Consider the following 50,045-nt stretch of genomic DNA (forward strand, 5'->3'; position numbering starts at 1 on the left):
CATCCACCTCCTCGACGGCGAGGAGCGGAGCCTGGGCCGGATGAGCGAGAACAGGCTTCGCGAGTTCGCCGACCGCGCGCGCCACCTGGGTCTGGGGATCCACCTCGAAATCAGCACCACCCTGCGCGCGGACGTGGACGAGGTAGTCCGCATCGCGGGGGTCCTCGGCGTCCGGCACATCCGCGTCTACTCGCGCTTCGAGGGCACGCTCTCGCAGGTGATGACACTGATCGAGCAGGACCTGCGCCGGCTCGCCGTGCTCGCAGACGAGCACGATCTGCACTTCTCCTTCGAGCAGCACGAGGAACTGCGCTCCACCGAGATCGCCGAGTTGCTGCGCCGGGTCTCCCATCCGCGCCTGCACGCCATGTTCGATTTCGGGAACATGATCAATGCCTGCGAGCGTCCCATGGATGCCCTCTCCGCGCTCGCGCCGCACATCCTGCAGGTTCACCTGAAAGGGGTCCATGTTCTTCCCGAGGGAGACGGATACGGTCACCGCGGTGTCCTGCAGGGAAGCCCTGAGGACGACTTGCCCGGTGCGCGGATGCTCTTCGAGCTCCTGATACTCGGCGAGGACGAGCCTCAGGTCATCGCCCTGGCCCTCGAACAGGAAAATCTTTACTACGCTCCCGCCTTCCGCCACGCCGGCGAAGGCGCGGACCCGTTCATCCCGTACCGCGATCTGAGCACTACCGGCATCCCGCACGGATGGACCCGGGATGAACTGCTCGCTGCAGAACCCGGCTGGGCCGACCACCAGGTGGCCCACGTGAAGGAGCTGCTCGCCTCGCTGCGCGACATCGCCGTCGCGCAGCTCGACACAACGAAGTCCCTGGCAGGTGCACGATGACCACATTGACTCAGACCCCCGGGAAGTCCACGAACCGCGTCGACTGGAGCAAGTGGATCCGCTTCGCTCTGCTCGTCATGGCGGGCGGCACCATCTACAAGCTCGCCAACCTCAAGGACGCGTTCTACGTCCCCATGCAGGAGGCAATGGGCCTCAGCCACACTGAGATCGGCACCCTGCTGAGCGTCAACTCGATGGTCGCGACGGCGCTCTTCATCGTCGGCGGCTACCTCGCCGATCGCTTCTCCACGCGGATCCTCATCCCGCTCGGACTCGTGGGCACCGGAGCGCTGGGCCTGTTCCTCAGCACGTTCCCCGGCTTCAGCACGCTCCTGCTCCTGTTCGCGCTGCTCGCCGTGTGCTCGGACTGCCTGGTCTGGCCCGCGTTGCTGAAGAGCATCCGTCAGCTTGGCGGCTCGAAGGAACAGGGGCGGCTCTTCGGCCTCCTCGAGGGCGGTCGCGGCGTCGTCGACACTGCCGTGGCGTTCTCCGCGCTGGGAATTTTCGTCCTGCTCGGTTCGGGTACCGGCGGATTCCGTGCGGCCATTGCCTTCTACGCCATCATTGACGTCGTCGTCGGCGTGCTGTTGTTCCTGCTGCTTCGCAGTCAGCCAAGCAATCAGACAAGCGAGCAGGCGAGCGAGCAGCCCGTGGCGAAGAAGCAGAAGGCCGGCCTCGGCGAAATCTGGCGTGCCGCGCAGCAGCCGCAGCTGTGGTGGGTGAGCTTCACCGTGTTCATGGTGTACGTCGTGTACTGCGGCCTCACCTATTTCATCCCGTATTTGACCTACGTGTACGGGCTGCCTGTCGCGCTGGTCGGCGCCTACGGCATCATCAACCAGTACGGCCTGAAAATCATCGGTGGCCCGATCGGCGGAGTCCTCGCGGACAAGGTGGTCAAGGGTGCGAGCCGGTACATCCGGTTGGCGTTCCTGTGCCTGATCCCGGTGGTGGCGGTGCTGCTGCTCCTCCCGGCCGATCCCGGCAGCCAGATCCCGGCGATGATCGTGACCCTGCTGTTCTCGCTTATCGTCTTCACCATGCGGGGTGTGTTCTGGGCGCCGATGGACGAGGTCGGGATTCCGGAGGAGACCAGCGGCACGGCTTTCGGAATCGCATGCCTGGTCGGTTATGCACCAGGGATGTTCGCTTTCATCGTCTACGGGACAATCCTCGACGCAAATCCGGGAGCCGCCGGTTACCACATCGTGTTCCTCGTGCTCGCGGCGCTCGCCCTCGTGGGAGCGGCCGTGTCCAGCGGGCTCGTGCGAGCCGCCCGGGCCCGACGGGCTGCGGCCGAGGTTTGATCGTGTACCGGACGACGGCGGGGACTTCCCGCCGTCGTCCGCTTCCGTTTTGGTGAGGTGCTGGACAGCGCGGGCGAGCCGCCGTCGGAGGCATGGATGGCGCCGAAGATCTACCGTGAGAAGCGTCTCAATTTATTACGGAGGCAGCCGGGGGCCACCCGCCGGCAGGGTAAAGTTATCTGTTCGTAACATTTATCTGACTGAAATGTGTTTGAAGATGCCTGCAGACTCCGCTAATGAAGACAAGCCGAAACAGCTCCTCGGGCTAAGTGGCACCCAGACTATTGGCTCGGCGTTGGCCGCGGTGACCTCTGCCTTGGTGGGGTCCTTTCTAGGCGTTGCCGGGACGCTTATTGGCGCCGCACTCGGCTCCATCGTTGCCACGGTGGGCGCCGCCCTGTATGCCCGGACACTCAGCTCGGCCGCCACCGTGGCAATGACGAAAATCCCAAAGCGACGCAGGGGTGGACTGCCCGCTGACGACGCCGGCGTGCTGGCCGCCAGCGCCCCGGCCGAAAGCGACGAACCTCAAGCCAACCGGCTGAAGAGGCAGGTCACCCCAAAGACCTGGATTAAGATCGGGGCGGTCAGTGCTGCCGCATTCGTGATCGCGATGGTCGGTGTCACTGCAGTCGAATTCGGAACCAATAAGCCCATCTCCAGCCTGGTCTCGTCGGCGTCGAGCATCGACGGTGCGGCTGGCCCCACGACGACGCTGGGCACGGCCCTGGGTGGCACTCCGACTGTCCCGGACAAAACGGACGCATCGACCAAGGACGTGACGGAAGGACCCGGGCAAGTCGCGCAAGTGCCCGGGCAGGTCGAGCAAGGTGCCACCAAGACAGATGGCCTGACCACGGAGGGTAGCCCCAGTGGCACGGACAGCGGCTCGGCCGGAACCGCAGTGCCGGGAGCCGGCGCACCAAGCGACACCACGCCGGCGGACGTCGCCCCCGCAACCGAACAGACCCAGCAGCCTGCCCCCGCAACCGAACAGACCCCGCAGCCCGAGGTGTCCTCGGATTCGGGATCGGCCGAGCAGCCCGCACCGTAATGGCGATGATAGGGATCAAGGACCGATAGGAACCTGTTAAGGATGGCGGGGTCGGGGCGGCGGTGTTGTGGCGGCTGGCACATCCGACGAGGACCACCGTATTCTCAGCGGTCAGCCGGCATTTCGTTGCCGCGTTGAAGCAAAGGCATTCACGAGCTCCGGCTCAGTTGCCGGGGTCAACGCGACTGCTCGCCCGCAGGTAGTTTTGCCTGATGGCCGGGTGGAAGTCCGGGGCGGGTGCGGCGTCCACCGCGACCGGCCAATCCGGCCGGTTGCCGCTGGAGGCCCAGACTGCCTGGACGGCAGCACCCCGGGCCACGTACTCCCCCGGGCTCGGGACCACGACCGGCAGGTCGAAGACCTGGGCCGCGATGGCCTGCACCGCGGGGTTCTGCACGGCGCCGCCGATCAGCAGGAGCCGTGTTGCGGGGCTCCCTTGCGCCCGGAGGGCATCCAGGCCGCCGGACAGTCCGCAGAGCATGCCTTCGATGGCGGCCCGGGCCAGATTGCTCCTGGTGCTGGAGGCAATGCTGAGCCCGTGGAAGCTGGCCTTGGCGTGGGGCAGGTTGGGCGTGCGCTCACCTTCGAAGTAGGGCACGAGCACCACGCCGCCGGCGCCGGGTTCGGCGCCCAGGGCAAGTCGCGCAAGTTCGTCGAAGTCCACGCCCAGGATGCCTGCCACGGAGCCGAGCACGCGCGCGGCATTAAGCGTGACGGCGATGGGCAGGTATTCTCCGCTGGCGTCCGCGAAGCCCGCCACCGTTCCGCTGGGATCGGCGACGGCACGGGACGCCACCGAGAACACCGTGCCACTGGTGCCGACGGACACCACCACGTCCCCGGGTTCGGCCCCCAGACCCAGGGCGGCGGCCGCATTGTCTCCGGCGCCGGCACCGAGGAGAATGCGGTGCCCGGGTCCGGCCGGGCTTGATCCGGACTGGCCGGGCAACTGAGTCGCGGAGCCGAAGCAGCCGGGGTGAACCGCCCCGGCGGAGCCGCCGGGGCCCAGCACCCGCGGCAGAACCACGGTGCCTGGATCCCGGTGCCCGGCACCCCCGCCGGCTTCCCTGGCGTCCCGGCCGAAGGCCAGTTTGAACAGCTCCACATCGTATTCGCCGGCCGAAGGGCTCCAGTATCCGGTGCCGCTGGCATCGGAGCGGTCGGTGGTGAGCTGGTCCAGGTCCGGGCCCAGCGGGCTGGTTGCTGCCGGGCCGTAACCGCGGAGCCGCCAGGTCAGCCAGTCGTGGGGCAGCGCAACAGCCGCCACCCGGTCCGCCAGGTCCGGTTCGTGGTCCCGGACCCAGCGGATCTTGGTGATGGTGAAGGAGGCCACCGGGACCAGCCCGGTCCTGCGGGCAAAGTCCTCCGCCCCCACTTCGTCGGTGAGAGCGGCCGCTGCCGACGCCGATCGGGTGTCGTTCCACAGCAGCGCCGGGCGCACCACGTTGCCGGCGTGGTCCAGCAGCACCATGCCGTGCTGCTGTCCCCCCACCGAGAGCGCGCTGACGTCCGCCAGCCCGCCGGCGTCGTCGAACGCCGCTGACAAGGCCCGCCACCACTGATCCGGGTGGACTTCCGTTCCGTCCGGGTGGGCGGCCCGGCCCTCGCGGACCAGCGTGCCGGTGCCGGCTTCGAGGATCACCACTTTGCAGCTTTGGGTGGAGGAGTCCACACCGGCAACAAGGTTCATGGAAGCAGCCGTCACGGTCTTAGCGGGCGCCGAGCAGGTGCTCGATGAAGAGCTGCTGCAGCTTCACGAAACCGAAGCCCTTGCCGCCGAAGTAGGCGTCGGCGTCGAAGTCCTCGTAAGAGGCGCGGTCCGCGCGGAGCTGGTCGTAGCCTTCGCCCGGGTTGAGGGTGGGTTCGTTGATTTCCGCCACGCGGGAGGACTGCAGCGCGGCCTGGACCTCGGGGTCGGCGCGGAAAGCCTTGGCGCGTTCCTTGAGCAGCAGGTAGGTCTGCATGTTAGCGGCCGCGGAGTCCCATACGCCGTCGATGTCCTCGGTGCGGCTGGGCTTGTAGTCGAAGTGGCGCGGGCCGTCGTAGGCCGGCCCGCCGTCGGGGCCGCCGTTTTCGAGCAGGTCCACGAGCGAGAACGCGTTCTGCAGGTCGCCGTGGCCGAACACCAGGTCCTGGTCGAACTTGATGCTGCGCTGGCCGTTGAGGTCGATGTGGAAGAGCTTGCCCTGGTAGAGCGCCTGGGCGATGCCGTGGGTGAAGTTCAGTCCGGCCATCTGCTCGTGCCCGGTCTCGGGGTTGATGCCCACCAGTTCGGGGCGCTCCAGGGTTTCGATGAACGCCAGGGCGTGGCCCAGGGTGGGGAGCAGAATGTCGCCGCGGGGTTCGTTGGGCTTGGGCTCGATGGCGAACCGGATGTTGTAACCCTTGTCCGTGACGTAGTCGCCCAGCAGGTTCACGGCTTCGCGGTAGCGTTCCAGGGCGCCGCGGATGTCCTTGGCTGCGTCGTATTCACTGCCTTCCCGGCCGCCCCACATGACGAAGGTTTCCGCACCCAGCTCGGCGGCGAGGTCAATGTTGTCCAGGACCTTGCGCAGGGCGAAGCGCCGGACGCCGCGGTCGTTGCTGGTGAAGCCGCCGTCCTTGAAGACGGGGTGGCTGAACAGGTTGGTGGTGACCATCGGGACAATCATTCCGGTGGACTTCAGCGCGCCCGTCAGCCGGTCGATTTCACGCTGGCGGTCAGCGGCGGAGCAGCCGAAGGGAAAGAGGTCGTTGTCGTGGAAGGTGATGCCGTAGGCGCCGAGGTCGCTGAGCCTGTTGACGGCCTCGACCGTGTCCAGCGGCGGGCGGGTGGCCGATCCGAACTGGTCCTGGGCCTCCCAGCCCACCGTCCAGAGGCCGAAGGAAAATTTGTCGTCACGGGTGGGCTGAATCGTCATTGAATGCTCCGAAGGTAGTTGTGGCTGCTGTTGCGCGGCTGGCGGGGAAACCAGAGGAAATTGTTCTAGAGCCAAACATATTACGAATTTTGGCAGAGTCAACCCCAGCAAGCAAGGAATTGCTAACCGGTTCTGGCGCTGCGGGCGGGTGAATGTTAAGTTGTTCATAACAGCAATTTGGCCGGCAGATCAAGCAATGAGGCCCTTGAGTGAAGGATCCCACCGTGATTGATCAGATGGTGACCGAACGCAATTGGCCGGAAAACCTCAGCTACGAAACCCATCCGCGCACTGCGTCGGAACCGCAAGACCTCCGGCTGGATTCGGATGAGAAATTCCGCAACGCCTTCCTGGACCGCGCGGTGGCCGGCCGCTGATAGTGTCACGATGATGCCTCCACGTACTCTTGCTTCCGCGGCGGCGAGGGAGCCGGATCCGTCCCGCCGCAACAATTTGTCGCTGCTGACCTCCCTCGTCCACCACCACGGCGTCCTCAGCCGTGCCCAACTGACCCGGCACACGGGACTGAACCGTTCCACCGTCGGGACGCTGATCGGACAACTCGTTGCGTTGGGCCTGGTCTATGAAACGGCGCCCGCCGGCGAAGGGCACGTCGGCAGGCCGAGTCCGAACGTCCATCCGAGCCCGTCGGTCGCGGCGTTGGCAGTCAACCCAGAGATCGACGCCGTCACTATCGGCCTGGTCAGTCTCGGGGGGAAGGTGCAAAAGAAGATCCGCTTCGACACGGAACGGATTCCGAGCGCCCGGGAAGCGGTGAATATCGCATCGGCCGTGATCGCCGGGATGCGCTCCGAGCTGGATGCGTCCTACCGGATCACGGGCATTGGCATGGCCGTGCCGGGCCTGGTCAACCGCGACGACGGCGTGGTCCGGCACGCGCCGCACCTGGGCTGGCGGAACGAGCCGGTCGCCCGGATGCTGAGCGAAGCCACCGGCTATCCGTGCCAGGCCGCGAACGACGCCTCCCTCGGCGCCGAAGCGGAGCTGATTTTCGGCGCCGGCGCCGGGCAGGGGAACCTGATCTACCTCAACGGCGGCGCCAGCGGCATCGGCGGCGGAATCATCTCCGACGGGCAATTGCTCAGGGGCGCCTCCGGCTACGCAGGGGAGATCGGCCATACCTTTGTCCGCTCCGGAGGAAAGCGCTGCCACTGCGGCGCCACCGGCTGCCTGGAAACCGAAGTCTCCCAGTCCCGCCTCCTCGAACTGGCCGGGCTAAGCCGCGGCGACACCGCCGACCTCGAAAAGGCGCTGGCAACCAGCAGCAGTGCTGAGGTGAACGACGAAGTGGCACGCCAGCTCATGTTCCTGGACATAGCCCTGCGCAATGCCGTGAACATTTTCAACCCCGAGGCAATCGTCCTGGACGGCTTCCTGGGAACGCTGTACGCCCTCGCACCGGAGTCGGTGGACGGAGTGCTGCTATCCCAGGCAATGGACGGCCCCGCCGGCCAGGTCGAGATCTACCGTGCAGCGCTCGGTTCTGACCTGATGATGATCGGGGCCGCGGAGCTGGCGTTTACCCCGTTCCTGGCCGACCCCGCGGGCCTCGGCACAACCACCCGCACCGCGCCCGCGGCGGGCTAGGAACCCGACACTGGTTCAAAAGCCGGAGCAGCCGGTACGGCGTTGCGCGCGGATCGACCCCTCAGGCCAACTATCTGCCATACAAATAGGTGGCATCAGTAAACGCCTCTTCACCGAATACCTCTCTTGCCTCAGTCTGGTTACTAGACCTGCAGCGACCCCACTCAAGGCAATCAGTACTTAGAAGGAATTCAACGTGGAAACTCCCCTCTCCCATCTTGCCCACCTCGAAATCACCACTCCCGACGTCGAAGCCTCGGCACGGTTCTACGAGGAAAAGTTCGGCATGCGCATCGTCGACCGGGTGGACGGCAACGTCTACCTGCGCTGCTGGGGTGACTACTACCGCTACAGCCTGGTCCTCACCGAAGGGCCGGAAGCGTCCCTGGGCCGCATGGCCTGGCGCGCCAACTCCCAGACCGCCCTGGCAGCCGCAGCCCAGCGCGTCGAAGCAACCGGTGTCCAGGGCAGCTGGACCGCCGGCGGCCACGGCTACGGCAAGGCCTACGAATTCACCGGCCCCTATGGCCACCCCATGCGCCTCTTCTTCGACGTTGAGAAGTTCGTGGCCGAACCCGGTTTTGAATCCACCTACCCGGACCGGCCGGAGCGCCGCAGCAGCCACGCCGCAGCGCCCCGCTTCCTGGACCACGTCACCGTGGCCTCCTCCGATGTCCGAGGCTTCGCCAAGTGGTACAACGAGGCCCTGGGCTTCCGCGTCATGGCCTTCGTGGACTTGGACGAGGCACCCATCACCGTCTTCTCCGTGCTCACGACCAACGAAAAGTCCCACGACCTGGGCGTGGTCCTGGACACCTCCAGCCGCGCGGGACGCGTCAACCACATCGCCTTCTGGGTGGACGCCACCGAAGACCTGCTCCGCACCGCGGACGTCATGATGGAAAACGGCACCGCCATGGAATACGGCCCCTCCATCCACGGCGTGGGCGAGCAAAACTTCCTCTACTTCCGCGACCCCTCTGGCCTGCGCGTCGAGCTCAACTCCGGCGGATACCGCAACTACGTCCCGGACTGGGAAGCCAACACCTGGAAGCCCTCCGAAGGCTCCAACAACTTCTACAAAAACGGCGCCATGCCGCACTCCATGACCGAATCCTTCCCTCCCGCGGAAGGCTTTACCGCCACCGAAGAAGGCGCCTCCCCCGAAATGAAAGAAGCCCTCCTGAACCCCTACGCCAAGCAGGGACGGGGCTAGGACACCATGGCCGAAACACAATATGCACTCATCCGGTTCCAGGAGACCGGTGACAGCAAGGCCCGCGCGGGCCTGCTGGTCGGCGACCGCGTCGTGGCCCTGAATGAGGAGATCAATACACTGATCGAGCACTGGGACACCACCGAGAGCCAACTGGACGCCATCGCCGCATCGGCCGGCGAGGACACCGGCCTGGCGATGGCCGACATCGAGGTCCTCGCCCCGGTAGAGCCTGTCCAGGTCCTTCAGACCGGCGCCAACTACCGCAAGCACGTCATCGACCTCGCCGCAGCCCACCGCGAACCCGGCCAGGACGAGGACGAAGTCCGGGACCGGACCGCCGCGATGATGGACAAGCGCGCGGGCCAGGGAACGCCGTACTTCTTCATCGGGCTGCCGACGGCGATCGCGTCCGCCACGGACGACCTCACCCTGCCTGCCTACTCCAAGTCCCACGACTGGGAACTTGAACTGGCCGCGGTGATCGGCAGGACGGCGTTCCGGGTCACCCCCGAGGAAGCCCTGGACTACGTCTTCGGCTACACCATGGTCAACGACATCACCACCCGTGAGTACGTGTTCCGCAAGGACATGCCGGCGATCGGCTCGGACTGGTACCGCGCCAAGAACGCCCCCGGCTTCCTGCCCACCGGACCGCTGCTGGTACCCGCCAAGTTCTTCGGCGACCCGCAGGACGTCCAGGTCACGCTGAAGCTCAACGGCAAGGCCATGCAGGACGAGTCCACCTCAGACATGATCTTCGGTGTCGCCAAGCTGATCAGCGAGGCCTCCCAGATCATGCCGCTGCGCCCGGGAGACCTGGTGCTCACCGGAAGCCCCGCCGGCAACGGCCAGCACTGGGGAAGGCTGCTCCAGGACGGCGACGTCATGGAGGGCACCATTACGGGCCTGGGCACCCAGCTCATCCATTGCAAGGACGAAGTTGTCACTGAAGGCAGCCAGCAGTGACCAGCCAGGACACAGCACCAACCACCACCGGCACCGGGGAATCAGCCACCGATTCCCCGGTCATCCGGCGTGACGATCCGCTCGGCAGCATCCGCGCCATGGCCGAATCCCACAACAACTGGGGCCGCTGGGGCCAGGACGACGTCCTTGGGACCCTGAACTTCATCGACGCGGACAAGCGCATTGAAGCAGCAGCCCTGGTAAAGACGGGCGAGGCCTTCTCGCTGTCCCAGCCGTTCGACACCAACGGCCCGCAGAAGGGCTGGCGGCGACGCACCAACCCTGTCCACACCATGACCGACACCGGCGTGGACGCCGAACGCGGCAACCAGGGCTTCCCGCACGGCTTCGGCGGCGCGGACGACGTCATTGCCATGCCGCTGCAGTGCTCCACCCAGTGGGACGGCCTCGGCCACATCTTCGACCAGGGCAAGGCCTGGAACGGCCGCGCCGCAGGGGACGTGGTCACCTCCGAAGGCGACCTGGTCACCGGCATCGAAACCGCCGCGGCCAAGATCGTCACCCGCGGCGTCCTGCTGGACGTCGGCCGCGCGCTCGGACCCGAACTGGGAAGGAACGACGGCGAGCTGCCGGACGGTTTTGCCATCACCCCCGAACACCTCCAGCGGACCATCGACCTGCAGGGCCCCAGCTCAAAGGTTGGCCGGGGCGACATCCTTGTGATCCGCACCGGACAGCACACCCGGGTGCGCCGCGACGGCTGGGGCGACTACGCCGGCGGCTCAGCCCCGGGGCTGTCCTTCAGCACCGCACCCTGGCTTCACCGCAGTGAAATCGCGGGGATCGCCACGGACACTTGGGGTTTCGAGGTCCGGCCCAACGAGTTCGACGGCGCCTTCCAGCCCCTCCACCAGATCGCCATCCCCAACCTTGGGCTGTTCCTCGGCGAAATGTGGGACCCGGACGGCCTCGCGGAGGCTTGCGCGGCAGACGGCAGGTACGACTTCCTGCTCACCGCGGCGCCCCTGCCCATTACCGGCGCCGTCGGATCGCCCGTCAACCCGATCGCCCTCCGGTAGCTTTCAGTACAACAGCACCACAACCATCATCAGTCAGGCCGTCAATACAAAGGAGTCAGCGATGGCAGCAGTACAGAACGTCGGAATCGTCGGGGCGGGAGCCGCGGGACTGACCGCCGCCATCCTGCTGGCCGACGCGGGAATCCAGGTTGAAATCCTGGAGAAGGCCGATGCCCCGCAAACCCTTGGCTCTGGAATCACATTGCAGGGGAACGCCCTGCGGGTCCTCCGCCAGCTGGGCGTCTGGGAGCAAATCGAGGCGAAGGGCTACGCGTTCAGCACCCTCGGCCTGCGCGCCCCAGACCCCGCCGGCACCGTCATCGCCGTATTGGATGACATGCGGACCGGCGGCGACGACCTCCCAGCCACCCTGGGCATGTACCGCCCCGACCTCACCGCCATCCTCCGCGAGCGTGCCGGGCAGGCAGGCGCACGGATCAGCTACGGCAAGACGGTCACCGAAATAACGGACGACGGCGGTTCCGTCACCGTGAGCACCTCCGACGGCGGCACCGACCGCTACGACCTCCTGATCGGCGCCGACGGCCTGCACTCAGCTGTCCGCAAGGCCATCGGCATCGATGTTGAACCCCGGTCCACGGGCATGGGCATCTGGCGCGCGTTCGTGGAACGGCCGCAGGACGTGGTCCGCACCGACCTGACGTACGGAGGCCCTTGCTTTATTGCCGGCTACTGCCCCACCGGCCCTGACACCATCTATGCCTACCTCGTGGAAAGGGCCCAGGAGCGCAAACACGAGGACGGCCCGCGCATTATGGCCGAACTCGCCGCAGCCTACGGCGGCCCATGGAACGAGATCCGCGCCAACCTGGACCAGAGCGCCCGTATCAACTACACCTGGTTCACTACCCACCTGGTGGACGGGCCGTGGAACCGCGGCCGCACCGTCATCATCGGCGACGCCGCCCACAGCTGCCCGCCAACCATCGCGCAAGGTGCTGCCATGGCAATGGAAGACGCAGCCGTGCTGGCCGATCTCCTGATCGGCGCCGACGAGATCACCGAGACACTCTGGAAAGAGTTCACCGACCGCCGACTGGACCGGGCAAAAGCAGTGGTCGACGCCTCCGTCCAGCTGGGCCAGTGGATGCTCGACGGCGTCCGGGACGCCAACGTTCCGGGCCTCATGCATTCAGTCTCCAGCTTGGTTAGGGAGCCCGCATGAGCACCGGCCCTGCTGAAAAACCCACCGTGGACGTCCACGCCCACATCCTGCTTCCGGCCCTGCAGCAATTGGTGGCCGAAGCTGATCCCGAGGGCTTCGGCGCTCAACAGGCTCTGGAAGTCCGGCGCAACGGACCAGAGTCGATGGCCGCTTCGGGAAAAATGATCAAGGAGCGCTGGCCGCAGCTGACGGACCTGGACCGCCGTCTTGCGGACATGGACGCCCAAGGCGTGGACGTGCAGCTCGTCTCGCCGTCGCCGTCGCACTTCTACTATTTCGCCGCGGAAGAGCTGGCCCTGCAGGTTGCCAGGGCCGCCAACCAGGCGGTGCGGGAGTTCGTGGCCCGCGCCCCGGAACGGCTGAACGGCCTGGGCCTGGTCCCGCTGCAGCACCCTTCCTTGATGGTCGAAGCCCTGGAACACGCCATGCTGGAGTGCGGGTTGCTAGGCGTGGAAATCGGCTCGTTCGCCGCCACCCCCGCCGACCCGGAGCGCAGCACCGTTGAGCTGTCCGACCCCAGGCTGGAACCGTTCTGGAGCCGGGCCGAGGAGCTTGGTGCCCTGGTCTTCCTGCACCCGTTCGGCTGCTCGCTGGACGAGCGGCTGGACCGCTTCTACCTCGCCAACACCGTCTCCCAGCCCGCGGAAAACGCGGTGGCCCTGTCCCACCTGATCTTCAGCGGTGTCCTGGACCGGCACCCGAGCCTGTTGGTTCTGGCCGCGCACGGCGGCGGCTACCTTCCCACCAGCCTTGGCCGCTCCGATCACGCCTGGAGGGTCCGGCCGGAGGCACGCGGCTGTGCTGAGCCGCCGTCGTCGTATGTGAAGAAGCTGTTCTTCGACTCCCTGGTCCACAGCCCGGCTGAACTGCGGGCGCTCGTGGCCGCCGCTGGCCCGGGGCAGGTGCTGCTCGGCTCGGACTACCCGTTCGACATGGGCTCCGACCGCCCCGCGGCCGAGGTCATCGAGGCACAGCTTTCCGCCGAGGACGAGGCCAGGGTGCTGTCCGGCAACGCCGCTGCCCTCGGCATCACGCCCGCTTCCATCCTCGCCGCCCGCCGCACAGCCTAAGGAGGTTTTTATGGTCAAGATTGCTCGCTGGAACCACGACGGCGGGACGCAGTCCGGCTTCGTTGACGGCGGTAACTGCTATGCCCTGCCCACAGGCCAGACGGTTCAGACACTCCTGGAAGCAGGGCTCGAGGAGACCCTGGGTTTGGCCCGGCGGATCATCGGGTCTGGCCCGGCCGTTCCGCTGGCGGACGTGCAGCTGCTCGCCCCACTGGCGCCCGCCACCATTCGGGATTTTGTCGCGTTCGAGGAACACGTCGAAGGCGTGCGGAAGAGCATCGACGGCGTGGCCGGCGTGGTGCCCGAATGGTACGAGGCGCCCACCTTCTACTTCACCAACCCGCATACGGTGACCGGCACTGGCGAGGTGATTGGTATTCCGGCGGGTTGCGAGGATCTGGACTTTGAAACCGAAGTCGCCGCCGTCGTCGGGCGCGTCCCCGGAAGCGACGGCCGGAACCTGACTGCAGCGGAGGCGCACCGGCACATTTTCGGCTACACCGTCCTCAACGACTGGTCGGCGCGGGACCTGCAGCGCCGGGAGATGAGAGTCAGCCTGGGGCCGTGCAAGGGCAAAGACTTCGCCAATACGCTGGGGCCTTGGATTGTCACCGCGGATGAGTTCGAGGACCTGCACGACGCCGAGGGGTTCCTGCCGATCTCCATGGCCGTGGAAGTCAACGGGAATGCCATCGGCCAGGACCTGCTGTCCAATATGGGTTGGCCGTTCGCCGAGCTAGTGGCCTACGCCTCGCAGGACTCCGTGGTCCGGCCCGGCGATGTGTTGGGCTCCGGCACGTGCGGCAGCGGTTGCCTCGCGGAGCTCTGGGGACGGAACGGCGCGAAGACTCCCCCGCCGCTGAAGACGGGAGACGTGGTCCGCATGACGGTGGAAGGCATCGGGACTATAGAGAACACGGTAGGTGAACGCCGTAACGCCGGGACCCTGGTGCGTGCCCGGCAGCGTCCGCGCGACCGGGTCGCCTCTGCGGTTCCTTCCGGGACGTAGGGTGGTCTCCCTTCAGCTCGATGGCCGGACCGTGGTGGTCACCGGCGCTGGCCAGGGCCAGGGCGCTGCCGAAGCGCACATGCTGGTGGAGGCCGGGGCCCGCGTCATTGCCACAGACCTCGCAGTGGACATGCCGGCCGAGCTGGCCGCCGTGTCATCGTCTTCGGCCGGTGCGCTGGTGTACCGGCAGCTGGACGTCAGCGATGCCTCCGGCTGGTCCGAACTCGCTTCCTGGATCGAGTCCCATGGGTGGCAGGTGGACGGGTTGGTCAACAATGCAGGCATCACCCAACGGAGCCGGTTGCTGGATGCCTCTGTGGCTGACCTGCAGCGCGTCTATGAAGTCAATGTCGCCGGATGCCTGCTGGGGATCCAGGCGCTCGCACCGCTGATGGGCAGTGCCGCATCCATCGTCAATGTCGGTTCCGTCGCAGGCCTGACCGCGCACTATCCGGTGGCCTACACCGCCAGCAAGTGGGCACTGCGGGGCCTCTCGCAGGTGGCCGCCATGGAACTCGGCCCGCGGGGGATCCGCGTTAATACTGTCCATCCGGGCTTCATCGAAACGCCCATGACGGCGAGCGCTAAGCCGGAATTCAGGCAGGCCACCCTGGCCGAGACCCCGCTGGGCCGCACTGGAAGCGTGGAGGAAGTGGCCGGCGTCGTGCTGTTCCTCCTCAGCCCGCTCTCGTCCTTCGTGACCGGTGCCGAGATCCCGGTGGACGGCGGCCAGTCGGGCCACGGCGGAGCAAAGTCCGTCTCCGACGCCATGCGCTGACGCGGTGCACGATTCCAACTAGCCCGGCAGCACGGCCGACCAGCCGCCGTCGACCATCAGGTTGGCGCCCGTCACGTATGACGCTTCGTCGGAGGCCAGGAACAGCGCGCATTTGGCCACTTCTTCCGGCGTGCCGATCCGGCCCAACGGGATGCTGCCGGCGATGGACCGCATGGGGTGGTCGGCGGCCAGGAGGTTGCCCTCGGTCGCTGCGGTGCGGATCATTCCGGGGCTGACAGTATTGACGCGGAGTCCATGCGGAGCCCCTTCGGCCGCGAGCTGCCTGGTCATGGCCACCACGGCCCCCTTCGTGGCGGTGTGGGCCAGCCGGCCGTTGGTCATGGAACCGGTAACTCCTGCCGTGGATCCCACCAGCACAATGGCGGCGTCCCGCACCCGGATCAGTTGTGGCCAGAAGTATTTGACCGGCAGGAACACCACATCCATCTCGTGTTCGACATTCCACTTCCAGTCGGCAAACGTGAGCTGCTCCACCGGGGCGAAGCGGGTGACCGCCGCGTTGGCATACAGGATGTGCACCTGGCCGTGGTTTGCGGCTACATCCTGCGCCCATGCCGCCACAGCGGCCTCGTCTGTGAGGTCAACCCGGCGGCTGCTCATCCGGCCCCCGGCTGCGGTGACCTGGCGGACGGTGCCCGCGGCGCCGTCGTCGTCCATGTCACAGCCCACCACCACGGCGCCCGCCTCGGCGAAGGCGAGCGCCGCCGCCCTGCCTTGGCCGCTGGCCGTTCCGGTGATGACGGCGGTCTTGCCGTCGAGGCGCTGGCTGGAGACAGGCATGGGGGATCCCTTTCGAAAGTGCGTTTCTTCGACTTTCGCAGGGATGGTCCGGATGGGGAACGGCGCTTTGGTTCTAGGTGGTATCCGCCGCGTGGATAGTTACCGGGTGCGCGGTGATGGGGAAAAGTTCGTGCAACCGCGAACAGGCCCGCTGGACCACGGAACGCAGCCAAACGCTGGCAGGGTCCTCCGCCTGGGACGGGTGCCAGTACATCGCTTCCACGAGGGACGCTTCAGCGCCTTCGGAGAACCCCAGCACAACGATATCCGCGCCGCGCTGGGCCCGTGCTGCCAGCATCCCGGGGACGAGCGCCACGAGGTCTGTCCCTTCCACCAGGAGTGGCAGGGACAGGAACCCGGCCACCACAGCCGCCACGCGGCGCTGGATACCTCGCGATTCGAACAGCTTGTCCGCCGGGGTGCTGATTCCCTCACCGAAATAGCCGACGGCGTGGGGAACGGTGGCCAGGTCCTCCACGGTGAGCCGGGGCCGCTGGATCAGGGGATTTCCGGTGTCAGCCACAGCAACAAAGCTGTCCCGGAACAACTGCTTGCTGGCTCCCTGCATCTGGTATCCCGTGGGCCCGACGAGCAGGTCGATTTTTGAGTAGTCGGCCATCTGGCCCTGGATCCCGGACTTGGCTGTGGGAACGAAATCCACCGACACTCCGGGTGCCTCCTCGCGCAGGATCCCCCGCAGCGGCCCCACGATCAGGGCCGCCGCGTAGTCCGAGGCGGCGATAATGAACTCCCGCTCGCTCGTGCCGGCGTCGAAGCCGGACCGCACGCGCGTGGCCCGCTGGATGTGAAGCATGGCTTCATCAACCAGCGGGACCAGGGACTGCGCGAAGGGCGTGAGGTCATAGGCGCGGCCGTTCCGCACCAGGAGTTCGTCGTCGAAATGGCGCCGGAGCCTGGCCATTGCGGCGCTGGTGGCCGGCTGGCTGAGCTGGAGCCTCTCGGCTGCCCGGGAGATGTTCCGCAGTTCCAGCAGGACCTGCAGCTGGGGCAGCAGGTTGAGGTCCAGGTTCTTCATACCCACAGGTTATCCGTGCCTCGACGTCAGCCCGGCCACAGCTGGCGGGCGTCTGAGCCCCAACGAGCAGCTGACCTAGGCACTCTGCGAACCAAACTCCTCAGCAACCTTCCGGGCACCGCGGACGGCGATGGCCACGCTCATCAGCGTGGGATTCATGGCCGTTGCCGTCGGAATGAGCGCATTTCCGCCCACCACCAGATTGTCGTAGCCCCACACGCGTGACCAGGGATCCGCCACCGAGGTGCCGTCGTCGGTTTCACCCATGCGCATGGTGCCCTGGTAGTGCAGGCTCGAGCCGTTCGGCATGAGCCTGGGCTCGGCCACGAAGGCGCCAAGGGCCTTGCCGGCACGCCGCAGCCGCTCGGTTGCCTCGGCGATTTCCGCGTTTTCCCGTTCTGTGAGCGCATACTCGATTCTCATGTTGGGGAATCCCCGGTAGTCCGGCTCATTGTCGTCGAACGTGACGGCATCCTCGTAGCGCGGGTGCTTGCGCATGCCGTAGCCCATGTTGACGTAGCCCCAGCGGTTCTCGGAGTACGGGGTTCCCGGCTCCATTGGGAACGGCGTGGTCTCTGTGTACATCACCTGGACGGAGAAGGGGTGTTCCGGCTCTGAGAACGGGATGCGGTTGACCGCCGCGACGGGGTCTGCCGGGTTCAGTGCGCGCCGGGCCAGCTCGGCCTTAAGGTCCTCTTCGGTGGCGTACCGCCCCATCCTTTCGGCATCCAGCGCCACCGTGGAGATGACCACGGGATGCTCGGTCAGGTAGTGGCCGAGGGCCTGCGGCCGCACACCGGATGCCCAGAGGAGCTGCGGGGAGCGGAAGGCATCGGCGGCCACCACCACGATGTCTGCTGCCACGAATGACTTCTCCCCGGTGCGGAGGTCCTCGACGGTGACACCGGTGACCCGGTGTCCGTCCAGTTCCACGCGGCGGACCAGGGTGAGGTCACGGAGTTCGAACTGCTTCGAGAGCGGGCTGTCCTTGTCGATCAGCGGGCCGAGGACGACGTCGGCCCCCGCCCAGCGCACGGAGCCGTCGGGCTGCGGGTCCCCGGCAACCGGAAGGGTGCCCACGCCGTACCCTTCCGGCAGCTCCGCGCCGAACTCTTCATCGAGGAGGGCCCGAATGGCCTCACCAACGGCGGAGTCGGCAAACGCTGCGCTGTGGACGTGCAGCAGCTGCTTCGCGTCCTCAATCAGCCCGTCCCATTCGTCGTCCGCTATGAAGGGGACTTTTTCACTGAAGGCGGGCGACGGCGTCGCGCAGGTCCAGTGCGCACCCTGGCCGCCCACGTTGGTGGCCGCAGCCGCCGCGGGAAAACTCGGGGCATGGGCGGAGCCCGCGCCGCCGAAGTCCAGAAGGTGGGTTCCCTGGCGGGCGGTGAACATGCCCTCGGTGACTGTGGCTGCCGGGATGCCGAGCGACTCCCGGTGGGCCCCGGCCTGCGGCCCCTGCGACATTTCGCGCGCACGAGCCTTTTCGCCAGGGTCGGCAATGTTGCGGACGCTTTCGCCGGGAACCTCCGTCACCTGCGGTCCGGCTTCGAACATCACCACCCGCGCGTTCGGGACCTGCTCGAGGAGCACCCGCGCATAGGTGGAGCCGATGGGCCCGCTGCCGACGATGGCGATGGTTGGGTTGGACATGATGTCTCCTTTGAAATCAGGCCGAAAGGGATTCGGAAGTTGTTTGGGGGGCGGGAACGGGTTCGTCGGAGAGGCGCCCGTGCGGAAGCAGGACCGCCGCGACTATTCCCACTGCGTACGTGGCCGCCAAGGCAATAAAGATGGGGGCGAAGACTGAGCCGTAGATCTGAGCCACGCTGGCCTGGACTGCCGGAGCGGCCCCTTTGACCAGTTGCGGGGTCAGGGTGGAAGCGTCCAGGCCCGCCGGCAAAAGGGCCGCCACGCCGAAGCCGATCACCCCGCCGATAATCGCCGTCGCCACTGTTGAGCCCACCTGCCGCACCAGGTTGATCGTCGCGGTGATGGTGCCGGTCTGGCTGGCGGGAGCAGCTCCCTGGACCACAGTGACGATCAGGCTCATGAACGCGCCGGTGCCCATCCCAACAACGGCCATGACGATCATGGGAACCCGCAGCGGAAGCCCGGCGGGCAGCACCGCCATCACAAAGAGTCCGGCGGCCCCCAACGATGTTCCCAGGATGGGGAAGATCCGGTACCGCCCCGTCCTGCTGGCCAGCCATCCGGTCAGCAGGTTGCTGGTCAGCATGCCGAACACGGTTGCGATGGGCACGAGCCCGGACACGGTGGCGGTGGTCTGGTACGCCATTTGGACGTATGTGGGCAAATAGGCGGTGATGGAGAAGAGGCCGACGCCGATAATCGCCGAGAGTGCGGTGCCTGCCGCGATGGTCCGGTTGGCGAAGAAATGCAGGGGGACGATGGGTTCGGGTGCGCGGCGCTCAACAAAGTAAAAGGCAACAAAGCCCAGCATGCTGACCGCGAGCGCGGCAGCGGTGGCGGGGCCCGCGCTGCGTTCTGCGGCCCAGGTGGCGGCGAGGACTAGGGCCACCAGTGCAGCGGTAAATACAGCCGCCCCGGCAACATCGAAGTGGCGGGGCATGGGGCCAGGCTCCAGGTGGGGAACGGCAACCAGGGCAAGGGCCAGGGCTGCAGCGCCCACCGGGATGTTGATCCAGAAAACCCACTGCCATCCCCAGTAATCGGTGATGGCTCCGCCGAGAACGGGTCCAACCAGGACCGCGATGGGGAAAGCTGCGCCAATGATGGCCATGTAGCGCGGACGTTCCCGCTGCGAGGTGACCCTGGCGATGATGGTCTGCGACATCAGCTGCAGGCCCGCGGAGCTCATCCCCTGCAGGACGCGCGCGGCGATAAGCCAGGCCATGTCCTGCGAGAAGCCGCAGGCCAGGGAGGCCGCCAGGAACATCACCAGCGAACCGAGGAAGATCCGGCGGGCTCCCAGGACATCACCCAGTTTGCCGAGCACCGGCAGCAGCACTGTGCTCGCGAGGGTGTACCCCACAACAACCCAGCTCATGAGCTTCAGCGCGCCCAGCTCACCCGCAACCGTAGCCAGGGATGTGGACACCACGGTGTGGTCCAGGGCCCCGAGGAACGAAACCGTGAGCAGGGAGATAACAAGGAGACGGAGTCTCAAAGGTGAAAGTGGCATAGTGATCTACCCGAACGATCGGGCCGTCGACGCGACGTATTGTGCCTCCGGCGCACCATCACGACGGAGAACGGGTTCGCAAGGAACCCCGGCGCCGTTACTCATGCTACCGCACTTTAGTTTGAAAGCAACAAAAGAATGCGTGAATTAGACGCCTATGGCGGGCGCCCATTTATGTAGCAAGCACGGCGCGCGTGAGGGACATGTCCTCGAGCAGCTCAGGCAGGTCCGTTCCGGGCTGACCCGAAGACCGCGCCTCGATAGCCCGGCGCAGCGCCAGACGGGCTGATGATTCATAGCGCTCCGGAGCCCTTAGTGCCCCGTCCCCGGTGGACGTCTCCAGCCGCGTCAGCCCGGCCTGCTGGTCCACGGTGACTTCGGTTCGCACCTCGCCGAGGGCCAGCACCTGAAGCAGGCCGTCAGCGTGAAGGCCTGCTGCCGCCGTCGCCCCCAGGGTGACGGGTATTGCCCCGCCCGCGGATCCCCCTGAATCCAGCAGGGCAATCCTGGCTTGCGCCGTGGCACTGCACACCCGGAGCGTCAACGGGCCCCCGACCAGTGACCGGGCCCAGCCCAAGCCGTCGCGGATTACCGCTTCAAGACCTGCCGCGGGAGCAGCGCACTCGACGGTGACGATCCGGGCCGGCCCGCCTCGCCTGGCCCGGAGGGCATCGGCAACCACATCCGGGCGCAGCCGGGGACGCTCAACGATGACCGGGATGTCACCGGGCCACGGGTAGGCTCCGATTCCTTTCTGCGGGAGCGCAGCAGGGTCCGCAACCACCACGGCCGCCGCTCCCCTGGCCCGGGCGTCCAGCATGCCCTGCCACCAATCGCCGGATCCAGGCACCACAGCCACCGCCCCACTGACGTCTCTGGTGAGTGCAGCACTGACGGAAAGCTCGGCGACAGCCGCGACATAGGAGGGCAACACCGTGAAGATGCCGAGCCCTGGATCTGCCGAACTCATTGCGACACCCCTTCCAGAACCTTGGCTGCGGCAGCATCGGCCAGGTCGATTGCAAAGTGCGAGTCAGCCAGCAGCTCGTCGTACTCCACCGGGACCCCGCCTTCAAGGAGCGAGGCAAGCAGGCGCCACTCAGCCATATAGCCGTCTTCCGGATCCCGCCTGTACTCCGTCCACTGCCCGTCCATGCTTCGCACTCGGGTGGCCGCGCTTCCGGCATGGACAAAGGCTGGCGGGAAATTCACCTCGATGCGGTCGTGGGAGGTGGCGATATTCATCCTCCAGAGGGCATCCGGTCCTTCCGGAAGCATGGTAAGCGCCAACTGGACCAGGATTCCGCCGGCCCGATACCCCACAAGGTAGCCGACTGGCGGAGCGACCCTGGCGTAGACAACCTCGTCGATGCCTGGCGCGATGTCCCTCACGGCCGGGAGATCATGGATCGCAAGACCGGTCAGCAGCTGCCGCAGGACGCCGGCCGCAACCACAGGACTGTCGAGGTCCAGGCGTCCCCGCCGGGCGGCCTGGAAAGGGCCGCCCTCGGCGACCAGCCGGTGGTACCTGTCATTCGGCGGGAGCGCCAGCGTCACGGAGATCGCCTGTACCCGGCCCGCGAGGGCCACAAGATGATGCCTGGCCCGCCCCCACGCGGCGTCAAACAGGTGGTTCGTCCCCACCAGAAGGACCGTTCCCGCGAGCCGGCAGGCAGAGATGACTTCGTCGGCTTCTTCCCTGCTGGTGGCCAACGGCTTCTCGCAAAAGATGGCAGGCTTCCCCGCGGCTACAGCCGCCAGGATTTGGCGGGCATGTTCAGCGGGCGGGCTGCAGATGGCCACCAGGTGGACAGCCGGGTCCGCAAGCAGGTCCGCCTCCCCCACTGACCACCGGGCACCAAGCCTTTCGGCCAGGCCCTGGGCGCGCCCACTTCCCGCATCGGCAATGTGCACCACCTTGAACAGCTCCGCCAGGCGCCCCAGCACCGGCAGATGCAGGGCCGCGACGCCCGGCCCGGCCCCAAGAACTCCTATATTCCAAGGCATCGCTGCCCCCCTCTTTTGTCCTTATTATTCATAAGTACGGAAATATCCGGCTATAGTCGCGTTCAACCCCACCTTAGTCCCCCCTTATGTGTGAGAATTGTGATCATGACGACAGAGTCCACACTCCGCTTTGGAGCACAAACGGATGAAGTGACGAGCCTGCTGAGGATCGTCAACCTGGTGCGAACGGGCGAGGCGACAACGCGCCCTGAAATCGGCAAAGTCACCGGGCTGGGCAGGGGCGTTGTCAGCCAGCGTGTGGACCAGGCCATTGAGATCGGCTTTCTCGGGGATGGAGAATTCGGCGCCTCCTCCGGTGGCCGCGCACCCCGGACCCTTCGCTTCCGCGCGGAGCAGGGCCGGATCGTCATATGTGCCCTCGGAGCCGCTCATATAAGGGTTGGCGTCACTGCCCTGGACGGCGACATCCTGGCACACACGCACCGCACCTGGGATATCGCCCAGGGCCCCGAGAAGACCATTGACGCCGTGATGGCGCTCGTTGACGACGTGCTGAAAAAGGATCACCAAGTGCCCGTCTGGGGTGTGGTGGTGGGCCTCCCCGGCCCGGTTGACTTCGCCACGGGACAACCGGTGGCACCTCCGATCATGCCCGGGTGGAATGGATTCGATGTCCGCACACCCTTCGAGGACCGCTTTAACGCACCGGTGTGGGTGGATAACGACGTCAACCTGCTTGCCCTTGGTGAGCGCGCCCGGCGTCGCGAATCCCTCGCGAACCTCATCTATTGCAAGATCGGTTCCGGCATCGGTGCCGGCCTGCTGTCCCAGGGCAGGATCCACCGCGGCGCCAACGGCGCGGCCGGCGACATCGGCCATGTCCGGGTTTCCGACTCCCATGCCCAATGCCGCTGCGGCAAGATCGGCTGTCTCGAAGCGGTGGCCAGCGGCTGGGCCCTGGTCAGGGACGCGGAAGAGGCTGTCAGGGAAGGCACCCACAGCTCCCTGGCTCCGCTGGCAAAAAAGGGGACACTGACCCTCGAGGAGATCACCCTCGCGGCCCAGGCCGGGGACCCGCTGGCCATCACACTGATTCAAAAGTCGGCCCGGGTAGCGGGTGAGACCATTGCAGCCCTGGTGAACATGTTCAACCCCGGAATCATCGTCATCGGCGGGGCCATGGGATCGGCCGGCGAAGTATTCCTGGCCGAAGTGCGCCAGCGGGTCTACGAACTGTCCCTGCCGCTCGCCACCCGCGACCTCACCATCACCTTGTCCGTCAACGATGAGCGCGAACCCCTGCGCGGAGGAGCCGAGCTGGCGCGCGAGCAGCTGTTTGATGTCACCTTCCCGCGCTGGTTTGCTGACGGCAGGCCCTCACCGGAACGGCACGCCGTTCCCGCCTAGGGTCCACTGCGTGGCCTGGGCATAGCCCCTCAGGCCACGTCGCGGGAAACGCTGGGTACCGGCGCCCGGTCAAGCTCCAGCTGGGCCTCCAGATGGAACGGCAGGACCAGCGGAGAACCGGGACGCGCCTGAAGGTAGGGCACCAGCAGCTGGAAGTCGACGGCGATGGCGTGCACCCCGCGGGAAAGCTCGCGCCTGCCGGCCAGGACCAGCCTGTCCTGCACGAACCACCACCCGGACTCCGCCTGCAATGCGTCCGCACGCACGCGCCGGGCCCCCAGCACCACCGCCAACTCCCCTAGTGCCACCGGGATGCCGTCGAGCTCAACTGCGAGCTCAGCCACGCTGGGAAGGGGCATTGAGCGGATCCATGACAGGCCGAGCCGGAGTTCAAAGCCTTCCGGCGTGGCCGTCAGCGCATCTTCGCGCAAAGCGGTTTGCAACATGGCTGCCATCCTTTATCCTAAAAGTGACATAAGTTTGTCATTAACAAGCATAAATGGGAAGGCATCACATGGCCCCCGCACTTCCTGAGAACTGGACCCTGGGCGCCAGCTCGTTCAACTGGACTCCGGAGATCACGGCAGCCCGGCGGACAGCCGCGGACGTTGTGATTGGCATCGCGGATTCCGTGACGAAGACAATAGAGCTCGAACCTGGGCTGCTGTGGCGGTCCTTCCCCGCTCCGCAGGACGCCGAGGTGGACGAACTGCGGGATTCGCTGGCGGCAAGAGGGGGACGCGTCAGCATCGTTGGCGCCAGCCTCGACGACTTCACGTCCCCAACCGACCGCCGCTCGTTGCAGGAGCGCCTGGACTTCCTGGTCCCCCAGCTCAGCGCCGCCAGCCGAGTGGGTGCCCGCGGGATCCGGTTACCGATCGGACAGGCGGGCACGGAACTGCTCACGCTGCTGCAGCCGCTGCTGCATGAACTCGACCTGGTGCTCTACGAAGAAATCCAAGGGCAGCAGACTCCAAACAACCCTTCGGTGGCACCAGCACTGGATGCGATAGCCGGGCTGGCAGATGAGCGCGTGCGGGTACTCGTCGACATCAGCATGCTCATGCCGGCCCTTCCCGTCACCTACCTTCATGAGTTGCGGCGGGGCGGCGTACCTTCCGATCTTCTGGCGCGCCTGGAGAACGACTGGCGCGATCCCGCCACCCACGATGCTGTCACCGCCCTGCTCCGCGCAGGGAAGATTCCGCCGCGCATTCACACCCTCTTCATGAACCTGCTCATCCGCTTCGGCCGCAGTGACGCCGCAGACCTGCAGGGCATCCTCCCCCTGGTGGGCGCCTTCCATCTGAAGTTCTGGGATCTGGACGACGACGGCGGCCGGGTTTCCCAGCCGCTGCATGACCTCGGCAGCCTGCTGCGCGGGACCGGCTTCACGGGCACGCTGACCAGCGAGTGGGGCGGCCACGAGTGGCTGCAGGACGACCCAACAGAGATGACGCGGAGTCACCTGGCCCTGGCGGGGGCAGCCCTCGCGGAGCCAGCATTGGTGGAGCCGGCACCAGCGGCCCGGCCCGCCCTCTGACCGATATAAAAAGCTGACCGGATACAAGAAGCTCATGGCACAGGAAAGGCCGGCCCCGCGGGGCCGGCCTCACTTGTCTGCGAATTATTTCGTGCTGAATGCGGCGTCGAAAGCTGCGGCGGAGGGTTCATAGCCGGAGAGCAGGCGCACGAAAGCCAGCGCCTCGGGGGCGCCCTTCAGCCGGTCCATTCCGGCGTCCTCCCACTCCACGGACAGCGGCCCGCGGTAGTCGATGGCATTCAGCATCCGGAACGCATCCTCCCACGGCACGTCGCCGTGGCCGGTGGAGATGAAGTCCCAGCCGCGGCGAGGATCAGCCCAGGGCAAATGGGAGGACAGCCGGCCGTTGCGCCCGTTGGACAGGCGCTTCTTCGTGTCCTTGCAGTGCACATGGTAGATCCGGTCCTTGAAGTCCCACAGGAACCCCACAGGGTCGATGTCCTGCCACACCATGTGGCTCGGGTCCCAGTTCAGGCCAAAGGCCTCGCGGTGCCCGATCGCCTCGAGGGCGCGCTGCGTTGTCCAGTAGTCGTAGGCGATCTCTGACGGGTGCACCTCATGGGCGAACCGGACGCCCACCTCGTCAAAGACATCGAGGATGGGGTTCCACCGGTCGGCAAAATCCTGGTAGCCGGCGTCGACCATCTTTTCGGAGGCGGGCGGGAACATCGCCACGTACTTCCAGATGGACGATCCCGTAAAGCCGGTCACCGTTTTCACGCCCAGCTTTGCGGCGAGCCGTGCAGTGTTTTTTAGTTCCTCGGCGGCACGACGGCGGACCCCTTCAGGATCGCCGTCGCCCCATACGACGTCCGGCAGGATGCCGCGGTGCCGTTCGTCGATCGGGTCGTCGCAGACGGCCTGGCCCTTGAGGTGGTTGGAGATGGTCCACACTTTGAGGCCGTGGCGTTCAAGAATGTCCAGCTTGCCCTGCACATAGGCGTCGTCGTCCCAGCGCCAGGGATCCAGGTGGTCACCCCAGCAGGCGATCTCCAGCCCGTCGTAGCCCCACTCGCCGGCGAGCCGAGCCACCTCCTCGAACGGCAGGTCGGCCCACTGGCCGGTGAACAAGGTAATTGGTCGTGCCACGTATTTCCCCTCCTCAACTGGCCGGCACGGGAACGCCGGCAGCGACCCGTGTCCAGACGGAATCATTTTCGGAACTGCGCTCAACAGCGTCGAGCACCCGCTGCACCCTCAGCCCGTCGGCGAACGACGAATGCGGGACGGTGCCGCCCACGATGCCCTCCACGAGGTCCTTGACCTGGTGGGAGAACCCGTGCTCGTAACCGAGCATGTGCCCTGCCGGCCACCACGCCGAAACGTAGGGATGCTCCGCTTCCGTGACCAGGATCTTCCGGAAGCCCTGGCGGTCCGCAGGGGCCGTGCGGTCGTAGAACTGGACGCTGTTGAGGTCCTCCAGGTCGAAGGCCAAGGCGCCCTTGTCCCCGGAAACCTCAATCTGCAGCGCGTTCTTCCGGCCGGTGGCAAACCGGGTGGCCTCGAACGACGCCAGCGCGCCGGATTCGAAGCGGCCCGTGAAGATGGCGATATCGTCCACCGTCACCTGGCCGGAGCCGACGCCGGCAGCGCCGGAAAGCCCGGTATCGGAAGGTCCGGAGCCTGAAGTGGGGCCCTTCAAAAGAGGCCGCTCCTTCACGATGGTGTCGATAACGCCGGACACCTTCTCCAGGTTCAGGCCGGTGACGAACTGGGCCAGGTCGATGGCGTGGGCACCGATATCCCCCAGGGCCCCCGAGCCGGCGTGTTCCTTCTGCAGACGCCACGCCAGCGGCATCTCCGGGTCCACCAGCCAGTCCTGCCGGTAGGAGGCACGCACCTGGTTGATCGTGCCGACGGCGCCTTCGGCGATGAGGTTGCGGAGGAAGGTGACGGCCGGAACGCGGCGGTAGGTGAAACCGACCATTGCCTGGATGCCCCGGGCAGCCGCCCGTTCGGCAGCTTCGGCCATCGCTTCGGCTTCCGCCACCGAGTTGGCGAGTGGTTTTTCGCACAAAACGTGCTTACCGGCCTCCAGCGCGGCGATCGCGATTTCGGCGTGGGAGTCGCCGGGGGTGACGATATCGACGACGTCGATATCGTCACGGGCGATCACGTCCCGCCAGTCTGTTGCTGACTCGGCCCAGCCCCACTTGCTGGCAGCGGCGGCGACCGCTTCAGCGTTACGGCCGACGATAACCGCCATTTCCGGCTCGACAGGCAGGCCGAATACCCGCGGCGCCGTCCGCCAGCCTTGGGAGTGGGCAGCACCCATGAAGCCATAACCGATCATGGCCACGCGCAGGGTTTTCATGCGAGCACCACCGTCCGTTCAACCGCGACGCGGTTGCCCACGTAGCGCATCGGCGCGATCTGCATATACAGCAGGCGCAGGGTGAGAATGACCTCGACGTCGATCTCCTCGCCGGCGTCGGGGACGCGGTCCAGCGGGATGATCACGTCGGGCTTGTCTGCGACGAACCACAGGGTTTCCCATTGCTCCGGGAGTTCAGCTATGGAGTAGGACTTGTCCTGCAATTCGAAGCGGAGGGACTCCTTGGGAATCTCCACGCCATTGACCGTTGCAACGACGTCGTCAACGGCGGACAGCCAGAGGCTGCGGTACCAGGGCAGCTGCACCGATACGGCAATCCCCTCGGGGTGCCTGCGGACGTCGGTGTCCTGGAACAGGGAATTGTGAGTTGCCATGGCTTTCCTTACTTAACAGTCTCGACCAGGGTCGCGTGGGAGTCGGATGCATTTGGATCAGCGGCTTCTTCGATGGCATGCCGCATCAGCGTGTGCTGCTTCTTGACGAGGTCGATCGGATCGGATTCGCCCAGGTCGGCGAACGCGTGGCCCTCCCACTCGCTGGACAGGTAGCCCTGGTAGCCGCCCTTGACGAACTGGCGCACAATGCGGGGAATGTCCATCGCGGGTTCATTGCCGTGTTCGTCGATGTCGTAGAACTTCGCGTGGACATGGAAGATCTGCGGCATGATATCCAGCCATTCCTCCGGCGGAACCAGTCCGTGCATGTTGAACGCCAGCCGGGTGAAGGGACCAAGGCGCGCGGGGTCGAAGTTGTTGGCGTTCAGGTAGTCCTCGAACTCCTGGTTGCGCTCCTGCATCGGCAACGGCTTGCGCCAGATGTCCTGCATGACGGCAAAGTGCTCCTCGGGCAGCCCCATTTGCGTCAACGTGCGGAAGAGGGTCGGGGAAAGGCTGTGCATCGTCGAGCTGAAGTCTGCGGTGAAACCGAGCCGGTCGCTTCCCAGTTCCTCGTACATCTCGCGGATCTGCAGGATCTTGGGATCGTTCGGCCCCTGCGGCGCGTGAATTTCGTAGCCGAGCTTCTGGTCGTACTTCTCGGCCAGGGGAAGCAGCCGGCGGAGCAATTCCTTGCCCGCGGAGCGGATCACCACGCGGTGGAATCCAAGCTTGTTGGCCGTGTGCAGCTGCGCGGCGAAGAAGTCGTACTCCTCATCGGGTGTCATGTCCCGGTCCTTGCGGCGGCCCATGTCCAGGTTGGTGCCCACTGCGCTGGGGGTCAGGCCGTAGCGGTCCATGCTGTCGCGCCACAGGCGGACGAAGTCGTCGTCGACGTCCGGGTAGGTGCGCAGCATCTGGGCGATGTTGAACTCAACCCCCGGGCCGAGGCCTTCATCTGCAACAGCTTTGATCAGCGTCTCAGGGGTGTAGAGCCCGGCGGCGAACTCGGAGGTGAGCGAATAGAGGGTAATGCCAAGCTCGATGCCCGAGCCTGCGATGCCTTCTGACATAATTTCTGGTTCCTTCGTTGTCAGCCGCGGACGGGCTGGGCGAGATGGCTGTTGAGGATGCGGCGGGCTTCTGAAGCGTCGGTGATCATGGCCGAACCGGCGTTGGCGGCCGCTGAGCGCTGGACGGCCTGCTCGCCGCGGATGATGTCGAACGGGTCCTGCCAGTTGTTCCAGTGCCAGCCTTCGTATTCGCTGGAGATTGCGCCGGAGTAGCCGTGCTCAACCAGTTGCCGGACAAGGCTCCGGACCGGCACCGAGGGCTCTTCGCCGGTCTCGTCGATGCCGAAGAACTTGCCGTGCACGTGGCGGACCCAAGGCATGATCTCCAGCCAGGTGTCCAGCGGGGCAGGACCGAAAAGCCCTGTTCCGTTGATGGCGAAGTCAATGCCAAGATCGGGCCGGCCGTTCCGGGCCGCCAGGCCGATGAAGGCACCGAAGCGTTCACCGTGAACCTTTTGCGTGTTTGGCGGTCCGTCGACGTAGAAACCATTCCACAGGTCGACCACCTGTCCGAGAAGTTCCTCCGAAGCACCACGCCGCCGGTAGGCCTCCAGCAGGGAGGGCGCAAAGCCGGTAACGGTGGCACCCCAGTCGGCGGTGAAGCCGAGCAAGGGGGAATTGAGTTTCTCGTAGCGGTCGCGAAGGGCCAGGACACGTTCGTGGGCGCCGTGCTGGTCCGCGTGGACTTCGAGGGCCAGGGTGACGCCGTACTTCTCGGCCACGGGCAGCAGGCTTTCCATGGCGTCCGGAGTCAGCGAGATCTGCACCCTGGCGATCGGGAAGCCGAGCCTGGCGGCTACTTCGATCTGCTTGCGCATGTATTCGACAAGCTCGTCATGGTTCATCAGCCGGTCGCGGCGGATACCGGTGTCAACGTTGACTGCGAGGGAGGTGGGGACCAGGTCAACCTCGGCCACAAGATCACGGAACTGGCCCACGAAGTTGTCATCGATCCGGTCCGGGAAGCCGCGCAGGCTGGAGAATCCGATGACTTCGAGCCCTGGGCCGAAGCCTTCGGCCGCCACTTTGCGGATCAGGCCATCGAGGTCGTACTGCCGGGCGTGGAAGGCCCGGGTGAAGCTGTAAAGGGTGACGCCCTGGATCGGCGTGCCGAGGCTGGTCATCGCTGTTCCACCTTCATGGTCTTGGTGTCGTGCTCTTCGATGTGCAGCACGCCGTGGTCGGTGATGATGTAGGGGATGTAGAGCTTCAGGTCCACCCTGACCTCGTGCTCGGTCCGGCTGTCCGGGACGGGAAGGTCACCCGAAAGGACTGCCGAGTCCAGCGGGAACCACCATTCGCCGGTCTCGTCCACGAGTTCCTCGAAGCTGAAAGTGCGATTGTTCATGGTCCAGCGCAGTGAGCCCTCGGGGGCGGCGACGCCGTCCACTGTCAATGCAGCTCCAGCGATGCAGGAACCCGGCAGGGCCCGGTACCAGGGGATGCGGACTTCGACGGCGGTACGGCCGTCCTGGGTGATCAGTGTTCCCTGCTCGATTATGCGGTCGGCGATCATCGAGACCTCCTTGTCTGCGGCATGCCTTGCCTGTGATTGAACGAAATAGCAGCGGCATCGCACCACTTATTCATTATTTAGTCAGTCTATTGTCTGATTCAGACATAAGTAAAGAGCTGTTGAGTTCTTCTGTGAGTTTCCGGGCCCCGCGCACTGCGAGCGCCACAGCGGTCAGCGTGGGATTGCAGGCCGTGGCGGTGGGAATGACGCCGTTGCCGGCCACGAAGAGGCCGGGGACCTGCCACACTTGGCTGTCGGGCGAACACACGCTCTCGCCGTCGTCCCTTGCACCCATCCTGGTTGTGCCCTGATAGTGAAGCGAAGCGCCGGGCGGCATGACGAACGGACGCTCGTCGAGCGGTTCACCCACCGCCTTGCCCAGGCGGACAATTTCCTGCTTGGCGCGGTCCAGTACCTCGTGATCCCGCTCTGTGAGGCGATAGTGGATGCGCATGGCGGGCATTCCGTACGAGTCGCGGACACCGTCGTTGAATGCCACCCGGTCATCGCGCTGCAGATCCTTGGCGCAGAACAGGCCAAGCCCCACGATAGAGCCCGGGACAACGGGGTCATCGTCGGCCAAGGGAACCGGTGACGCATCCAGTTGCATGATCTGGCCGTGGAAGGGCGCCCCGTCCGTGTAGGGAACCCAGGCAACTCCGCTCTGCTCACTGAGCGCGCCGTTGGCGGCTGCCCGGCCCTGCGGAGCCGTGACATCGCGCAGCCGGCTCGCGAACACTACCTGCGCCTGGTCGTTGAGGTAGCGGCCCAGGGCATCAGGCCGGATCCCGGAAGCCCACAGCAGCTGCGGCGTGCGCAGGGCATCCGCACCCACCACAACGTAGCGGGCGGCCACCTGATGGGTTTCGCCGCTGCGGCGGTCCTGGACTTCGATGCCGGCAGCAGCGCCATCCTCCAGGAGCACACGCGTTACCAGCGACTCATCAAAGAGTTCAAACTGCGGATTTTCGCGGGTCACATCCCCCATCACGACGTCGGAACCTGACCAGACCAGGCCGCCGTCCTCCCGCCGGTGTACAGCAAGAGGCATGGGCTGGACGCGGTAGGCGGTGCCACGGCCCGCGTCCACGGCGGCGGCGAGTCGTTCCCGGACGAGGTCAGAGAACGGAGCCCCGTCAAAGGCGGAGGTGGTCACCCCCAGCAGTCGGTCGGCGTCGTCAAGAAGCTCTTCAAGGTCCGGCAGGAACGGAATGCGCTCTTTGCCGCCCGGGCGCGGGCAGGCAGCGGTCCAGTGGGCGGCCATGCCGCCCACGTTGCTGGACATGGCGGCAACGGGCATCCCGTCCTCGCCGGGGAAGACGTAGCCATCCTGGAGCAGGTAGGTGCCGGGCCTGGCCCTTCGCTCCCCGCTTTTGACCGCGCCGGGTGAGTTCACGGTTTCGGCACCTGCACCGGGACCTTCCGATGCCCGCTGCGCGAGGCTGCGGCGTTCAGGATCCTCAATGTTCTTGACGTGCGCCCCGGGTGGATTGCTGACCGTGGGGCCCACCTCGAACATGGCGATGGTGGCACCAGGGGCTTCCTCGCTGAGGATCCGCGCGTATGCCGATGCCGTGGGGCCACTGCCGACGATGGCGACGTCGACCGCAGCGGGATACCGGTTACCGCTCACCATCCCGCCACCAGTTCCTGGATGCGCCGGACGGACTTCGCCGAGTCGATCGTGGGGTAGTACTCGAGCCCGATGGGGCCGGCATACCCGCTGTTCCCCAGGTCCGTGAGCCGGGCGTGCCAGTCGATGGATCCCGAGCCGGGTTCGCCGCGCCCCGGCGCATCGGCGATCTGAACATACTTGATGAGGTCGCCGGCGTTGGCGAGCTCGGCGGCCACGTCCTCGCCCTCGACCGTGGAGTGGTAGAGGTCGTAGAGAACGCCGAAGTTGGGCGAGTTGACGCCCTTGGCGACATAGACGGCTTCCGAGGTCCGGTCCAGGAGGGCTCCCGGGTGGTCAACCCTGACGTTCACCGGTTCGAGGACCAGGGTGATGCCGGACCCCTCGATGTGCGCGACGCCTCGGGTGAAGATCTCGATCAGTTCGTCCAGCTGGTCCTGCCGCTTGCGCCCGCCGAATCCTGTACCGCTGCCCACTACCATCCGGGGGCAGCCGAGCTGCTGTGCCACTTCGACGCCGGCGTCCAGCCCGGTGTAGAAAGCATCGTGGTTGCGGGGCGGGATCATGAACTGCATACGCGGTTCCGCCAGTTGGGAGGTGAGCTGGACTCCGGTTTCGTCGAGCGCGTGCTTCAGGGCCGGGATGTCTTTGCCCGTTGGGCCCCACATTTCGACGGCGTCGAAGCCGGCCGCTGCCGCCGCGCGAACCCGGTCAGCAGCACTTTCGCCTGCTTCGGCGAACAAAAGGTCGATATTGGGCGAAAGTTGAAACATGGATGTCTCCTAGGGAATTGAGATGGTGGTCTAAAACATGGGGTGGTCGTGGACCGGGTGCTCGGGAACCGGCTGAAGCACGTCCCAGTGCTCAACAATCCGCCCGTTTTCGAAGCGGTAAATGTCTGCGACGGCGGCGTCGGGACGCCCGGGACCTGAAGCGCGTACATGCACCAACGCCAGGTCACCGTCCACCAGGATGCGCTGAACCTCGAACCGGGAGTCTGGCGATCCGTCGAACTTCGGCGTCAGCATCCTTACTGCCGCCTCAGGCCCGTCAGGAATGGTCGGGTTGTGCTGCCGGTAGTCGTCGGCCACAAGGAAGTCGAAGGCTTCACGCACCCGTTTTTGGGTGTAGAAGATCTCCACGAAGCGCTCGAACGCTGCGCGGTTGTCAACCATCGCGGGTCAGCCCTTCAGGCCGCCGGAGAAGCCCTGGATGAACCGTTTCTGCGCGAACAGGAACAGCGCCAGGATGGGGATCATGGAGACGATCACTATCGCGAAGATCGAGTTCCACTGGGAGACCAGGGAGCCGATGTAGTAGTACATGGCCACCGGCAGCGTCTGGTTGGCGGAGCCGCCCAGGAAGATCAGCGACGTGAAGAAGTCGTTCCACACGATGAGCCCGGCGAAGATGGTGACCGTTCCCGTGGCTGGCGCCATCATAGGGAACACCACCTTGGAGAAAATCTGGGATTTGCTGGCGCCGTCGATGGTGGCCGCTTCTTCGTAGTCCGTGCCGAGGCCGCGGAAGAAGTTTGCGTAGAGGAAGATCGACAACGGCAGGAGCATGCCCGTGTAGAGGATGATCAGGCCCCAAGCGGATCCGGTGAGCCCAAGGGCCCGTGCACCCATGTAGAGCGGGACGGCGCCGAGCTGGCCGGGGAGGATGATGGCGATCAGGAAGAGGTAATACGCGCCCTTGCTCCAGCGTCGGGTGCTGCGGGAGATGACATATCCGGTGATGGAACCGAGTGCGATCAGCCCAACGATGCTGCCTGCGGTGATGATGGCGCTGTTGACCAGGCCCATCACCACGTTGGAGTTGCCGGTGGCGGTGAGGACGTCGATAAAGTTGCTGAAGTCGGGGCTTGTTGGCGGAGCCAGGGCCGAGGTGGTGAACAACTCGTTGTCCGGCTTCAGGGCAGTTGTCACCAGGAAGTAGAACGGCGCGAGGAACACCAGGGCCAGCGCCCAGAGGCCGACTTCGCGGAGCAGGGTGAGCTTGGTGTAGCGGAACATGGCTTAGTCCTCAGGGTTCGAACGCGTCAGCCGCTGCTGGAGAACGGCGAAGATCAGGATGATGGCGGCGAGCACCAGGGCCAGGGCGGCACCGCCGCCGAAGTTCCCGAGCGCAAAGGCCTGCTTGTAAACCAGCGTGGCCAGCGTTTCCGTCGCTCCGGCCGGTCCGCCGCCGGTGAGCGCCATGATGGGATCGAAGACGCGCAGCCCCTGGACGATTCCCAGGGTGGTGGCGATGGCGACGGCGGGGCGGATGGCGGGCAGGGTAACGTTGCGGAACCGCTGCCACAGGTTGGCGCCGTCAATGGCCGCCGCCTCCTCCACTTCCACGGGGACACCGGCCAGGCCGGCCATAAAAATCACCATGGCAAAGCCGGTGGAAGACCAGACCAGCACCACCAGGACGGTCCAGATGGCCCACTGCGGGTCGGCCAGCCACGGCTTGGCCTGGTCGCCGGCGCCTATTGCCGTAAGGAAGGCATTGAGCGGACCGTCGAAGTCGAAGATGTATTTCCAGATGTAGGCCGTGGCTAGCGGGCTGAGCACCACCGGCATGAAGAAGAGGGTCCGGAGGATGTAGCGCGTCTTGACGACGCGGTTCAGGCCCAGCGCAATGACCAACCCGGCGATGTTGCCCAGGAGAACCGAGCCAAAGGCCAGAAAGAGGGTGTTGAAGAGGGCTCCGAGTTTCGTGGGGTCCTTGAAGATGGCCTCAAAGTTTGTCCAGCCCGTGATTTTGAACGAGCCGATGCCCGTCCAGTTGGTAAAGGCGAAGAATCCGCCGATTCCGGTTGCCACGTAGTGGATGGCAAACACCAGGGCGATCCCGGGCAGCGCCCACCACCAGTGTCCGAACTGCATGGGCCCCCGCCGGGGACGGGTGTTCTCACCCGCCCCCGGCGTCCGCTTGCCTCGCCGGGGTGCTTCAGCTGCTTCGCTTTTCGGTTGCATCGTCGCAGTCATTGGTATTCCTTGCTTGTCCCTTTGAGTCGTCGGAACGTTGATGGTCAAGAACTGCTACTGATCCCAGGCCGCGTCCATGGCCTGCAGGACCTGGTCAGGGCTCTTCTGGCCGGTGATGATGCCCTGGACCCCCGTGGCCAGTGCGTCGTAGACGGCGGAATTCGGCCACTGGATGTTGGGCAGGGGGCCGTACTTGCCGTCCTTCATCAGGCCTCCGACGTTCTTGTAGGCGCCGCCGTCGAAATCGTACTTGTCGAGTCCGCTGACCGGCAGGGCACCGTCGATTTCTGCGAATGCCTTGGTCTGCTCAGGCTGGGCGGCCCAGTCGAGGAAGGCCTTGGCAGCGTCCTTGTTCTTGGAGGCCGCGTTGATGGAGAAGGCGTAGTTTGCGCTGGCAAATACGTAGCTATTACCTGAGCCCTGTTCCGCCGGGAACGGCCGTACGGCGAACTGGGAGCCCCCAGCGGCGGACTGCAGCTGCTTCCAGCTTGGAGCCGGGATGAAGCCGCTCACGGACGTTCCGCTGGCAAGCCCCTTGGTGATGGCATCGAAGCCGCCGCCGGCAGCACCCTTCTGGAAGCAGCCCGCGTCCTTCAAGGTATTAACTGCTTCGAGGGCTGCCTTCCAACCGTCCGAGCCGGCGAAGGTGGCTTCCTTGGCAGCGCGCTTATCGTTCCATTTCGGGTCTTCCGCGTAGACGCGCGAGGCTGCCAGGGACATCGCCATCAGCCCTGTGTTGGGAGGGGCTGATCCGGCAAGGGCAAAGAGGGATTTACCGGAGGACTCCAGAGCCTTGCACTGCTGCTGGAGGGAGGAATAGTCGGCAGGGAAGCCGCCGGCTGCAGCTGCAGCCGTCTCATTACTCACCAAGGCAGAGATCGTAATTTCCGTGGCCTGGCCGTACACCTTGCCGTCGGTTCCAAAGGTGCTGGCGCTTCCCTCGGGGAGCAGTTGCTTCGCGGCATCGTCAAGCGGCTCAAGGAAACCTGCCTGGACGAGCGGCAGGATGCTGCGGCCGGTGCCGGAGCCGGGTGAGGTCACTACGACGTCTGAGGCGTTTCCGGCCTGGAGCTGTGTGCGCAGGGTCTGGTCGTAGGAGTCGTTAGGCTGAGGATTGAAGGTGATTTTCACGTTCGGGTGTGACTTCATGTAATTTTCTGCCAACACCTGGAAGGGGCTCTCGATGGTGTTGGATGTCGCGAAGGACAGTGAAAATTCCTGGGAACCACCCGAAGAGGAGCTGCTGCCGGTGGAGGCCGAGCAACCGGTAAGAATGAGTGCTGCGACGGTGGGGACGGCGAGGGCGCCGACCTTCAGGCCTGAATAGCGACGGTGCTGTGTCATGTCCAGCCTTTCTGACTTCATTGTCCAAAATCCGGGTGTCGTGACCCCGGTCACTCACAAGTATGCAGGAGATGTGCCTAAAAGACACATAAGTCTTTGCTATGACGGACATAAGTTTAACGGGGGTCCGCGGAAGGTCCATCCAGATCCCTGATGGCTTCGCCTACGTTATTGATCCCGCTGATACACTCCCTTGAACCGGTTCCACTCCCAAAGGATCGCTGCGCCGTGACGAAACATGTCCTGCTTTCCCGTCTCGACCTCAACCTGCTGATCTCGCTGGATGCCCTCATTACCGAGCGAAGCGTTACCAGGGCGGCCGAGCGGCTCCACCTCAGCCAGCCGGCGCTCAGCGCCTCGCTCGCCCGGCTCCGATCCCACTTTGGGGACCCGATCCTGGCCCGCCGCGGCAATGCTTACGAGCTCACCCCCTTCGCCCTCCGGCTCGCGGAGCACACCACCACCGCGCTGGAGGCCGCACGCCGCGTCTTCGAAAGCCAGGCCACCTGGGAGCCCACAGAATCCGAGCGCGAGTTCTCCATCTACGGCTCGGATTACGGCTTCACTACCATTGGCCGGGTTGTTTCCGAGCTTGCAGCCGAGCGCGCCCCAGGTGTCCGGTTCCGGTTCATGCTCCACAATCCGATGGTGGTGGAGGATGCAGCCAACCGCCTTCGATCGGTGGACGGCATGGTGATTCCTCATGGATTCCTCACCGGGCTGCCCTACCTGGACCTGTGGAGGGACGGGTGGGTGGCCGTGGTCTCCACGTCAAATGAAGCCGTCGGCGAGCAAATCACCATGGAAAACATCGCTGAACTTCCCTGGGTGATGACCTATCAGACGCGCTCAGCCTCAACGTCGGCGGAACGGCAGATCCAGCAGCTGGGCGTTGAGCCCCGCGTGGACGTGGTTGTTGAAAGTTTCCAGTCCTTGCCGCATTTTGTGGTTGGGACCAACCGGATCGCGCTCATCCAGGCGGCCCTGGTGCCGTTCGCCCTGCGCGTGGGCGGGATTCGGATCCTGCCGCTGCCCTTCGATGCCACGCCGCTGGTTAATGCCTTGTGGTGGCACCCCGTGCACAACCGCGACTCCGAGCATGAGTGGATGCGGGGCCTCTTCAAAGAGGCTGCCGACATCGTGGCAGCCGCCGCAACCAAGGAAGCCCCTTAAATGCCTCGATGCCCGGCCGGCTAAACGGACGGGCATCGAGGCTATGGGACGTCGGTCTTTCAGGTCAGGCTGATGCCAGCGCCGTACGCATGCTCTTGCGGATGAGGTCATGCTGCTTCCGCACCAGCAGCAGCGGATCCACCTCACCGAGCTCAGCGAAGGCATGGCCTTCCCATTCGCTGGACCAGTAACCGCGGTAGCCGCCTTCGACGAATACGCGGACCAGTTCCGGATAGTCGATGGCCGGCTCGTTGCCCTGCTCATCAATGTCGTAGAACTTCGCGTGGACGTGCATGATTTGCGGCATGATGTCAGCCCACTCCTTCGGGTTAACGTGGCCGTGCATGTTGAACGCCAGGTGGGCGAAGGACCCAAGCCGGGCAGGATCGAAGTCATGTCCCCGCAGGTAGGCAATGAACTCCTCCTGCCGCACCCGCATCGGTGCCTCAGTGCCCCAGATAGCCTGCAGCCTTTCGACAGCTTCATCGTCCAGCCCGGCACGGCGAACCGCGCGCAGTAGCGTGGGAGACATGCTGTGCATGGTTGAGGAGAAGTCAGCCACGAAGCCCAACAGCGGTGAATCAAGCTCGGCGTAGACGTCGCGGACCTTCATGATCTCGGGCGAGTTGGGTCCCAGCGGTGCATGGATCTCGTAGGCAAGTTTGAGTTCGAGGTCCTCGGCGAGCGGCAGCAGCCGGCGAAGCAGCTCCGGCTTCGCGCTCTGGATGCGGACGAGCGGGAAACCGAGCTTCTTGGCGCCGTGGAAGAGTGTCTGCGTGAACTCGTACTCCTCGTCCGGGGTCATGTCGCGGTCACGGCGGCGTCCCATGTCCAGATTGGCGCCGAAGGAGCTGGCGGTGAAGCCGTGCTTGTCGAAGGCGCGCTGCCACGAGCGCACGAAGTCGTCAGTCACGTTGGGATAGGCAGGAAGGACCTGCGATGCCACAATCTCGATCCCGGGGCCGATGCCGAGCTCGGCCACGCGGTTCAGCAGACCGTCGAAGTCGTACCAGCCGGCCCGGAATTCGGCGCTTGCCGAGTACAGGGTGAGCCCCAGCGAGAACGGATCTTCCTCCGCTTTCGGTGGGGGCGGCGTGACCGCCGTCGTCAGTTCCGGTGCCGCCGCAGCCCTGTCCGTGACGGTCAGCTCCAACGTCTGGTTCACGAAGTTGGGAACGTACATGCCGGGACCGCCGTCCTGGCCGGGAGCAATCTGCATGTACGGCAGGCGCAGCTCACCGATGAGCCGGACGGTGTGCTGCTCGCCCAAGGCAACAGGGCTCTCCGTTGTGGCGATGAGCAAGGGATGTTCCTGGAGGTACCAGAGCGTTTCGCTTTGAGCGGGCAGGTCCGGGAGCGCATAGCGGACACCGCCCAGTTCCAGGGACAAGTTCCCGGCGGGGATATCCTGGCCGTCGACGGTGAGCCGCAGGCTGGAGACCGAGGAGAGCCACAGACTCCGGTACCACGGCAGGGTCAGGGCAAGCGCGAGACCGTCGGGATGGGTGCGGAGGCTTGCATCGTCAAGAAGTCCGTTTGGCATTGTTGCTCTCTTTACTGGGAAAAGGGGATGGGTCAGGTAAGTTCGCCGGTGATGCGGCGGATCAGGGCGTGTTGGCGCCGCACTTGGTCAATGGCGTGCCATGGCGTGCGTTCGCCTTCATATTCACTGGAGAGATAACCGGTGTAGCCGGAGTCCTTGAGGGCCTTGAGCACGGGCAGCCAGGGAATCTGTTGGTCTTCCAGCTGCTCGTTGATGTCGTGGAACTTCGCCTGGACGAACACCACATACTGGGCGATATCGGCGAAGTCGGCGGGGTCGACGCCGATGCCGTCGAGGAAGGCGGGCCGGGTCTCGCGGGTCTCACCTGCGCGCAGCGGAATGGGCCGGTCCTGGAAGATTCCGGTGTCGATAAGCAGGCCGAAGTTCTTGGTTCCGGTCCGTTCGATGAGTCCGATATAGTCCTCGACGACGGGGTGCCTGATGGGCGTCGGCGAATGAATCTCCGGGCAGATGATGATCCCCAGCTCGTGGGCCAGATCAAGGGAGCGTTCCACGGACTCGGTCCAGATGGGGTCTGGGACCAGATCGCTGGACACCACGCCGATCTTGGGGCGCACGAAGCCGAAACCCAATTGGTTGGCAAGCCGCAGGTCCCGCTGCAGGGCCTCCGCACCCTCGGCGACCGTCATGGTGCGGCCCGGGTGAAGACGGGTGTCAATCCAGGAACCGTAGTTCGTCGGCTCCAGCGAATACTTCTCCAGCAGGCCGAACCAGTTATCGATCCAGGCCGGGGACGGTTCCGGATAGTTGGGAACGTGGCCCTCGCCGAGAATCTCGACGCCGGTGGCGCCCATGTCAGCGACGGCGGCCAGCGCCGCCTCAAGGTCCATCACTGTGCCGTAATCGCCCATAAAACTGTAAAGGGAAACGCCGTAGCGGAAGGTACCTTCGCCGCCTTCCGGCGCGAGGGTCACCTTGCGGCTGGTCCGGTGGGTGGTGGGCTGGTGCTCGACTGGTATGTAGGACATCCGCAGCCGCAGCTCGATGGAGAGCTCGTGGACGCCCTGCGGCAGGCCGCCGTCGAAGGGAACGGTGACCACTGCCGCTTCCTCAAGGGGCCAGCGCACGCCATCACTTTCCCAGAGCTGCTGCAGGGTGTAGGTCCGCCCGCCGAAGGTCCACAGCGGAACGTCAGGTCCGACGTCGACGATGCCGCCAACGCGAACGGCGATGCCATCGATGAGGGACGCGGCCATGCCCCGGTAGGAAGGCATCCGGACCCGGAACTGAAAGCCGGTTACACGTCCGCCGTCAGTTACGTTGCGGAAGCCGACGGACTGGATGAGGTCTCTTTCGAGAAGCATCATTGCTCACTCTCTCTAGGTGCAGAATCCAGAGTAGCAATCATTCTGTCGCTTTTGCACCTAAGTGAGCACCTAACCTACAAAACCTGCCAGGGCTCGCCGGCCTGGCCGCTTCGAGGGCCTCAGCTCCTTTCGGCCCGTTCCGCGAGGACGCCGATGGCCAGAGAGAAGCGGCCAGGTAACGGCGAAAGTGCCAGACGGAGCCAGATGGCGTCCGAGTACGCATCGAACCGGGCTGGACTGACGCGCAGTTCCTCGGCCACGGCCAGCACCTGCGTGTGAGCCGTCAGATAGCGTGCCGGCGTCATGCGGTTATTTCGTAGATGAAGCTCCAGATGGACGTCCAGGCCGGCCAGATCCCGGGCGGCCTCGTGTCGGGCCGTACTGTCGAAGTCCAGCAGCCCGGGCGGGATGTCGCCGTCAGGAACGATGATTTGCTTGTCGTACAGGTCTCCGTGGGCCCATACCACCGGATCCGGTGCCGTCCGCAGCAGGTTCATGGCCACGTGCTCTGCAGCGGCGCGCAAGACAGCGCGCTGAGACGACAACTCGGGGACGTTTTCATTGTGCCGCAACCAGTCGTCCACCCGTCGACACACCTTCGTGGCTTCCCACTCTGCTGAACGGAGCGGAAGGCTGTCGAGAACGCCTCGTGCTGCTGGACCATGGGAGCCGCTCAGTTCCGCGACCCAGGCGCGCGACCATTTCTCCCATGCCCTGGCGAACGCTTCATCGCAGACGGCCGCTTCCACCCGGCCCAGCTCGTTCAGAGTCGGTCCCGGCATGGCGCTGAAAACGATGACGTCCGCTTGGGAACTCTGACGAAGGATTCTGGGCGTTGTGAAGTTGCCGGCGTCCAGCAGGACCTCCATTTGCGCGCAGCGCTCGGCCGGTACGACGGCGCCCCCGGGCCCGAAGATCTTTATATAGCGGCCCTCCGCCCGGACGACAGCCTGATGGTACGGCCAATACGAAATCAATTCCCCCTGCTGCGCTTCCCCCCGCAAGGCGGGAAGCCCCGGATCGTCCAACGGGATTAGTTCGAACTGCCCGTGACGCAAGTAAGCTCCCCGGACGCCTGGCACTCCCGGCGTCCGGACCTCCAGTACAAATTCTCCTGGTGTCTTCTCTGGCCAAGCCCGCTGAACCAGCCAGGACGTGCCGGTATCGTCGTCGGCAGACGCCGGAACGGCGGAGGGCCAATCCATGGAATCAATTCCATGGACTGGCGGAGACACCAGCGAGTGGTGCGACGCAGCAGATTGACGCGTTCCAGGCGTGCCGTGCCCCCGAACAGTAGACAGCCATGCTCCGTCCACCATGCCCCCGCTTCCCCATACCCAGGCTCTTCCGGCGCAAGCCATTCGTGTGTCCAGCGTGAATTACAACAATGAGGCAGGGATGAAACGGTCATGAAGAAACTTTCATCAAGGCCTTCTTCCCCGTCCACTCGGCGTCATGCGTCGCAGGATCGCCGCAGCAGGCAGACCCGACGAACCCGTCCGGTGAGTCGAGATTGACCCGGACCGTGATGGGCGGGGGGACGGTGGCCTGAGTCGCGTTCGTCCTGGCCGATCCGGCCTTTCAGGGTCACGGCTCAGGGTCACGGCGGAGGCAGGGGTGCAGGCCAATGGCCGGCACATCCTTTCGAGCCTCTCATTGGACGGGGAGGGAACATGGAGCCCCGCTCCTACGCCGCGATGAACAGTGCCCAGTCAGGTAAGGGATCCACCGGCAATGGCGGAGCGGCTTCTCCGGGTCCGACGGCCTCTCCGGGTCCAACAGCGCCGACAAGTACGTCCGGCCAGTCGGGCGGTTCCAACTCCCGGCCTTCACCCGCGTGGCCGAGGTGCTGCGGCCAGCGTGGTGGTTCCCAGTCTTGTTGTTCGCTGGGATAGGAGCGTCCCGCAGGTGAGATCCAGCCGGGTGGCTTGTCCCGGGTCGCGTCAACCGGCCTCCATGCTGTGGTGTGTCTGAGCCGGTGGTGCCGCCGGCATGGCTGGCCCAGATTGGTGACCCCGGTGCCGCCTCCCTCGGACCAAGCCAACAGATGATCCGCTTCGTTATCCAGGGAATGGTTGTTGCAGCCCGGAAAAGGGCACCGGCCATCCCGAAGCCGCAACCATTGGCGCATCGCCTTCGGAACCCGGTAGCTGGTCCGTCCGATCTCCAGCGGCGCTCCGCTGCGCGGATCGGTCAGCACACGCAGGAACGATCCGGCGCCATCCCCCACAAGCCGGCGGGCCATGCTCGGCGGAACGGGACCATACCCGTCCAGCGTGGCCGGTTCCGACTCGGCGCCCAAAAGAGACAGCACCGGCACGGTCACCAGGACCTGCGCCTTGGGTGACGGAGTTCCTTCCGCCACCCCCGCCAGCAGCCAGTCGGCGGCGACGTCCGCACGGAGCTGGGTCAGGGTCCGGGATTCATTCGGCTCCTGCAGGGCACGGGCCGCTTCCGTGGCACGGGACCATGCAGCCACCGCCACATCCGCAGTCAGATAGGCCGAGAGCCAGGCCATGCCGTCCCGGTCCGGCACATATTCCAGCCGACGGTCCTCCACACCCTTGCGGTGGCGGGCTTCGATGCTTACGGGATGGTGCAGCTCACGCCATCTGCGCGCCTTGGCCCGGAACCTGCCCGGCACCAGCTCCCCCGCCGGGCAGCCACGCGCGGCAAAGGGAGCTTCGGGGTCCAGGAAATGAGCCTCCAAAGCAGCCGCCGCGGCGAGGTCCAGACCGGACGTTTCATCACACATCACCCGCGCATGTTGCCATGAAATGCTGCCTACTTGCAGCGCAGCCAGCGTCAGGGGCAACTTAGTGGTCAGGGTGGCCGACTCTGCCAGGAGCGCCGCCGCCGATCTTTCACTCACGGTCAGGACACAGGCCACCTCTGCTGTCACGGCCATTTCCTGGGCGGTGCGCTCCTGCGGGGAAACGGCTGGGCCCGCCATGGCGACGGCAGCGCGGGCATATCCGCCGGCGAAGTGCACTTTCAGCGCGGCCAGCCTGGCTTCCATGCTGGCCACCTCAGCCATACCGTCCAGGCACGCGTCGGCTTCGTCCCGAAGAGGGTCGGCGCCAGTCGAGGCCGCGTTCCCGGCTCCGCGACCGGCAAATGCAGACAACCTGGCAAGGGAGGCCTCCATGGCCTCCAACGTCTCCGCAGCTGCTTTGCCTTCCACACCCTCAGCATGGCAGGCGCCACTGACATTTAACTCTGGCGTCAGAGTCGCAGGCGAAGTCCGTCATCCAGGATCTGCCTGACCCCGAACTTTCCTACGGCGAACATCCGCGGATTATCGTCGGAGTTGCTCAGCATGGCGGTGGACAGGATGAGGGCCCAACCGCGGGCCCTCATCCAGGTGTCTCCATCTACTGCGGAGCCAAAGGCGCCCATGAAGCGGTGGCGGGTGCCGGCGTCGAACATCAGCCACCCCACCGCAAGGTCGACAGCCGGGTCCCCTGCCCCGACGTCGCCGAAATCGATGACGCCGGCCAGGCAGCCGTCGTCCGCCAACAGGATGTTGCCAGGGTGGAGGTCCCCGTGGAGCATCATCGCCGGACCATCCCAGGCTTTGGCGGCGCAGGCCTGCGCCCACACTGCTCTCAGCGCTGCCGCCTGCGGGTAGCGTTCGCGGTCCCCGAGCCGTTCTATCAGCACAGCGTCACGGTCCGCCAGCGGCACGCCTCGGAAAGGGTTGACCGGGACGCCGGTTTCGGCGGGCACGTGGAGGGACAGCAGGAAATCGGCGAGGCCCTTAGCCGCCGGCCCGCGGCCTGCCGGCCCGACGTCGGCCGCAGCGGCTCCGGGGACCCACCGCACAATGCTCCACGGCCATGGAAAGTCCGACGTCGGCCTGCCGGCATGGACGGGGACAGGAACCGCAACCGGGGAGCGGCGAGCTATGTCGGGAAGGTAGCGCTGCTCATGCAGTATCAGCGGAACGGCCTCCGCCCTGCGCGGAAGCCGGACGGCCAGATCGTCACCGAGCCGGAAGGTCGCGTTGTCCCAGCCGTTCGCAACCCGCGCTAAAGGACAATCGCCGAGGTCGGGCCGCTGGTCCCGGACGAGGCGCTGGACGACGCTGTTACTCACTTCCACCGTGGCTGGCGGCATTCGAGCCATTCAGAAATCCGCCTTCCTTTGTGCCGGCAATGCAGTCCGATCCTTTCCCCTCGTCCGAATATAGGTCAAGAGCCCAAGAGCCGACGGGGCGCGGGAGGACATGGAATCGGACGACGGCGGGATGTCCCGCCGTCGTCCTGGGACAGCATGAAGTTGCGGCTAGCTCATCCGGCGTGGACCACCGGATTCTCAGCGGTCAGCCCGCGCCCTGGCCCTGACGGGCCACCTCTTCCAGAACCCTGGCTGTCGGCGCTGCCGTCATCAGCTGCCCTATCACCTCGGGCTTCCCACACCTGGCTGCGCAACTTTTCCAGAAAGCCGGTCGCGGCGTCCGGAGGGTGGACTTGAACCGTCGCTGCGCCGCCCTCCTGACGCAGGTAAACGAGCAACGGCGGCGCCGTTGACGTTGGTGCCGTCGTCGCTGAGCAGGAAGGTGATGGAGGCGGCGAGCTGCGCGGCGGTGGCGGCCCAGCCGAACTTCACTACCTCGGAGCGAGACTGTTGCGCAACGCAATCACCAAGGTAGTCGGCGGATGGATCGACGACGACGACTGTTCCGAGGCGGACGCCCGCAGGATCGTGCAACTCGTCGGACGCGACAACGCCCGACGCGTGTACGCGCTCCCCGGAGCGCCGACCGAGATCCCGAGCAAGCAGAACGGACATCATGCTGAACCCCGGCCCAGCAAAATCGAACCAGTCTGAATTCGACGGACTCTGATGCCGTCGTCTTGACCTTCTATGGAGCCCAGTCGGCGTCGTCCGCTGGCGTTTTGTCAGTTTCCATAGGACAGTGCCTGCCACAGGATCACTGCCAACAGGGCACCGGCCGCGAGAATGACAGCCCAGGTTTCCCTGCGCAACCGCCGATCAGCGCGCTTCCGGTGCGATGACTCGCGCGCTGGCCGCGGCCGGCTACGCGCTAATTTCGACCCGAACATAATCCTCCCGGTGGAACATTCGCCGTTCGGACCAGCCGTCAAGGACAACCCAGATGATGGATCCGTCTGGCGTGGTTCCGTCCACGGTGCCGGAGCCGATAGGGCGGCCGTCCTGCGAGAGCCTCACCGGCTGCCCGACGGGCAAGGCGTTCCACGACACTGGGCGCCAGCGCGGCACATTTGTCGGTTTCATGGCCTACCGCAAGATGACGGTGCGGTTGCCGAGCAGCAGGATCCTGCCTTCACAATGCCAGCGGACGGCGTTGCGGAGGGCCGCGCATTCGGCGTCCCGGCCCACCGCCACCAGGTCATCAGCGGTGTACGTGTGGTCCACCTCGATGACCTGCTGGGAAATGATCGGGCCCTCGTCGAGTTCGGCGTTAACGTAGTGAGCCGTGGCGCCCACGGTCTTGACGCCGCGGTCGTAGGCCTGGTGGTAGGGCTTTGCGCCTTTAAAGCTGGGCAGGAACGAGTGGTGGATGTTGATGGTCCGTCCCGCCAGCTGAGCCGAGAGCTCATCGCTCAGGACCTGCATGTAACGGGCCAGGACCACGAGTTCCACGTCGAAGGCGTCCACCAGCTCCATTAGCCGGGTCTCCGCCTCGGGCTTGGTGTCCTTGGTGACTGGCAGGTGGAAGAACGGGATGCCGTGCCACTGGACCAGGCCCTCCTGGTCGCGGTGGTTGGATACCACCGCGACGATTTCCACCGGGATGTCGCCGGTGCGTGCCCGGAAGAGTAGATCGTTGAGGCAGTGGCCCATTTTGGACACCATCACCAGGACACGGCGTTTGCGGCCGTGCGGTTCCAGCTGCCAATTCATCTCCCACTTTTCGGCCACAGGCGTGAAGTCGCGGCGCAGGTCCTCGGTGCTGAAGGAATCCTGCCCTAAGGAGGCGTCGGAGGAGGAACCCGAGGAAAAGTGGACGCGCATAAAGAAGTGCCGTTGCCCCTTGTCCCCGTACTGCTTGATGTCCAGGATGTCGCAGCCGTGGTTGAGCAGGAATCCCGAGACCGAATGGACGATGCCCGGCGACTCAACACAGTCGACGGTCAGGATGTGCTCTGCCGTGGCACCGGGTTCCGCAGCTGCAGGCTCGGGGCTGTTTGGGGTCTGTGCGGTCATTTCTGAACCTTCTCAAACTTTCGCGCAACAGCTGATTCCTCGTCCTGCGCGAGCTCAGCCTGGAAGCTTTCATAGCGGGCCAAGTGCGCGGGGCGCCGGCGCAGCACGAACCACGCGGCGCCGAGCAGAATGAACCAGACCGGCGTTACCAGGAGTGCCAGAAGTGTGTCCGGCTGCGTGGTCAACGCCCAGAGGACGAAGGCGAAGAACGCGAAGACCACGCAGACCATGGGGATTCCGCCGGGCATCTGGAACTTGGACGCGTCATGCAGGTGCGGGCGCCGACGGCGGAAGGCCACGTAACTGGCCAAGATGATGGACCATACGAACACGAAGCAGACGGCCGACACGGTGGTCACCATGTCGAAGGCCTTGCCGATGTCCTGTCCGGCGTACATCAGCACCACGCCGGAGAGCAGGAGGACGCAGGACAGGAACAGGGCGTTCTGCGGGACCTTACGCCGGGACAGGCTGCTGAAGACTGACGGCGCGTCGCCCTCCTGGGCCAGCCCGTAGACCATGCGCGACGTGGAGTAAATGCCGGAGTTGGCCGAGGACATGGCCGAGCTGAGCACCACCAGGTTCACGATCGTTGCCGCGGCTCCGAGCCCTGCCAGGGAGAACATGGCGATGAACGGGCTGTGGCCAGCCTGGAACTGGGTCCAGGGAGTGACAGACATCAGGATGATCAGGGCGCCCACGTAGAAGAGCAGCACTCGGATCGGGATGGAGTTGATGGCCTTCGGCAGGCTCTTCTCCGGGTCTTTGGCCTCCGCGGCGGTGGTGCCCACCAGCTCAATGCCCACAAAAGCGAACACGGCGATCTGGAAGCCGGCCACAAAACCCATGAACTCGTTCGGGAAGAATCCGCCGTGGCTCCACAGATTTGTGAAGCTGGCAGGGCCGGCATCGGACTGGAACCCGCTGAAGATCATAAACAGGCCCACCACGATCAGCGCCACGATAGCGACGATCTTGATCAGCGCGAACCAGAACTCCGTCTCGCCGAACGCCTTCACCGTGGTGAGGTTCAGGAGCAGGAGGATGGCCACGGTGGCCAGGCCCGGGATCCACAGCGGCAGCCCCGGCCAGAGTTCCTTGGAGTAGCCGGCAATGGCGATGACGTCCGCGATTCCCGTGATCACCCAGCAGAACCAGTACGTCCATCCGGTGAAGAAGCCGGCCCAGGGCCCGAGGAGGTCCGCTGCGAAGTCGCTGAAGGATTTGTAGTTCAGGTTGCTCAGCAGGAGCTCGCCCATGGCTCGCATCACGAAGAACAGCATGAAGCCGATGATCATATAGACGAAGATGACGGAGGGTCCGGCCGCGGAGATGGTTTTGCCCGAGCCCATGAACAGGCCGGTGCCGATGGCGCCGCCAATGGCGATCAGCTGGATGTGCCGGTTGCTGAGCTGCCGCTCAAGATGCGGTTCCTGGTGGGAAGTTACGGTTTCAGTTGTCACGTGCTGCTCCTCGAATCAATGCTGTCTGGAGTGCTGCTGAGATGGGCGCCTGACCCGGTCCGCCGGGAACCGAGTCAAGGCTGTTGAAGCTGTAGAGATGGATGCCCGCGAGGTTGCCAGGCTGGTTTTCCAGCCCGGACACCAGGCTTTGCGGCGAGTAGTGGTCGCCGCTCAGGAGTTTGCGGGCCAGCGGGCCCTTCCGGCTCAGGAACTTCAGGGAACTTCCGACGCCGATCTGCGTAGCCAGCGAGACCAGTTTGGTCCGGGGCACGGACCCCGCCACCCCTGCCCAGATGGGCAGCTCAACGCCTTCGCGGCGCAGGAGCGCCGCGTAATCAAGGATTTTCTCCGGGGCGAAGCACATCTGGGTCACAACGTGCGAGGCCAGGTGCTGTTTTGCCAGGAGGGCGTCCAGCACCTCCACGGGGCCGGCGGAGGGGTGGCCCTCCGGGTAGCCCGCAATGCCTGCCCGCATCAACCCGCCTGTGTACTGCGCGATGTCCTCCAGCAGAGGAAGGGCGGACTCATACGGGCCGGCCGGCTGCTTCCGGTCCCCGCCGATGACAAAGACCTCGCGGATGCCGGCGGCATCGCAGTCGCGGAGGATTCCGGTCAGCTCGGCCCGGTCATGCAGGGTCCGCGCGGCGAGGTGCGGGATGACGGTGTAGCCCAGCACACCAAGCTGCACGGCAGTGCGCATGGTCCGCTCGATGCCGTGATGGGGCAGGCACGTCACCGTGAGCGTCGTGGTCAACGGCACCAGGTCCGTGACGCGCTCAACGATTCCCCCGGAAGGGATGATTTCTATTCTGATGGGGAACATCATTGGTCCTCTCTGAACATCAGATTTTTTGGGCATCAGGTTTTTGGGTATCAGGTTTTGGGCATCAAGGTTGGGTTGTTCAGGCCGTAGCTGCCAGCAGCGAGCTGGCTTCCTGGCGGGTGCTTCCGGAGCTTTCGATGTGCGCGAGTTCGGCCGGGATTTCCCAGCCCTTCTTGCGCATCGCGGTGGCCCAGAGCCGGCCGGCGCGGTAGGAGGAACGCACCAGGGGCCCGGACATGACGCCCAGGAAGCCGATCTCGTCCGCTTCGTGCTGCAGGTCCACGAATTCCTGCGGCTTGACCCAGCGGTCCACCGGCAGGTGCCGCTCGGACGGGCGCAGGTACTGGGTGATGGTGATCAGGTCGCAGCCGGCCTCGTGCAGGTCCCGCAGCGCCTCGGAGATTTCCTCGCGGGTCTCGCCCATGCCGAGGATCAGGTTGGACTTGGTGACCATGCCGAGCTTGCGGCCCTGGGTGATGACGTCCAGGGAGCGGTCGTAGCGGAACGCCGGGCGGATCCGCTTGAAGATCCGGGGCACGGTCTCGACGTTGTGGGCGAACACCTCGGGCTTGGAGTCGCAGATCGCCGCGATGTGCTCGGGCTTGCCGGAGAAGTCCGGGATCAGCAGTTCGACGCCGGTGCCCGGGTTCAGTTCGTGGATCTTGCGGACCGTCTCCGCGTACAGCCAGACGCCCTCGTCGGCGAGGTCGTCGCGGGCCACACCGGTCACGGTGGCGTAGCGCAGCGCCATGGCCTGGACCGAGCGGGCCACCTTGGTGGGCTCGAACATGTCCACGGGGGAGGGTTTGCCGGTGTCGATCTGGCAGAAGTCGCAGCGCCGGGTGCATTCGGAGCCGCCGATCAGGAAGGTGGCCTCCTTGTCTTCCCAGCACTCGAAGATGTTCGGGCAGCCGGCCTCTTCACACACGGTGTGGAGGCCTTCCTTCTTGACGAGGTTCTTGAGCTGGACGAACTCGGGGCCCATCTGGACCTTGGCCTTGATCCATTCCGGCTTCCGTTCCACCGGTGTGGCCGCGTTTCGCTGCTCAATGCGCAGCATCTTCCGGCCTTCTGGTGCCAGTGTCATTAGTTCTCTTTCCTTCAGCATTCGACGACGTTGACGGCAAGGCCGCCCATGGCCGTTTCCTTGTATTTGGAGGACATGTCCTTGCCGGTTTCGCGCATGGTCACGATGACCTCGTCGAGGGAGACCCGGTGCGTGCCGTCGCCCCAGAGCGCCATCTTGGCGGCGTTGATGGCCTTGGCGGCGGCGATCGCGTTGCGTTCGATGCACGGGACCTGGACCAGCCCGCCGATCGGATCGCAGGTCAGGCCCAGGTTATGTTCCATCGC

General features: G+C 65.4%; 47 protein-coding genes and 1 pseudogene (1 of these 48 only partly in view). 16 read left to right on the plus strand and 32 right to left on the minus strand.

The window, feature by feature from the left end; genetic code table 11:
* The 3 genes from AC1DKN_RS12440 to AC1DKN_RS12450 all read left to right on the plus strand — a co-directional run.
* Positions 1-853, plus strand: partial view of a sugar phosphate isomerase/epimerase family protein gene (locus AC1DKN_RS12440; RefSeq protein WP_476857604.1) — the 3' portion only. Its footprint begins 278 nt before the window's first position; only the last 853 of its 1,131 coding nucleotides appear in the window; its start codon lies off the left edge, out of view; the stop codon is at positions 851-853.
* Positions 850-2,160, plus strand: coding sequence for an MFS transporter (locus AC1DKN_RS12445; RefSeq protein ID WP_476857605.1), 1,311 nt, complete (start codon positions 850-852; stop codon positions 2,158-2,160). The genes AC1DKN_RS12440 and AC1DKN_RS12445 overlap by 4 nt, the downstream gene beginning before the upstream one ends.
* 217 nt (positions 2,161-2,377) lie before the next feature.
* On the plus strand, positions 2,378-3,214 hold the full coding sequence (locus AC1DKN_RS12450) for a hypothetical protein (RefSeq protein ID WP_476871422.1): 837 nt from the start codon (positions 2,378-2,380) through the stop codon (positions 3,212-3,214).
* Positions 3,215-3,377: 163 nt separating this feature from the next.
* On the opposite strand, the gene AC1DKN_RS12455 is transcribed toward AC1DKN_RS12450, so the two are convergent.
* The gene (locus AC1DKN_RS12455) at positions 3,378-4,904 is read right to left on the minus strand and encodes a xylulokinase (protein WP_476871423.1); all 1,527 of its coding nucleotides are present in this window, start codon (positions 4,902-4,904) and stop codon (positions 3,378-3,380) included.
* 19 nt (positions 4,905-4,923) lie between these two features.
* Entirely contained in the window at positions 4,924-6,114 is a 1,191-nt protein-coding gene (xylA, locus tag AC1DKN_RS12460) for a xylose isomerase (RefSeq protein ID WP_476871424.1), read from the minus strand.
* Between the two features lie 209 nt (positions 6,115-6,323).
* Between xylA and AC1DKN_RS12465 the strand changes: the two genes are divergently transcribed.
* From AC1DKN_RS12465 to AC1DKN_RS12505, 9 genes are all read left to right on the plus strand, one after another.
* Complete coding sequence (locus AC1DKN_RS12465; RefSeq protein WP_476871425.1) at positions 6,324-6,491, plus strand: hypothetical protein; 168 nt, start codon at positions 6,324-6,326, stop codon at positions 6,489-6,491.
* Positions 6,492-6,501: 10 nt separating this feature from the next.
* On the plus strand, positions 6,502-7,722 hold the full coding sequence (locus AC1DKN_RS12470) for an ROK family transcriptional regulator (RefSeq protein WP_476849702.1): 1,221 nt from the start codon (positions 6,502-6,504) through the stop codon (positions 7,720-7,722).
* A 196-nt stretch (positions 7,723-7,918) separates the two neighbouring features.
* On the plus strand, positions 7,919-8,938 hold the full coding sequence (locus AC1DKN_RS12475; RefSeq protein ID WP_476871426.1) for a VOC family protein: 1,020 nt from the start codon (positions 7,919-7,921) through the stop codon (positions 8,936-8,938).
* Between the two features lie 6 nt (positions 8,939-8,944).
* A complete protein-coding gene (locus AC1DKN_RS12480; protein WP_476871427.1) occupies positions 8,945-9,907 on the plus strand; it encodes a fumarylacetoacetate hydrolase family protein in 963 nt (320 codons plus the stop codon).
* On the plus strand, positions 9,904-10,947 hold the full coding sequence (locus AC1DKN_RS12485) for a cyclase family protein (protein WP_028275798.1): 1,044 nt from the start codon (positions 9,904-9,906) through the stop codon (positions 10,945-10,947). Before AC1DKN_RS12480 ends, AC1DKN_RS12485 begins: the two co-directional genes overlap by 4 nt.
* Positions 10,948-11,008: 61 nt before the next feature.
* Positions 11,009-12,133 (plus strand): FAD-dependent monooxygenase, encoded by a 1,125-nt coding sequence (locus tag AC1DKN_RS12490; protein ID WP_476871428.1) that lies wholly within the window; start codon positions 11,009-11,011, stop codon positions 12,131-12,133.
* Positions 12,130-13,203, plus strand: a complete 1,074-nt coding sequence (locus AC1DKN_RS12495; RefSeq protein ID WP_476871429.1) for an amidohydrolase family protein — start codon at positions 12,130-12,132, stop codon at positions 13,201-13,203. The genes AC1DKN_RS12490 and AC1DKN_RS12495 overlap by 4 nt, the downstream gene beginning before the upstream one ends.
* Before the next feature lie 10 nt (positions 13,204-13,213).
* The gene (locus tag AC1DKN_RS12500; protein WP_476871430.1) at positions 13,214-14,212 is read left to right on the plus strand and encodes a fumarylacetoacetate hydrolase family protein; all 999 of its coding nucleotides are present in this window, start codon (positions 13,214-13,216) and stop codon (positions 14,210-14,212) included.
* 1 nt (position 14,213) lies between these two features.
* Positions 14,214-14,990 (plus strand): SDR family NAD(P)-dependent oxidoreductase, encoded by a 777-nt coding sequence (locus AC1DKN_RS12505; protein WP_476871431.1) that lies wholly within the window; start codon positions 14,214-14,216, stop codon positions 14,988-14,990.
* 18 nt (positions 14,991-15,008) lie between these two features.
* On the opposite strand, the gene AC1DKN_RS12510 is transcribed toward AC1DKN_RS12505, so the two are convergent.
* From AC1DKN_RS12510 to AC1DKN_RS12535, 6 genes are all read right to left on the minus strand, one after another.
* A complete protein-coding gene (locus tag AC1DKN_RS12510) occupies positions 15,009-15,791 on the minus strand; it encodes an SDR family NAD(P)-dependent oxidoreductase (RefSeq protein WP_476871432.1) in 783 nt (260 codons plus the stop codon).
* 73 nt (positions 15,792-15,864) lie between these two features.
* Positions 15,865-16,827 (minus strand): LysR family transcriptional regulator, encoded by a 963-nt coding sequence (locus AC1DKN_RS12515; protein ID WP_476871433.1) that lies wholly within the window; start codon positions 16,825-16,827, stop codon positions 15,865-15,867.
* A 75-nt stretch (positions 16,828-16,902) separates the two neighbouring features.
* The gene (locus AC1DKN_RS12520) at positions 16,903-18,480 is read right to left on the minus strand and encodes a GMC oxidoreductase (protein ID WP_476871434.1); all 1,578 of its coding nucleotides are present in this window, start codon (positions 18,478-18,480) and stop codon (positions 16,903-16,905) included.
* Positions 18,481-18,496: 16 nt separating this feature from the next.
* Entirely contained in the window at positions 18,497-19,978 is a 1,482-nt protein-coding gene (locus tag AC1DKN_RS12525; protein WP_476871435.1) for an MFS transporter, read from the minus strand.
* Between the two features lie 187 nt (positions 19,979-20,165).
* Positions 20,166-20,963, minus strand: coding sequence for a hypothetical protein (locus tag AC1DKN_RS12530; RefSeq protein WP_476871436.1), 798 nt, complete (start codon positions 20,961-20,963; stop codon positions 20,166-20,168).
* Complete coding sequence (locus AC1DKN_RS12535; RefSeq protein WP_476871437.1) at positions 20,960-22,000, minus strand: Gfo/Idh/MocA family protein; 1,041 nt, start codon at positions 21,998-22,000, stop codon at positions 20,960-20,962. The genes AC1DKN_RS12530 and AC1DKN_RS12535 overlap by 4 nt, the downstream gene beginning before the upstream one ends.
* 105 nt (positions 22,001-22,105) lie before the next feature.
* Here AC1DKN_RS12535 and AC1DKN_RS12540 point away from each other — a divergent pair, with 105 nt between their 5' ends.
* Positions 22,106-23,368 (plus strand): ROK family protein, encoded by a 1,263-nt coding sequence (locus tag AC1DKN_RS12540; protein ID WP_476849715.1) that lies wholly within the window; start codon positions 22,106-22,108, stop codon positions 23,366-23,368.
* A gap of 29 nt (positions 23,369-23,397) precedes the next feature.
* On the opposite strand, the gene AC1DKN_RS12545 is transcribed toward AC1DKN_RS12540, so the two are convergent.
* On the minus strand, positions 23,398-23,814 hold the full coding sequence (locus tag AC1DKN_RS12545; RefSeq protein WP_476871438.1) for a hypothetical protein: 417 nt from the start codon (positions 23,812-23,814) through the stop codon (positions 23,398-23,400).
* Between the two features lie 68 nt (positions 23,815-23,882).
* Between AC1DKN_RS12545 and AC1DKN_RS12550 the strand changes: the two genes are divergently transcribed.
* A complete protein-coding gene (locus AC1DKN_RS12550) occupies positions 23,883-24,911 on the plus strand; it encodes a restriction endonuclease subunit R (protein WP_476871439.1) in 1,029 nt (342 codons plus the stop codon).
* Between the two features lie 84 nt (positions 24,912-24,995).
* Here AC1DKN_RS12550 and AC1DKN_RS12555 read toward each other — a convergent pair whose 3' ends face one another.
* From AC1DKN_RS12555 to AC1DKN_RS12610, 12 genes are all read right to left on the minus strand, one after another.
* On the minus strand, positions 24,996-26,000 hold the full coding sequence (locus AC1DKN_RS12555; RefSeq protein WP_476871440.1) for a sugar phosphate isomerase/epimerase family protein: 1,005 nt from the start codon (positions 25,998-26,000) through the stop codon (positions 24,996-24,998).
* Positions 26,001-26,013: 13 nt separating this feature from the next.
* Positions 26,014-27,225 (minus strand): Gfo/Idh/MocA family protein, encoded by a 1,212-nt coding sequence (locus AC1DKN_RS12560; RefSeq protein WP_476871441.1) that lies wholly within the window; start codon positions 27,223-27,225, stop codon positions 26,014-26,016.
* Entirely contained in the window at positions 27,222-27,620 is a 399-nt protein-coding gene (locus tag AC1DKN_RS12565; RefSeq protein WP_223913478.1) for a C-glycoside deglycosidase beta subunit domain-containing protein, read from the minus strand. Before AC1DKN_RS12565 ends, AC1DKN_RS12560 begins: the two co-directional genes overlap by 4 nt.
* Positions 27,621-27,628: 8 nt before the next feature.
* The gene (locus AC1DKN_RS12570; RefSeq protein WP_476849720.1) at positions 27,629-28,693 is read right to left on the minus strand and encodes a sugar phosphate isomerase/epimerase family protein; all 1,065 of its coding nucleotides are present in this window, start codon (positions 28,691-28,693) and stop codon (positions 27,629-27,631) included.
* Between the two features lie 20 nt (positions 28,694-28,713).
* Complete coding sequence (locus AC1DKN_RS12575; RefSeq protein ID WP_476871442.1) at positions 28,714-29,817, minus strand: sugar phosphate isomerase/epimerase family protein; 1,104 nt, start codon at positions 29,815-29,817, stop codon at positions 28,714-28,716.
* Complete coding sequence (locus tag AC1DKN_RS12580; RefSeq protein ID WP_230009126.1) at positions 29,814-30,209, minus strand: C-glycoside deglycosidase beta subunit domain-containing protein; 396 nt, start codon at positions 30,207-30,209, stop codon at positions 29,814-29,816. The genes AC1DKN_RS12575 and AC1DKN_RS12580 overlap by 4 nt, the downstream gene beginning before the upstream one ends.
* Before the next feature lie 73 nt (positions 30,210-30,282).
* Positions 30,283-31,845, minus strand: coding sequence for a GMC oxidoreductase (locus AC1DKN_RS12585; protein WP_476871443.1), 1,563 nt, complete (start codon positions 31,843-31,845; stop codon positions 30,283-30,285).
* Positions 31,839-32,615 (minus strand): TIM barrel protein, encoded by a 777-nt coding sequence (locus AC1DKN_RS12590; protein WP_476871444.1) that lies wholly within the window; start codon positions 32,613-32,615, stop codon positions 31,839-31,841. The genes AC1DKN_RS12585 and AC1DKN_RS12590 overlap by 7 nt, the downstream gene beginning before the upstream one ends.
* A 30-nt stretch (positions 32,616-32,645) precedes the next feature.
* Positions 32,646-33,017 carry a nuclear transport factor 2 family protein gene (locus AC1DKN_RS12595; RefSeq protein ID WP_476849724.1) on the minus strand — a complete coding sequence of 124 codons (372 nt, stop codon included), beginning with the start codon at positions 33,015-33,017 and terminating at the stop codon, positions 32,646-32,648.
* 6 nt (positions 33,018-33,023) lie between these two features.
* Positions 33,024-33,860, minus strand: a complete 837-nt coding sequence (locus tag AC1DKN_RS12600; RefSeq protein WP_223913472.1) for a carbohydrate ABC transporter permease — start codon at positions 33,858-33,860, stop codon at positions 33,024-33,026.
* Positions 33,861-33,863: 3 nt separating this feature from the next.
* Positions 33,864-34,823, minus strand: coding sequence for a carbohydrate ABC transporter permease (locus AC1DKN_RS12605; protein ID WP_476859986.1), 960 nt, complete (start codon positions 34,821-34,823; stop codon positions 33,864-33,866).
* Positions 34,824-34,877: 54 nt separating this feature from the next.
* Positions 34,878-36,167, minus strand: a complete 1,290-nt coding sequence (locus AC1DKN_RS12610; protein ID WP_476871445.1) for an ABC transporter substrate-binding protein — start codon at positions 36,165-36,167, stop codon at positions 34,878-34,880.
* Positions 36,168-36,395: 228 nt separating this feature from the next.
* Between AC1DKN_RS12610 and AC1DKN_RS12615 the strand changes: the two genes are divergently transcribed.
* Positions 36,396-37,340, plus strand: coding sequence for a LysR family transcriptional regulator (locus AC1DKN_RS12615; RefSeq protein ID WP_223913469.1), 945 nt, complete (start codon positions 36,396-36,398; stop codon positions 37,338-37,340).
* A 64-nt stretch (positions 37,341-37,404) separates the two neighbouring features.
* On the opposite strand, the gene AC1DKN_RS12620 is transcribed toward AC1DKN_RS12615, so the two are convergent.
* From AC1DKN_RS12620 to AC1DKN_RS12645, 6 genes and pseudogenes are all read right to left on the minus strand, one after another.
* Positions 37,405-38,883, minus strand: coding sequence for a sugar phosphate isomerase/epimerase family protein (locus AC1DKN_RS12620; RefSeq protein WP_476871446.1), 1,479 nt, complete (start codon positions 38,881-38,883; stop codon positions 37,405-37,407).
* A 32-nt stretch (positions 38,884-38,915) separates the two neighbouring features.
* Complete coding sequence (locus AC1DKN_RS12625; RefSeq protein WP_476871453.1) at positions 38,916-40,208, minus strand: C-glycoside deglycosidase beta subunit domain-containing protein; 1,293 nt, start codon at positions 40,206-40,208, stop codon at positions 38,916-38,918.
* 122 nt (positions 40,209-40,330) lie between these two features.
* Complete coding sequence (locus AC1DKN_RS12630; RefSeq protein WP_476871447.1) at positions 40,331-41,239, minus strand: phosphotransferase; 909 nt, start codon at positions 41,237-41,239, stop codon at positions 40,331-40,333.
* 659 nt (positions 41,240-41,898) lie between these two features.
* Positions 41,899-43,359, minus strand: coding sequence for an HNH endonuclease signature motif containing protein (locus tag AC1DKN_RS12635; RefSeq protein WP_476871454.1), 1,461 nt, complete (start codon positions 43,357-43,359; stop codon positions 41,899-41,901).
* Positions 43,360-43,436: 77 nt separating this feature from the next.
* Positions 43,437-44,339, minus strand: a complete 903-nt coding sequence (locus AC1DKN_RS12640) for an aminoglycoside phosphotransferase family protein (protein ID WP_476871448.1) — start codon at positions 44,337-44,339, stop codon at positions 43,437-43,439.
* A 384-nt stretch (positions 44,340-44,723) separates the two neighbouring features.
* Positions 44,724-44,804, minus strand: a pseudogene (locus AC1DKN_RS12645) (short-chain dehydrogenase); the annotation flags it as partial.
* A 36-nt stretch (positions 44,805-44,840) separates the two neighbouring features.
* Here AC1DKN_RS12645 and AC1DKN_RS12650 point away from each other — a divergent pair.
* On the plus strand, positions 44,841-45,044 hold the full coding sequence (locus AC1DKN_RS12650; RefSeq protein WP_476871455.1) for a hypothetical protein: 204 nt from the start codon (positions 44,841-44,843) through the stop codon (positions 45,042-45,044).
* A 432-nt stretch (positions 45,045-45,476) separates the two neighbouring features.
* Here the strand turns inward: AC1DKN_RS12650 and purU are convergent, their stop codons facing one another.
* From purU to AC1DKN_RS12675, 5 genes are all read right to left on the minus strand, one after another.
* Complete coding sequence (purU, locus tag AC1DKN_RS12655; protein ID WP_476871449.1) at positions 45,477-46,406, minus strand: formyltetrahydrofolate deformylase; 930 nt, start codon at positions 46,404-46,406, stop codon at positions 45,477-45,479.
* Positions 46,403-47,869, minus strand: coding sequence for a D-serine/D-alanine/glycine transporter (cycA, locus tag AC1DKN_RS12660; protein WP_476871450.1), 1,467 nt, complete (start codon positions 47,867-47,869; stop codon positions 46,403-46,405). Before cycA ends, purU begins: the two co-directional genes overlap by 4 nt.
* Entirely contained in the window at positions 47,859-48,695 is an 837-nt protein-coding gene (locus tag AC1DKN_RS12665; protein ID WP_476859991.1) for a methylenetetrahydrofolate reductase, read from the minus strand. The genes cycA and AC1DKN_RS12665 overlap by 11 nt, the downstream gene beginning before the upstream one ends.
* 76 nt (positions 48,696-48,771) lie before the next feature.
* The gene (gene lipA / locus AC1DKN_RS12670; RefSeq protein ID WP_476871451.1) at positions 48,772-49,779 is read right to left on the minus strand and encodes a lipoyl synthase; all 1,008 of its coding nucleotides are present in this window, start codon (positions 49,777-49,779) and stop codon (positions 48,772-48,774) included.
* A 14-nt stretch (positions 49,780-49,793) separates the two neighbouring features.
* Positions 49,794-50,045: L-serine ammonia-lyase, iron-sulfur-dependent, subunit alpha (locus AC1DKN_RS12675; RefSeq protein WP_476851260.1), on the minus strand; the 252-nt coding region annotated here is incomplete at its 5' end.

This window comes from Arthrobacter sp. 01N444 (assembly GCF_056399305.1).

What these genes read in the sequence shown, in the direction of transcription:
- AC1DKN_RS12445 (WP_476857605.1), top strand. Translation starts at nt 850, where the DNA reads ATGACCACATTGACTCAGACCCCCGGGAAGTCCACGAACCGCGTCGAC.
- AC1DKN_RS12450 (WP_476871422.1), top strand. Translation starts at nt 2,378, where the DNA reads ATGCCTGCAGACTCCGCTAATGAAGACAAGCCGAAACAGCTCCTCGGG.
- AC1DKN_RS12455 (WP_476871423.1), bottom strand. Translation starts at nt 4,904, where the DNA reads ATGAACCTTGTTGCCGGTGTGGACTCCTCCACCCAAAGCTGCAAAGTG.
- xylA (WP_476871424.1), bottom strand. Translation starts at nt 6,114, where the DNA reads ATGACGATTCAGCCCACCCGTGACGACAAATTTTCCTTCGGCCTCTGG.
- AC1DKN_RS12470 (WP_476849702.1), top strand. Translation starts at nt 6,502, where the DNA reads ATGATGCCTCCACGTACTCTTGCTTCCGCGGCGGCGAGGGAGCCGGAT.
- AC1DKN_RS12480 (WP_476871427.1), top strand. Translation starts at nt 8,945, where the DNA reads ATGGCCGAAACACAATATGCACTCATCCGGTTCCAGGAGACCGGTGAC.
- AC1DKN_RS12490 (WP_476871428.1), top strand. Translation starts at nt 11,009, where the DNA reads ATGGCAGCAGTACAGAACGTCGGAATCGTCGGGGCGGGAGCCGCGGGA.
- AC1DKN_RS12495 (WP_476871429.1), top strand. Translation starts at nt 12,130, where the DNA reads ATGAGCACCGGCCCTGCTGAAAAACCCACCGTGGACGTCCACGCCCAC.
- AC1DKN_RS12500 (WP_476871430.1), top strand. Translation starts at nt 13,214, where the DNA reads ATGGTCAAGATTGCTCGCTGGAACCACGACGGCGGGACGCAGTCCGGC.
- AC1DKN_RS12510 (WP_476871432.1), bottom strand. Translation starts at nt 15,791, where the DNA reads ATGCCTGTCTCCAGCCAGCGCCTCGACGGCAAGACCGCCGTCATCACC.
- AC1DKN_RS12515 (WP_476871433.1), bottom strand. Translation starts at nt 16,827, where the DNA reads ATGAAGAACCTGGACCTCAACCTGCTGCCCCAGCTGCAGGTCCTGCTG.
- AC1DKN_RS12520 (WP_476871434.1), bottom strand. Translation starts at nt 18,480, where the DNA reads ATGTCCAACCCAACCATCGCCATCGTCGGCAGCGGGCCCATCGGCTCC.
- AC1DKN_RS12530 (WP_476871436.1), bottom strand. Translation starts at nt 20,963, where the DNA reads ATGAGTTCGGCAGATCCAGGGCTCGGCATCTTCACGGTGTTGCCCTCC.
- AC1DKN_RS12535 (WP_476871437.1), bottom strand. Translation starts at nt 22,000, where the DNA reads ATGCCTTGGAATATAGGAGTTCTTGGGGCCGGGCCGGGCGTCGCGGCC.
- AC1DKN_RS12540 (WP_476849715.1), top strand. Translation starts at nt 22,106, where the DNA reads ATGACGACAGAGTCCACACTCCGCTTTGGAGCACAAACGGATGAAGTG.
- AC1DKN_RS12545 (WP_476871438.1), bottom strand. Translation starts at nt 23,814, where the DNA reads ATGTTGCAAACCGCTTTGCGCGAAGATGCGCTGACGGCCACGCCGGAA.
- AC1DKN_RS12550 (WP_476871439.1), top strand. Translation starts at nt 23,883, where the DNA reads ATGGCCCCCGCACTTCCTGAGAACTGGACCCTGGGCGCCAGCTCGTTC.
- AC1DKN_RS12560 (WP_476871441.1), bottom strand. Translation starts at nt 27,225, where the DNA reads ATGAAAACCCTGCGCGTGGCCATGATCGGTTATGGCTTCATGGGTGCT.
- AC1DKN_RS12565 (WP_223913478.1), bottom strand. Translation starts at nt 27,620, where the DNA reads ATGGCAACTCACAATTCCCTGTTCCAGGACACCGACGTCCGCAGGCAC.
- AC1DKN_RS12570 (WP_476849720.1), bottom strand. Translation starts at nt 28,693, where the DNA reads ATGTCAGAAGGCATCGCAGGCTCGGGCATCGAGCTTGGCATTACCCTC.
- AC1DKN_RS12575 (WP_476871442.1), bottom strand. Translation starts at nt 29,817, where the DNA reads ATGACCAGCCTCGGCACGCCGATCCAGGGCGTCACCCTTTACAGCTTC.
- AC1DKN_RS12580 (WP_230009126.1), bottom strand. Translation starts at nt 30,209, where the DNA reads ATGATCGCCGACCGCATAATCGAGCAGGGAACACTGATCACCCAGGAC.
- AC1DKN_RS12585 (WP_476871443.1), bottom strand. Translation starts at nt 31,845, where the DNA reads ATGGTGAGCGGTAACCGGTATCCCGCTGCGGTCGACGTCGCCATCGTC.
- AC1DKN_RS12590 (WP_476871444.1), bottom strand. Translation starts at nt 32,615, where the DNA reads ATGTTTCAACTTTCGCCCAATATCGACCTTTTGTTCGCCGAAGCAGGC.
- AC1DKN_RS12595 (WP_476849724.1), bottom strand. Translation starts at nt 33,017, where the DNA reads ATGGTTGACAACCGCGCAGCGTTCGAGCGCTTCGTGGAGATCTTCTAC.
- AC1DKN_RS12600 (WP_223913472.1), bottom strand. Translation starts at nt 33,860, where the DNA reads ATGTTCCGCTACACCAAGCTCACCCTGCTCCGCGAAGTCGGCCTCTGG.
- AC1DKN_RS12605 (WP_476859986.1), bottom strand. Translation starts at nt 34,823, where the DNA reads ATGACTGCGACGATGCAACCGAAAAGCGAAGCAGCTGAAGCACCCCGG.
- AC1DKN_RS12610 (WP_476871445.1), bottom strand. Translation starts at nt 36,167, where the DNA reads ATGACACAGCACCGTCGCTATTCAGGCCTGAAGGTCGGCGCCCTCGCC.
- AC1DKN_RS12620 (WP_476871446.1), bottom strand. Translation starts at nt 38,883, where the DNA reads ATGCCAAACGGACTTCTTGACGATGCAAGCCTCCGCACCCATCCCGAC.
- AC1DKN_RS12625 (WP_476871453.1), bottom strand. Translation starts at nt 40,208, where the DNA reads ATGCTTCTCGAAAGAGACCTCATCCAGTCCGTCGGCTTCCGCAACGTA.
- AC1DKN_RS12635 (WP_476871454.1), bottom strand. Translation starts at nt 43,359, where the DNA reads ATGGAGGCCTCCCTTGCCAGGTTGTCTGCATTTGCCGGTCGCGGAGCC.
- AC1DKN_RS12640 (WP_476871448.1), bottom strand. Translation starts at nt 44,339, where the DNA reads ATGGCTCGAATGCCGCCAGCCACGGTGGAAGTGAGTAACAGCGTCGTC.
- purU (WP_476871449.1), bottom strand. Translation starts at nt 46,406, where the DNA reads ATGACCGCACAGACCCCAAACAGCCCCGAGCCTGCAGCTGCGGAACCC.
- AC1DKN_RS12665 (WP_476859991.1), bottom strand. Translation starts at nt 48,695, where the DNA reads ATGATGTTCCCCATCAGAATAGAAATCATCCCTTCCGGGGGAATCGTT.
- lipA (WP_476871451.1), bottom strand. Translation starts at nt 49,779, where the DNA reads ATGACACTGGCACCAGAAGGCCGGAAGATGCTGCGCATTGAGCAGCGA.